Consider the following 56,453-nt stretch of genomic DNA (forward strand, 5'->3'; position numbering starts at 1 on the left):
AGACCTGAGCCTCTACGCCGTCCTGCGCGAACTGCAATACCTACTCGCGACCTGGCTCGGGTTCTGCCCCCTCTGCCACCAACTCGTCCCAACCTAACAAAGCACTACTAGTGTCCTGAGTCGTTAATTCGGCGGCAGATAGTAGGCTGTCGGTATGGCTGGTCGTCCGCGTGGTGTGGTGGAACTGACTGATGACGAGCGTGCGTGTCTGACCCGGTGGGCGCGGCGGGGTAAGTCGTCGCAGGCGTTGGTGCTGCGGTCGAAGATCGTGTTGTTGTGCGCCGATGACCTGGTGAACACGCACGTCGCGCAGCGGCTTGGGGTGTCGCGCGACATGGTGGGTAAGTGGCGTAGTCGGTTCCTGGCGCGTCGGTTGGAGGGCCTTGTTGACGAGCCTCGGCCCGGGGCGCCTCGTCGGATCAGCGACGACCGGGTCGAGGAGGTGATCGTCAAAACCCTCGAACGGCAGCCGGCCAATCAGGACAGTCACTGGTCGACCCGGTCTATGGCGCGCGAGACCGGGTTGTCACAGACGGCGGTGTCGCGGATCTGGCGGGCATTCGGGCTCAAGCCGCATCTGGTCGACACCTGGAAGTTGTCGGCTGACCCGATGTTCGTGGAGAAGGTCCGTGACGTGGTGGGCCTGTACCTGGATCCGCCGGTCAAGGCGATGGTGCTGTGCGTCGACGAGAAGTCGCAGATGCAGGCCTTGGAGCGGACCCGGCCGATGCTGCCGATGATGCCCACCGTCCCCGCGCGGCAGACCCACGACTACGTCCATCACGGCGTGGCCAGCCTGTTCGCCGCGTTCGACCCGGCCACCGGCAAGGTCATCGGCCAGTTGCACCGCCGGCACCGCCATCAGGAGTTCCTGAAGTTCCTGAAGGTCATCGACGCCAACACCCCCGCCGACGTGGACCTGCACCTGGTGCTGGACAACTACGCCACCCACAAGACCCCGGCCGTGCACCGCTGGCTGGCCGCGCACCCCCGCTTCCACCTGCACTTCACCCCGACATCAGCATCCTGGCTCAACCTCGTAGAGCGCTGGTTCGCCGAACTGACCAACCGCAAACTCCGCCGTTCCAGCCACCGCAGCCTCGCCGACCTCGAAACCGACGTACAGACCTGGATCGAGGCATGGAACACCGAACCGAAACCGTTCGTCTGGACCAGAACCGCAGACGAGATCCTCAACAGCCTCGCCACATACTGTGGTCGAACTAACGACTCAGGACACTAGTGGCGGTCGGCGGGGAAATCGAAGAGAGCACACCGAAGAGTGATGCCGGGGATCGTGTCGTCGCGCTGGACCGGGACAGCGTTGGGGCGCTCAAGCGCCACCTCAAGCGGCAACGCAAGGCACGTGAGAAGGCCGGAGCGGCATGGGTGGACAGCGGTCGACTGTTCACCCAGCCAACCGGGGGGTGGATCGAACCAGACCGGCTGACAGCCCGCTTCGATCGGCTAGCTCGAAGGGCTGGCCTACCGCCGATCCGGCTACATGACCTTCGCCATGGGGCCGCAACGATCGCGCTCGCGGCGGGAGTCGACCGAAAGGTGGTACAGGAGATGCTGGGCCACGCGTCCATCGGACTCACATCAGACACCTACACCTCGGTCCTACCTGAGGTGGCGCACGATGCGGCGGAAGCCGCCGCGCGTCTGGTGCCCAGGCAAAAGCGCTCCCGGGCTCACCCGGGCTCACACGACCCCAATAGGTCGACAGGAATCGATGGAAGAGCGTCCTGAGGCGGTGGGAACTTCCACCGCCCGATGGCACGGCAACACACTCCCGGGCTCACCTCGGGCTCACAGCAGCGCTAGATATCGACAGACGCCGACGAAAAGGCCCTGACCGGCACAGAAGTACCAGATCAGGGCCTTGCTCGTTGGTGCGCCGTGGTCAACGAAACGCGAACCGGTTCCTGCTGGTCACGGGTGATCCGCTGCCTGTGGCCCCCATTCGGCGGGGTGGTGGTGGTGCCGCGTGACCTGGGGATCGGGCCGATTCTGGGCGTACGTCGGCGTGGCGCTCGGCCTGAGCGCCTCGCTCGCCGCGAACTACGCCCACACCACCGTGCCGCCTTCCGAAGCACCGCCGAGTTGGTCTCCTCGGCCGGGAGCGGTCGTCCTGTCACTGTGCTGGCCGGTCATGCTCTTTGTCTCGGCGGTGATTCTGGTCCGGACCGAATGGCCGCGCGAACTCCGTTGGCTCGCCGTTCGCTACTTTGGGCTGCTGCCCGTTGCAGGCGTCGCTGCCTTCGTCTCCTATCGCCACATGTCCGGGTTGCTGGCCTACTACGGCGAGGACGGGCTGACCTCGAGAGTCGGCCCACTGGCAATCGACGGACTCATGATCATGGCCACCGGCGCGCTCCTCGCGACCCGCCGTAGAGTCCCTGTACCCAACGCGGCATCATCGCACGTCGAGGACATCGACAGCTGCGACGCGGCACGGGCCAAACTCACGCCTACGAGTCGGTCCACGCATGCAGACCGACGAGCTTGAAGTCGCTGCGCGCCAGGCGGTCAGCGAACTCACAGCAAATCAGGTCCGACCCAGCCGACGGAGCCTGGCAGGGCGCCTACGAGCGCAAGGACACCCTGTATCAAACGCCAAGGCAGGTGAGCTGCTGCGTACAGTCACGAGACGGACATGAGCGGGCTGTGGTCCTGCTCATCATGCAGGGCGATGCAATGTTGCATAGAGCAAGGAGTCTCGCCATCCACCATTGGTGAATACGTGGTCACGCATGCGGCCCTCGCACTCGAAACCCAGACGGTGCAATAGAGCTTGAGAGGCAAGGTTGTCTGGACCGCACGCTGCTTGGATCCGGTGCAGAGCGAGTGCCTCGAACCCAAAGCCGAGCATTAGCTGGGCGGCCTCGACCGCGTACCCCTGACGCCAACGGTCCTTTCGGATCGCGTACCCGAGTTCGCCGCTACGGTGGCCGCCGAGCCCGATGCGGATGAAGCCGATCAGCTCGTCGGCCTGCCGGTCGGCGATCGCGAGGTAGTAGTCCGGCCGCGGCTCGGTCTTTGCTCGTGCGATGTCGGCGGCGAGTCGTTCGGCCTGCTCTTCGCGGGTGCGTGTGTCGAAGCTGAGGAAGACGGTCACGTCGGGGTCGCCGACGACCGTCATGGAGGCTTCGAGGTCGCGTTCCTCGAACTCGCGCAGGACGATCCGCCCGCCCTCGATCCGCACCGGGTACACGCGCAGACTCTATCCGGCCGCCGCTCAGGCGGTCAGTGCTGCTGCGGGGCGCTGGCTGAACGACTCGATCTCATCTCGCAAGCCGCAGGCGATGGTGGAGTCCTTGTAGCGGCGGTCCCGTAGCGCGGTGTGGACACGTCCGACGCTCGCGACGATGCCGCCGATCCGCAGTTCGGGGCCATATTCGAGGACTGGGTCGAGCGCGTCCCGCGCGCCGTCGAGCTGACCTTCGTGGATACGCGCGAGGGCGAGTTCGGCTCGGGTGCCGGCCTCGTCGGCGAAGGCGCGGCTCTCGGCGTCGCTGGAATCGTACAGCTCCAGCGCCCGCGTTGCCTCGCTAACGGCGTCTGCGTGTAGGCCGTCGATGTAGACGTAGGTTCCTGCGGCGTAGTAGTGCTGCTTGGCCTGCGGGAAGGCGAACAGCCCACCGATTTCGTCGAGGTCGTCGGCCTGGAGGCGCTCGCGGTGGCCAGCCGCGCGGGCAAGCGCTGTTCGTGCCTCATCGAGCCCGCCGAGCTGTGCCCACGCGCGGGCCTCGGAGGAGGCCAGCCAGGTCGTCACCGTGCCGGAGATCGGTGCGGCGATCTCGGACCCGGATTGTGCGTAGCGCGCTGCTTCCTGTGGGCGTCCGGCCCAGTAGGCGATGAGGCTCTGCAGATTGCGAGCCCATGCGCGGAGGCCGATGTGGTCGGCGTTGTCGGCGCAGACGTACATGGTCCGCGCCAGGGTCATGGCGTCGTGGAATCGGCCGAGGTCCTGGCTGGCCTTGGCGACCATACCGGTGACGACGCTGGCCAAAACGTAGAGGTCACGTGTCTGAGCCGGCTTCTGCTTGCCCTCGAGGAATCCGAAGGTCACGTCCTGCAACTCGATTAGATCTCCCATGATTGCTGTGAGCGGTTCACGCAGGTAGGAGTTGGCGAGTCCGACGACGTCGTGGCGGAGTTGCTCGATGGCTTCCGTTCCGACGTTGTGGGTCTCGGCGTTGCTGGTGAAGCGCGCGGCGCGGCGAGCGGACATGGTTATCTGCCTTTCGATGGTCATGCTGAGCGACGTGTCGGCCCGATCGGGGGCGTCGGCGGGCTCGATGTGTTGCGGAAGGGTGGTCTCGCGCTTGGGTGGTGCGAGCAGCTCGTGCATGGGATGGCCCCAGTAGATTCGCGCGACGCGCCGCTGAGCGGGCCTGGGCTGGGTCTGCACATCGCCGACCATCCAGCGGCGCAGCGTCCGCAGGGACAGAGCGGCGTCTTCTCCATGCTCCTGGGCACAGCGCACGAAGCCGTCGACGATTTCTTCCTGGGTCTGCTCGGACTCGGCGACGATCATCGCGAGCAGCGTTGGCTGGTCATCATGCATGTGCCGCACCCCCTCACGTCGGACTGTCCTGACGGTAGATCGACGGACGTCGTCTGACCAGGGGACCGACCGTCCCATGGGTTCGATGGCCGGACAACGGCCGCCCCGTGACCGGGCGATGTCCACGACAGGGCCTTGGCACGCGATGTCTGCGCCAGCCAGCCATCGGCAAGCTTCGAGCTGTTGATTCGTCTCCTGCTGCTGGTGGTCATCGGGACGGTGGCGGTGGGAGCAGGAGCGCACGGCACACGCGGCCCCCGTCGCTGCCGTGCGCTCCACCCGACATCGGATGGAGGTATACCGTGACCGGAAGACGGTACATGATCATGCTCACGGCGGTTCGGCCGTTGATGCCCGGCGATCCGCATCGGGACGAGCGGACATGGCCCGAGGAGAAGCGGGAAGTCGTGGGGCCTGCGGAATACGAGGCGGCTCAGCGGATTTTCGCCGGCTTCTGCGCCCTGCCGCAGGTCAAGGCCGGGAGGCAGCGAGCGAAGATGCTGCCGCTCGCGGGGAGTGACACTCACCTGGCCGGTTGGTCGGCACCACTGGTGACAAGGGCAACCACGGAACTTGTCGGCGCGGGGCGGTGACGGTATGCGGCGTGTGCTCGTGACCGGCGCCAACGGCTTCATCGGCTCGCACCTCGTCGAAGCGTTGGAGGCGAGCGGAGCGGACGTGACGGCCGTGGACTGCCGCCGGCCTCGCTTCGACGACCCGCTGGTGCCCGGGGTTGGTCGGCAGGTCCACCTCGATCTTCTGCACGACGATCTGGATGACGTCGTTGCTGGCTGCGAGGTCGTGTTCCATCTGGCCGCCCGTCCCGGTGTGCGTGGTTCGTGGGGAAACACCTTCGGCGACTATCTGGCAACGAACGTGCATGCCACGCAGCGGCTGCTCGAAGTTTGCCGGCGGTGGGATGTCCGTCGGCTGGTCTTCGCCTCGTCGTCCAGCGTCTATGGCGACGCGATCGGGCCAAGCTGCGAGGACGACGAGTGCCGGCCGATGTCGCCGTACGGGGTGACCAAGCTGGCTGCGGAGCAACTCTGCCTGTCGTACGCACGCCGCGAGGATTCGCCGCTGTCTGTGGTCGCGCTGCGCTACTTCACGGTGTACGGCCCGCGGCAGCGGCCCGACATGGCGTTCAGCCGGATGCTCTTCGCCGCCTTTACGGGCCTGCCGCTGACACTCTTCGGCGACGGCACCCAGCGGAGGGAGTTCACCTACGTCTCCGATGTGGTCGCCGCGACGATGGCTGCCGCCGACGCCGACGCCCGTGACGAGGTGATCAACGTCGGAGGCGGGGCCAGCGTTTCGATGATCGAGGCGATCGATCTCGCCTCCCAGGTCGTGGGCCGCCCCATCCCACTGAACGCGGTCGCGGGCATGCCCGGCGACGTTCCCGCAACGAGAGCTGACCTCGCCCTCGCCCGTGAACTGCTCGGCTACACGCCTTCCGTGGACCTGCACGAGGGGTTGTCCCGGCAGGCCGCGTGGATGCGCGACCTGCCCAACGAGCGGCTCGTCGCCTTCACACGTTAGGAGCTGACCATGATCTTCCTTGAGGGTCGCTGCGCGACCGAGCTGTTCACCGCCGCCAGCGAGAGGGTGATGACGTTCGGCATCTCGACGGCGCCGCGCGGCATGGCCACCAACGAGGTTCTCGGAGCGCATCTCAAGCTCACCAACCCAAGGGATCGCCTCGTACACGCCCCGCCAGCACGGGTGCTCAACCCGGCGTTCGCGGTCGCCGAAGCGATGTGGATCATTTCTGGCTCCGACGACCCGTGGATCTTTGACTTCAACCGGTCCCTAGCCCAGTACGCGGACAACGGAGTGCTGCAGGGTGCCTACGGTCCGAGGCTGCGACGATGGCGCGGCTCCGTGGACCAGCTCGATGTCGTCCGGCGCCAGCTCCTGGAGGACCCGGACTCGCGGCGGGCGGTGGTGCAGCTGTTCGACCCGGCCCGCGATCACGCCGGTAGCCGGGACGTGCCGTGCACCCTCGGCTACCGCTTCTTCATCCGCGACCGCCGCCTGCACATGCACACCACCATGCGCAGCAACGACCTCTGGCTCGGGTTTCCCTACGATATCTTCACCGCCACCCTGCTCCAGGAACTGCTGGCCGGTTGGCTCGGCGTCGGCCTGGGTGACTACCGGCATTCGGTTGACTCGCTGCACCTGTACGAGCAGCACTGGGCGGCGGCGGGAGACCTTCCGATCCTTCCGGAGTCACGTTCGATGGAGCCGCTCGCGGTGCCATGGCCTGACCTGTCGAGCCTGATCGCCCATGTCGTCGCAGGGCATGTCGCAGTGGTCGCGGGTACACCGTGGGCAGCCCTGACCTCGGTGCTCGCCAGCTACCGCCACTGGCGCAACGGGGACCGGCACCGCGCCCGCGACCTGGCCGAAGGCACCTCCGGCGTCCTCGGCGCAGCGCTGCTGACCTGGTACGACCATCTCGCGGCGGTGAAATCGTGAACGCGAACGTGATCCTCGGCCTGTGCGCCTACACCCACGACTCCGCCGCAGCGCTGCTGGTAAACGGCCATCTCGTCGGGTTCGTCGAGGAAGAGCGGCTCGACGGGGTCAAACACAGCAACGCCTACCCCGCCAAGGGTGTCGACTGGCTGCTTGACCAGGCGCGGCTCTCGCCGAGTGACGTTGACGTGGTGGCCTACAACTTCGACGGCCGACGTTACAGCGAGGCGTTGCGGCAGCTACCCGGTCACCTCGCCAGCTTCAAGACGGCCGGACGCGCGCTGCCGCGTGCGCACAGCTTCGTCAAGGTGAATCGCCGCTACCTGGCGCGTATGCACGACCTTGCCGCCCGCTTTCCGCGCGCGGCGATCAAGCCCGTGCTACACCACCGTGCACATGCCTGGGCTGCTCTGCTGTCCTCTGGCTACGACGACGCCGCAGTGTTGATCGTGGACAGCCTCGGCGAGTTGCAGACCACGACCATCTGGCACGGGCGCCTCAACGAGCCCGAACCGCTGGCCATGCACTTCGAGTTGCGCGACCCAGCCTCGCTGGGCTACGCCTACGGCGCAGTCACCGAGCACCTCGGCTGGCGCCGGGGCGACGAGGAGGGCACCGTGATGGCGCTGGCCGCGCTCGGCGATCCCAACCGGTTCCGCAACCTCATGCACCGCGCCATCCGGCTCACACGGGACGGCTTCGGTCTCGATCCCAAGCTGTTCAGCCTCCGAGTTCTCTCCAGCCGCTACCCACGGGTCAGCCCGGCCTTCGCCCGCGCGACCTGCCGACCGAGGCGTGCCGACGAGCCGGTCGAGCAGGTTCACGCCGACCTGGCTGCGGCGCTCCAGGAGCGCGCCGAGGAGGCGATGACGCTGCTCGCTGCCTCCGCTCGAAGGCTGACCGGTTCTCGGCTGCTCTGCGTGGGTGGCGGCGTCGCGATGAACTGCGTGTCGATCGGCAAGATCGTGAAGTCCGGGCTGTTCGACGAGGTGCACGTGCCGGCCGCCCCGGGCGACTCCGGCACGGCCATCGGCGCGGCAGCCGAGGCTTGGCACACCGCGACGCGGAAGGCCGCTACCGGCGCCGAGCAGCGCTACTATCTCGGACCGTCGTTCGGCGAGTTCGTCCTGCCGACGGTGCCGCGCCCAGGTCTGCGGGCAGAACGAGTGGACGATCCTGCACAACACCTCGCGCGGCAGTTGGCCGAGGGTGCGATCGTCGGCCTGTTCATGGGCGAGCTGGAGGCTGGGCCACGCGCACTGGGGCATAGGTCGATCCTCGCTTCGCCGCTCGCCGATCAGGTCGTCGAACGGCTCAATGCCACAGTGAAGTTTCGGGAGCCGTTCCGGCCGTTCGCGCCGGTGATCCTCGCCGAACGAGCACCGGAGTACGTGCGGCTAGCGCAGCCGTCCCCGTTCATGTCCATCGCCGCGCCCGTGACCAGCCTGACTCGGAAGCATCTTCCGGCGATCGTGCACGCCAACGGGACCGCGCGGGTGCAGACGGTCCGCCGCGCGCAGAACCCTTTTCTGGCCGAGGTGCTGGAGTCGTTCGGGCGGCTCACCGGCCATCCGGTGTTGATCAACACATCGCTCAATGTGAAGGGCAACCCGATCTGCGGCACGCCGGAGATGGCGCTGGACTGCCTCGCCGAATCAGGCCTGGACGCGCTGCTCCTCGAGGGGTGGTGGGTGACGAAATGAAGATCGGCTACAGCTTCTGGGGCTTCCTGGGCGACGGCATCACCGACACGCCGGACGGCGGGCGTAGCCACCGAAGGACTCTGGTCAACGGGCTCGCCTCTCGCGGACATGATCTGGTATTCCTTCAGCCCGACCGGGACCTTATCGAGGCCGGCGTTGACTTGTCCGCCTACTACAGATGGGATGCCGGCCTTCCGGACCTGGATGTCCTCTTCCTCGAGTGGCGGTGGCCGATCCCTGGCCGCAACACCACCTGGTGCGGAGCCGCCGGGCACACCTGCGATTTGCACCGACAGGCCGAGCTGCTCTCGCACTACACGGAGCAGCTCGGCGTACCTACGATCCTGTGGGACAAGGACCGTCAGCTACCGCACGACGATCCGCTGAGCAACCACCCAGCCGTCACGCTCTGCGAGGCAGCCCTGCATCCGAGCCCCGGAGCAGTATCACTGTTCTTCCCTGTCGACGACCAAGTGCTCGACACGGCGGATCCGAGCGCGCTCAGCCAGCTTGACCGGCCGACGACCCTCGCGTACGTCGGCAACCAGTACGACCGCGACGACGCTTTCAACGAGTACTTCGCTCCCGCCGCTGCCGAGGTGCCGCACGTGGTCGCCGGGAAGTGGCCCGACACCCGCGCCTGGCCACAGCTCAACTTCGTCGGCCGAGTTCCTTTCCGGCGGGTGGGGGCAATCCACCGCAGCTCGGTGGCGACCGTCCTGCTCCTGCCGGAGCGCTACGCCCGAGTTGGGCAGGTCACACAGCGGATCTTCGAGGCGGTGCTCGCCGGCTGCCTACCCATCATGCCCGCCGATGTGCGCTCGGCCGACCAGTTCGTGCCCAGCGAGCTGATCACTGCGGATGGCCACGAGGTCGCACGGCTCGCCCAGCATTTACGAGGCGTCACCGGAACCGCCGAACACGCCGAGCTGATCGATGCCTGCCTTAAGAAGCTGGCCCCCTTCCGTCTCTCTCGGCAGCTCGAAGTGATCGCCAATGCACTACTCAGACGGGTGGTGAGCGCAACATGACCCGTCGTGGCGCCCTGATACCAGACCGCGAGATGACTAGCGTGGAGACCCATGGAGCGGATTGCCATCATCGGCTGCGGCGGCAGCGGCAAGTCGACCGTCGCCCGACAGCTGGGACAGGCACTCGGCCTGCCCGTCACGCACCTGGACGCCGTCTACTACGACGAGACCTGGAAGCCGCTGCCACAAGACGAGTTCGCGGCTCGACAGGAAAAGCTCGTCGCGGGCGAACGATGGCTGATCGAGGGAAACTACGCCTCGACCCTGCCGATCCGGCTCGCCGCCGCCGACACCGTGATCTTCCTGGACCTGCCCGCCCGGACGTGCCTGTGGGGTATCGCCCAACGTCGTTGGCGCTATCGCGGCGGCCAGCACCTCAAGGACGGTGTATTCGATCGCATCACCTGGAGCTTCGTCCGATACATCATCGGCTACCGACGCATGATGCGACCCAAGGTCCGCACCCTGATCGCCGAGCACGGCCCGCACGTCAAGCTGATCACTCTCACCAGCCGGCGGCAGGCAAACCGGCTTCTCGCCGAGGTCGCAGCTATCTGATCATCGAGGGACGGGAGCCGGCACATGTCGACCCCGTTCCTTGACCAGGACCTCGTCCGTGAGTCCCTGTACTCGGATGCCACCCGGCTGAGCCGCCGCACCCAGGCGCTGCGAGCAGCCAAGGTCGCAGGATCTGACGTCGCCACAATCATCACGCGGCTGCTCAAGCTGCATCTCCCCGACGGCGGCACCGTGCTCGATGTCGGCTGCGGCCGAGGTACCACTACCGCGCGGATCGCTGTCGACCTGCGGCCCCGACGCCTGATCGCGCTCGATGCCTCAGCAGCTCTCCTCGCTGTCACCGCCAGCCGCGTGCCGCAGGCGGAAACCGTCGTCGCCGACTTCCATCACCTGCCGTTTTACACAGGCCAGCTCGATGCGGCCGTCGCTGCCTTTTGCCTCTACCACTCGCCGCACCCTGACGACGTCATCGCAGAGGTCGCCCGCTGCCTTCGCCCGTGCGGCCCCGCCGTCCTGGTCACCAAGTCCCTCGACAGCTATACAGAGCTCGACGAGATCGTCGCGGGCTCCGGCCTCGACTGGCAGACGAGCGCCCGGCCCAGCCTCTACACCAGCTTCAACAGCGACAACATCGAAGAACTGGTAGCGCAACGCTTCGGTGCCGTAACCATGCACCATGAGCAGCACATCTTCCGGTTTGCCGACTTCGAGCACCTTGGCGCGTACCTGGCCACGACTCCGAAGTACGAACTCGGCGAGATCGCTGGGGACGCCGCAGCGATCACGCAAGCGCTCCGGCAATGGCGGCCGGACCGACCTACGATCATGCGATCTACGGTCAGCTACGCCGTGGCGGTGAAGCAATGACCGTCTTCGTCAAGCGTTACCCCGACGAGTCGAACTGCGCAGCAGCACGGGCCAACCACACCTGGCTCGAATCGCTCAACTCAGGCGTCCGGATTCCCCGCCTGCTCGCCGCTCACTCACGCCATCTGGTCTTCGAGCACATCGACGGCACACCGCCGGCCGTCGTCGACCTGTCAAGCATCGCCGCCGTACTCGGCAAACTCCACTCGGCCGCCACCCCGGCACTCGCCGAAGCGCGGCTCGACCAGGAGTTCAACACCGCAGGCGGTTACGTCATCGCGGACTTCGTGTCGGTACGCCCGACGATCGCCGCCATACCCGAAGCGGCAACAGCCGCAGCGACGGCGGGCGTGTCGATCTACAAGGACGCCAACCTGCGCAACTTCGTCATCGCCGACGTCGAGGTGGCGATCGTCGACTTCGATGACCTCACCCTCGCGCCCTACGGCTACGACCTGGCCAAACTGCTCACCTCGATGGCGATGACGTTCGGACAGCTTGACCGGAGCGTCGCCACCGACGCGCTGGATCACTACAACGGCGCGCTCGACGGCACCAAGTGCGCCCTCGATGACCTTGCTGTGTGGGCGGAGGTCAACTGGATGTTGACCGCTGGCTACCTCGGCCGCAACGGCTACCGCCACCCCTGGCCGACCGTACGGCCCTGGCCCGCGCCCTTCGCCTCCGATCGGAGCCAACCATGACCATCACCACGGAACTCGTCATCGCCAGGCACGGCGAAGCCGTCTGCAACACGCTCGGCATTGTGGGTGGCGAACGAGGCTGCACCGGCCTCACCGGGACTGGCCGCCACCAGGTCCAGCGACTGGCCGAACGGCTCGCCCAGGAGCACGCCGACCGCCCGTTCGACGTCCTCTACGCCACGCCGAGGCTGCGTGTTCGTGAAAGCGCCGAGATCATCTCGGCCGCGCTCGACCTGCCCTACCAGACCGAGAACGACCTACGAGGCCCCGACCACGGCGACGCCGATGGACGGCCATGGTCCGAGGTCAAGGCGGCGTTCGGCGGTCCTGCACAACACGCCCCTCACCGCCCCTACGCGGCCGGCTCGGAGTGTTGGAATCAGTACCTTGCCCGCGCCACCCGAACCCTCGCCAAGGTCATCAGCCTCCACGACAGCAAGCGCATCCTGGTCATCGCTCACGGGGAGACCATCGATGCCGCCCACAACCTCCTGCTCAACCTGCCGCCCGGCACATGCACGAGCGTCGGCTTCTGGACCGACCACACCGGCGTCAGCCGCTGGCAGAGGCAGGTCAACCGATTCGGTCGCAAGGTGTGGGTCCTGGTTTCTCACAACGGCACCCGGCACCTCCCATGAACCCAGGCATCGTCGCGCGCCAACTGCTCGGCGAAAAGATCATCGAGGTCGCCTGCCACAGCGGCCACGCCGACACCCAGCTTCTCCGCGTCCAAAGCGCCTCCCACGGCGAGGTGATCATCAAGCTTCACCGAGATCGACAGCGCCATGAGCAGGAGGTCAGGGCCTACCGGGAATGGGTGCCGAGCCTCGGAGACCGAGCCCCACGTCTCGTCGCGGTATCGGATAACCCGCCCGGAATCGTCATCACAGCCGTGCCCGGAGGCCGACTCTCCGACTGGCGCCTGACGCCGGAGCAGGAGCGCGATGCTTACCGACAAGCCGGACAACTATTGACACAGCTGCACAACGTCGCCGCCCTCAGAGAGGACCCAACATGGGTCGGTTGGCTCGCAGACCGCGGGCGCTATTGGCTCGACCGAGCAGAGCACCTACTCAGCGCCGGCGAGCGAGCCGCTGCGGAGAAGCAGCTCGCCGCGCTAGAGCGGCTCCCTGCAACCACGCTCGTGCCGTGCCACCTGGACTTCATGCCGTACAACCTCGTCCGAGGCGACGACGGGATCGTTCGCGCGATCGACTTCGAGCATGCCCGATACGATCTCGCCACTCGCGATCTCGTACGCCTCGCGACACGAATCTGGCCCGGGCGGCCGGACCTCGCCGAGGCCTTCCTCTCGGAGCACGGCTCGCTAACCCTGCTCGACCTTGCCGTCATTGAGCACTGCACGGTCATTGACAGGCTGAGCGCGCTCGCCAAAGCTGGTGGCCGTTAGAACGACGCTCGCTTCCATGACCAGGAACGTCGCGCGATCTGGGGCGGCCCAGTCAACGCAGGCTTGATAGCGTGCCACGTCGCGCGCCACTTGTGCGGAGGCGTCGTCAGCTTCTCGCAGACCTCTCGTGCCAGCTCCTCGGGACCGCGGCCACGCCATGGCGTGTCCACGAAGACCTGGTAGTCACCGTCGATCTGAAGCGCGACGCGGAACATCTCATGATCGCGATAGTCGTTGGCGACCCACGTGGGCCGAAGGCCGTAGGCGCTCAGCTGATCGCGGTCGACGTCGCGGAGGACAAGTCGCCCGGCGGTTCGTTCTGGGGTCTCCCACGAATGATCCGCGGCCAGCCGCGTGACTTCGGCGTCGTACTCGACAGCCACGAAGGTGACGCCTCGGCTCATCGGCACCTCGAGTAGCCAGTCCCAGTGCACCAGTTCACCGTCGCGGGTGATGTTGACATCTGTGGACCCGCAGCCGTACACGCCACACGTGCAGCGAGCGATAGGGACTCTGCCGGGCTGTGAGCTGGCGACCAGGCGGTTGGTGGGAACGAGGGCGTCGTACGGATCCATCCCCATCCCGGCCCCGGAAGTGGTGATCTCCACGTCGTTGACATAGACCTGTACCTGGAACCCGCCGCCCGCCTCGGCGTCCACCGGCACTACCTCCAGGCGAAGCTTGTCCAGCCCGGGCCGGCGGACCACTCCTCCGCCAGCCGCCACGGCGAAGCCACGGGGAATGGTGCCTGGGTGCGGTATGTCGAGTTCCTCAAGTGACCGGACTGCCAACTCGTGGAGATCATGCGATGAGTCCTTCACCGAGGCTCCGGCAAGTTCACGCAACGACGGCGAGTCCAGCCCGTCAATCAGCGCCTGGCAGGCCGCGTGGATCATGTCGCCGAGACCGTAGCCGGTATCGACGTTCCATCGAGCAACAGCATCATAGAAGCGTTGCTCAGCGGACCCGCCACTCATCCCACTCACGCCGAACATCCTCCATGGCTGCAGCCCGGACGGCACCAGCATTTCGGGTTGCGGGCCACTGCGGGAACTCGACGGATGCACCGCCTGTCAGCGAGCGTTCGGAAACTGACAAGATCTGACCGAACCTAACAGCCCAGGTCAAGGCCGTGACGCGGCCTCGGAATTGCATTGACCGGCGTCGGTCACACTCCTACCCTGGATTCCTCGGTCTCGTTCAGGCCGAGCCGTCCTGACCGCTGGAGTGCGATGTCGGGCCGGTGACCTGACCGCGTCTGCCGCGGTCGGAGGGGAGGTCCTCCAACACTCCCGCGCATGTCCGCGGATCTGATGGCTCTCGTGTTGACGAGGAAGCCGTGTTGGAGGACTACGACGCCGCCGGAGGCGGCGTTACCTGCACCCGTCTCCAACCTGCTCTCGCTTCCCTGAGCCGTCGCGCCCGTTGGCATCGCGCGACGGCTCTTCTCGTTGGCTTCGGGTCCACGCCGGTGTGCTCCTCGGGGTCGACGAGCCCGTCCAGCTTCAAAGTGACGCCCTCAAGCACTCCGCTGCGCCCTGACAGCCCAGGTCAGCGGCCTGACCGACCGGCTCGACGCGGTGCAGAAGACCCTTCGGGTTCTCCCCTCCGGGTGCGGGGCACCAACACCTATCGCAGGAGGCGCTTATGCGAACAACGACAGACCTTGTGCTGCGGGTGCAGCACCAGCTCACCGAGCGGGACTGGCGTCTGCTCGGCTGGCTCTACGACCACGCCGTGCTGACGAGCTTCCAGATCGCGCACGCCCTGTTCCCGAGCCTGAACTACGCCCAACGCCGCCTCACCCAGCTCACCGAGCTGGGGCTGCTCGAACGATTCCGACCGTTCCGCCTGGAAGGAGGCAGCCACCCCTACCACTACGCGCTCGCCCACACCGGAGCGCTCATCGTCGCCGCCACCCGCGGCGACGATCCACCACGCCGGGCGGCAAGCACCACACGGCTGCACCGCATCGCCACCAGCCGCAACCTTGACCACCGGCTCGGCATCAACCAGTTCTTCACCGACCTCGCCGCACACGAACGGCTCCACCCCGACGCGCGGCTGCACCACTGGTGGCCCGACACCAGGCTGAGCCGATTTTTCAGCCCGCCGGGGACTTTGGCGTACGGCATGGTCAACGCCGACGCCCTCGGCGTGTGGTCCGAGCACGGGCAGACCACGGTCTGGTACCTGGAACACGACCAGGGCACCGAGGCCCTCGGTGTCCTGGCCGAAAAGCTAGCCGGATACGGCAACCTCGTACGGCGTGGCGGACCAGCCTGGCCGGTGCTGTTCTGGCTGCACTCTGCCACCCGTGAGGCCAACCTCCACCGCCGCCTCGCCCAGACGAAGCTGATCGTCCCGGTAGCGACCGCCGCCCGCGACCGGCTCGACGGCCATAGCCCCGCCGAGGCGATCTGGCACCTGTACGGCGCGGCGTCTCCCCTGCTGCGCCTGTCAGAACTGCCGATGCCCAGCCCTGTCGACCCAGCCGACTTCGACCAGGCCAGGTCATGGAGAACGCCGTGACCTGCGATGTCAGGTCCGGTCAGATCCGGGCGATGCCGGAACACCTGACAACGCCTACCTCGTGCAAGGACGTCGAGCTACGGTCGCCGCAACTATTCACGATTCCTGCTCACCGGTCGCCTCGACACGCCAGCGTCCGTCGCGCCCCCAGCCCACCCGCGGGTCGGCAAGGGCAACCGCGACACTGCTCCGGCATCGAGGCGCCGCATCCCGTGGACTCACGCCCGAGCCGCCTTCGCCCTGCTCAACGCCCGGCTTGACATTGGTCCTGAATGGAGCGACGGTCGAACCGATCCGCCCTGATCAACGGCACGGATCAGCCGATACCGACCGGGACCCGGAACCTGACAGGCACCGGGAACGGGACCGGGACCTGATCCGAACCGAGATCGGGACCTGAAGCGGGACCGGGACCGGGACTCGCAGCGGCACCGAACCATGCTCAGCAATCTCGAACTCACGCCCTCGACCCGAGAGGAGTCCCCATGGACGCACACCGCGCTCAGCGTCCCGAGCGCCGACACCGAGGAGGCCTATGCCACCACACGACTCAGCCGGACAGGCTGATCACCACAAAGCCGAGCCGGGCCGGACCGGGCAGCGTCCGGTCCGGGACCGGCACGGCCGCCGCGACCCTGCGGACCGGACCACGCGGACCGGTCCCCGGTACACGGTCGGCCCGCCCAAGACGGTCCCGATGACCCCCGACGAGTACGCCCGCGCGGTCCATGCCTGGGCGGTCCTGATCGCCGCCTGGTGGACCGACAACCCACCCGATGAAGACAACGAGTAGCTCCGAAGCGCTGCGGCCGGACCAGTCCGGCCGCAGCGCCCACCACGTGAGGACGTGATGCATATGGCCGCCCGCAACAGAGCCCGCAAACCGAAAGAACAGGCCGCGACCGGGACCGTCCGCGTCGCGGTTTACACCCGCCGCTCAACGGATGAAGAGCACCAGCCGTTCTCGATCGAGGCGCAGGACACCAAGCTCGCCGCGTACGTCGCCTCGCAGCCCGGCTGGCACATCGTCGAGCGGTTCACCGACGACGCCTCCGGCGCGAGCATGGAGCGCCCCGGCCTGCGCAAGGCCCTCGCCGCCGCCAAGGCGGCACGCTACGACCTGCTGCTCGTCTACCGCCTCGACCGCTTCACCCGCCGCATCCGCGACCTCGCCGTCCTCATGGACGAGCTGGAGAAGGCCGACGTCCACTTCCGGTCCGCAACCGAGCCGTTCGACACCTCCACGCCGGCCGGGCGGATGCTGGTCCAGATGCTCGGCGTCTTCGCCGAGTTCGAACGCGAGATCATCATCGACCGGGTCCGCAACGGCATGGAACGCAAGGCCGCCAAGGGCAAGTGGACCGGCGGACCGGTCCCCTACGGCTACCAACTGGACCGCGACCTCGACATCCCGGTCCCGGACCAGGCCGAAGCCGCCGTGGTCCGCCAGATCTTCACCGCCTACGCCCGGACCAGAGTGGGGACCAGGTCCATCGCAACCGCGCTCAACCAGCGCGGCATCCGCACCAAGACCGGCAAGCCCTGGTCCGGCTACACGATCGGCCGGATGCTGTCCAACCGCGTCTACCTCGGCGAGAAGGTCTTCGGCGACATCAACGTCCCCGGCGCACACGACCCGATCATCAACCCCGACCTGTTCGACGAGGTACAGGAGATCATGAGCACCCGTGGCGAGCCCGGCTCCAAGCGAGCCGCGTCGAACTCCGACTACGACCTGACCGGGCTGATCACCTGCCCGGCCTGCGGGCTGAAGTACATCGGGACCTCCGCACAAGGCCGCAGCCGCACCTACCGCTACTACACCTGCTTCTCCCGCATCCGCTACGGCAGCCACGGCTGCGACGCTCCCCGCCTACCCGCCGAGGAGATCGACCAGGCCGTCTTCGCCGCGCTCCTCGGCCTCTACAGCGACACCGACCTCATCGCCGACGCCATCCACGCCGAGCGGCAGCACCGCGCCGGCCAGTACGAGTCACACAGAGCAGAACTCGCCGCCATCGGTCGGGAGATCGAACAGGCCGAGGACGCGATGGACCGCTACCTGACCGCGTTCGAAACCGGTGCTCTCGACGCCGACACCTGCGGCCAGCGCGTCCGCGATCTCAAGATCCGTCTCGAACGGCTCGCCCGCCGCCGCGACGACCTGGAGCACGCCCTCACCACAGCACCCGGCAAGCCCAGCCAGAAGGCCATCGACCAGCTACGGCGAGACCTCGCCCACGTCTTCCGGCACGGCACTCCCGGTCAGCGCAAGGCGCTGATCGAGGCCAACATCGCCGAGATCCACTTCGACGGAGACAAGCTGGTCCCGGTCTTCAAGATCCCGGAGGAAGCAACAGAGCCGGTCGAAAACTCGACCGGCTCGTCCGCTGCTGCGGTTCGCGCAATGGAACCTGTGGTGCGCCGCCAGGGACTCGAACCCCGAACCCGCGGATTAAGAGCCGGCGTTGATCCATGCTTCGCCGTCCCTGCGCGTCCCATCAGTCCCTGCACCGGCAGGTTTCGGCCAGTGCTACCGGACGCACGTACCACACGATCCACCCGCCGTCGGCCCTGTCCACGGCGACCGAGCACCCGCTGAGCACCCACGCCCACCCTGATCCTGGTTGCGTCAGCCATGACGATCGATCTCCCATCGCTTATGCACGTCCGACGCAGACACTCGACAACGCGAAGAAAAACTTTCCACCGCAGGCACTTCTTGTCGATCTGACAAGAAGGTAGCGTGAGCGCCATGCGAGATCGATGGCAATCATCAGGGGTGCTACTCACGGTGGACCTGGTGATCCTGACCCTGCGTGAGGATCGTCTCCGGGTTCTGCTGGTGGAGCGCGGTAACGAGCCGTACCAGGGGGCGTTCGCCCTACCCGGCGGCTTCCTCCGGGACCGCTCGGAGGGCATCCTTGCCGCGGCGGCGAGGGAGTTGTCCGAGGAGGCCGGTCTCGACGCCGGGACGCTGCACCTTGAGCAACTCGCGGTGTACGGCGACCCGGGCCGTGACCCCCGTGGTCGGGTTGTCTCCGTAGCTCACCTGGCGGTCGCTCCCCGGCTGCCGGAACCGGTGGCGGGTACAGATGCCGCAGACGCCCGCTGGATACCCGTTGACCATGTGCTCGACGAATCAACCCCCCTCGCCTTCGACCATCTGAAGATAGTGATCGATGGGGTGGAACGCGCCCGCGCAAAGTTGGAGAGCACCGCCCTCGCCACCGCTTTCTGCGGGCAGACCTTCACCCTTTCCGAGCTGCAACGGGTCTACGAAGTCGTGTGGGACACCCGCCTCGACGCCCGCAATTTCTACCGCAAGGTACAGGGAGTACGCGGTTTCGTGATGCCGGCAGGGCCCATCAGAAAGACAGAAGGCGGGCGACCCGCCCGGCTCTTCCGTGCCGGCCCGACCACTGTCCTGTATCCGCCCTTGGTCCGCCCGGACCGGACTGCACAAGGAGAAGACCGGTGACAGACGACATCGTGGTGATCCTGACCGCACTCGACCTGGAATACCAGGCGGTCCGCGAAAATCTGACCGACCCGCAGCTGCACCGGCACCGGGCGGGAACCCGGTTCGAAACCGGCTGGCTGGCCGGCCGTCGTTGCCAGGTGGCCCTCGGCCTCGTTGGCAAGGGCAACCATCCGGCGGCCGTGCTGGCCGAACGGGCGATCGCCGAGTTCGATCCGGTCGCCGTGCTGTTCGTCGGTGTGGCGGGTGCGCTGCGACCAAAACTCGCGCTCGGCGACGTCGTCGTCGCCACGCACGTCTACGCCTACCACGGTGGGACGAACGAGGACGACGGCCTCAAGGCACGGCCCCGGGTGTGGGAGATCCCCCACGGCCCGGACCAGATCGCACGGCACCTGGGGCGGACCGGCACCTGGACCACGCAACCAGCCTCGGGGGGTACGGCTCCCCGGGTGCACTTCGGGCCGATCGCCGCAGGTGAGGTGGTACAGGACTCCACGGTGTCCGACCATGCCCGGTGGGTGCGGCAGCACTACAACGATGCGCTGGCAATCGAGATGGAAGCCGCCGGCGTCGCCCAGGCCGGCCACCTCAACCGCTCACCGGTCGTCGTGGTGCGCGGCATCAGCGACCGCGCTGACGGCACGAAGACCAATACCGACGGTGCCAACTGGCAGCCGAAGGCGGTGGCCAACGCCGCCGCTTTCGCCACCGCCCTCGCCGGCGAGCTGGTGCGGGAGGCACAGACCAGTTCAACCCGACCCCAGGCCGAGCCGAGGAGAACCCCAACGATGAACCCGACGGTGAACAATTCTGCCAGCAGCGCGGCCCAGGTAGGCGTACAGGCCGGTCACATTCACGGCAACGTCTGGGTCGGTGGCCCGCCGCCGTCGACGTCCTCGGATCTGTCCAGCCACCTCGCCGAGCTGCGAGAGCAGCTGTGGCGGGCGCACCGGTCGGGGCACCTTGACCAGCCGACCTACGAGGCGGCCGAGACCGAACTCACCGCCGCCGACAAAGCACTCGACGACCCGCGCGACGGCAGCAAACTGGTGGTGGCACTCAAGCGGCTCCGCGGGCTGGTCGGGGACGTGGCCGAACTGGCCGCGAAGGTCGCCGCCATTATCGCAGTAAGCCGGGGCGTGCTATGACGGTACGGCAGGTCACCATGCCCATCCACGACAACGCCGCGAACGTGGGCGTCCAGGCCGAATCGGTGCACGGTGATATCACCGTCTACTTCCTCCCACCGGGTGCCGGGCCGGAGGAAAAGCTCCGGGTCGGCGTGAACTACCTCAACGGCGGGATGCCCAGCAAGGCCGGAGAGCTCATCTACGACGTCCTGATGAGGGACACACCAGCAGCGAGGCGTGGTTCCACTGGCTGCTGGCCGTGATTAGCGGGCGGACCCTGCGTCAGCTGTCCGAGGAGGACATCGCCAAACTGAGCGCGGCCCGCAGTCGGCTCCCGCTGCACAGGCAGGACATCTGGGCGGATGGTCTACGGGTCATCAGCCGGCTCTTGGACGCCCTGGGCTCCCAGCAAGCGGAGCTGCGCCAGCTCGTCCGCAAGGAGCTCGCCGGTCTGGACCCGCTGCTCCGGGAAAAAATCGTGCGGCATCTTCAGCTGTTCCTCAGCGGCCCGGTTGAGGACGAGATGTGGACGGTCAGCGTCGCCGAAGCCAGGAAGGCGCAACGCGCAAACGGTCGCTCTGATCGGGTATGGCGCTTCTTCTACCCGGCACCCGCGAACCCCCGCGCCCGGAAGCCCGTTCCCGCGGCCACGACCGGCTGGGACGTCGCCTTAGCGGTCGTCGCGACAGCGGTGGCCGCCACGGCGGCTGGCTGGCTCTGTTGGGTCATTCTCACCTCCGGCCGGGTCGTACCGACGGTAGCTCTGCTGCTGTCGATCGGAGCCGGCTACCTCTGTGCGGTCCACGGTGCCGCGTGGCGCTTCAACGTGGAACGGCGGCGGGCCAAGGACGCCATGCACCGGCTCCCCCAGCAGCGGAAGGCGGCGCCATCCGGCGGCTTCGCCAACCGGGTCGACCGCCTCTTCAAGCAGTACGCCGGACGGTACGTCCCCGATAGGGTCGACCGATCCGAATGGCTGAACGTGACCGCCGGTATTCGCCGCCACCTCAGGGACGAGATCGTCGAGGCCTACCGGGAGACCCGGGTCAGCGACAAGGAGATCGCCTGGCTGATCCGCCACCGCGTCGGCGACCTCAAAACCCGGTGGACCAACGGCACCCTGTGGGCCTACCGCAAACAGTTGCGCACCCCGATCCGCACCCGCGCCCTCGTCGTCCTCAGCGGCCTCGTCGCGGCGGCCTGCTGGCTACTGGTGATCGCCACCGCGGTGCCGCAGAAACCTCTCACCGCTATCGCCGCCACAGTCGTCTTACTCGTCGCCGCCTGGCCCGCGTTGCGGGGCTGGTCGCGGATCGTGCTCGAGGCTCGACGTTCCGCCGCCGACCAGGCGGAGTACGACCAGCGGATGGCCGATAGTTGGGCGGCCCACGAGCGGTGGACCCGCAAACTCGACAGCAAGCCCGAGGACGCGGAGATGGCGGCCTGGCTGGACTGCGACTGCCGCCTCCTGATCGACAAGGCAATGGCGCACTACAAGCTCTGCCCGACCGACGTGATCGCCTACGCGGTCATCGAGGCACCCGCCAAGCCCTACATGAAACGGGGCCGGGTTCGTAACGGCCCCTGGCGGTACGGCCGGTACGAGCTGCTGGTGTTCCTACTCACCCCTGACGGTGTGCGGCAGATGAGTGCCCAGCTCGACTTCGAGCAGGCGACCTTCCACAACCTGCGCCGGGCCAATTACCGGTTCGAGGCCGTGGCCGCCGTACGAGTGGCCGAATCCGACAAACACGCCCGGACCTTCGAGTTGGCGCTGGTCAACGGCGAACTCACCGCAGTCAACGTGACCGAGGCCAGCACGGACAAGCTGCAGGAGGGTGAAAGCCCGTTGACCCTGTCGGCAGCGGCCCTGGACGCCAGCGGCCTCACGACCACCCTGCACGTCCTCGAGGGTGTCGCCGCGGAGGGCAAGGAATGGATCCAGCGGGAACGGCAACGCGGCCGGAAGCGGGAAGAAGGGTTCATCTCCGCTATCCGGGACCTGCTCGACTGAACGGAAACAACGCCCACCGACCGCACCGACGGTGTCGAAGCCCGGAGCGCCGGTCTACGTCCCATCGACGATCTGCCGACGACGGGTTGCGGCCTCCGGGTCTACGCCGGCTTCGTCGCGCCGCCGCTCCGAGGGACGACCGCAGCGGTGGCTTCGGCGGCAGCGTGGGATAGCTCGGGCAGTACGTCCCCGTAGAACTTGGCGGTGAAGTGTGGGCTGGAGTGGCGGAGTCGGTTGGAGATGACCTTCATCTGGACGCCGGCGGCGAGGCCCATGGTGGCGGCGCCGTGGCGGAGGTCGTGGAGTCGGATGGGTGGTAGGCCGGCTTGGGTGGCGAGGTGGTGGAAGTGGTCGGTGACATCGGCGGGGTGGAGCCGCCCGCCGATGGGGGTGGTGAACACCAGTCCCGTCTTGGCCCAAGCCGCCCCGGCCGCGAGGTGTTCGCGGTGTTGCCGGGCGCGGTGGGCGCGCAGTACCGCGATGGTTTCGGTGTCGAGGGCGACGGTGGCTTCGCTGTCGGTGGTTTTCGGGGTGTCGATGGCGGTGGCCCAGCCGTGTTGGACGAGTTGCCAGCGGACGGTGAGGGTGGCGGCGTCGAGGTTGAGGTCGTCCCAGTGCAGGCCGCAGGCTTCCCCTCGGCGGAGGCCGGTGAAGGTGATGAGGTGGTAGAGAGCGTAGAGCCGGTCGTTGGCGCCGTGGGTGTGGTCGAGGAATCGGCCGGTGTGTTCGGGTGTCCAGATCATGACGGGGCTGGGTGGCTTGCCGGTGTCACGCCAGGTGCGGATGCGTTGGTCGGTCCAGATGGTGGGCTTGGGTGGTCGGGCGGTGGGTAGTTCGATCATGAGGGCGGGGTTGGTGTCGATGTAGCGGTGGCGGCGCATCGCGTCGTTGAGGGCCTTGCGGAGGGTGGCGTGGATGACGTGCAGGGTCCGTGTGCCGACGATTCGCTGGTTTTTGACTTGGGCGCGTTTGGCGGGGTCGCGGCTGGCGCGCAGGGTGGCGATGGTGGTGTTGCGTGCGGCGATGGCGTTGTACATGGCGTCGATGTGGCCGGGGCGGAGCCGGTCGATACGTAGGTGGCCGAGGTGCGGGATCAGGTACAGCCGGATGTGTCCTTCGTAGGAGCGCAGGGTTCCTGCCTTGATGTTCTTGCGTCCGGCGAGCCAGTCGGTCAGATACGCCTCCATCGTCGGTAGTTCGGTGGGGGTGATGTCCAGATGCAGCGCCCGCCGGACCTGATCCGGGTTGGGAACGGGTGCGCCGGCTTTCACCGCGGCCTCGATGAGGTCACCGGTCTTGATGGTGGAGTGCGGATCGGTGGGGTCAGGGACAGCGAGCGCGGCCCGGATGCGGTCCAGTACGGCGTCGGCGTCGGCTTGGGTGGTGTAGGGGCCGTGGCGTAGCGGGCGGCGGGTGCCGTCGACGCGGGCGGGGATCTCGATCTGCCAGTGCCAGTGGCCGTGGGTGCGGGACCAGCCACCGCCGGGCCGGCGCAGCTGGGGACAGGAGCGTCCCAGCCTGCGGCCCGTGACGCTGTCGCGGCAGCCGCAGCGTTTGAAGGTGGATCCCTTCACTCGTCGTCTCCTGGATGCTCGGTTTGGTGCCGCCAGCGGCGCCGGGTGGAATCCGCTGGTGGCGGGGTCGTTGCATCCACGCTCACCTTCGCGTCGGCATCAAGTCGTGGGTGGTCGTCGGTTGAAGCGGGGTTCCCGACCAGCAGGAGTTGGAGGAGGCCGGCGACCGGGACGATGATGCGGCTGCCTGCCCGGATCAGCGGTACGGGGAACTGGTCGGTGGCGGCGAGCCGGTACGCCTGGGATCGGCTGATCCCGAGCACCGAGGCGGTGGTGGCGAGGGTGGTGGTGACGCCGAGGGCACGGATGCGCTCGATCGTCCACACCTCCCCGACGCCGGGCGCGGTGGTGGTGCTGTCGGTCGTGGTGTAGGTGATCTTGTCAGCGTGATTGGTGAGGCTGTTCATGATCAGGTTTCTCCTGGTTACGAGAGGGATAGCTGTGCGGTAGGAACGGATCGCTCCCGTCTGGGTCGACCGGCGCAGGGGTGGCTGCTCCGCCGCCGCTGCGCCGGTCCGGTGACAGAGGCGGTGGCGTCGGGTTCGTTGGCATGACCGGTTCCACGATCAGCTCGGGTGGTGCCGACGACTCGGCCTTGAGGGTCTTGAGGAGTTCGGATACTCGGGTGTTGGACACTGTGTGACCGGCAGCGCGCAGCGCTTCGGCGAGTCCGGCCCGGGTCAGTGCCTGCCCGTTCGCGGCGAGCCGGTCCCGAACCTTGCGCGCCGCCGGCAGCAGCTCGCCAACATCGGCGGACGGCTGCGCGGACCGTCCCCGGTCCGCTCGCTGCCGGTTCCGTCCGCCGTGTCGGCGACGGGCATCCGGTGAGCGGACGGTCCGGGTCCTGGACCGCTCCCCCGCCGTGGTAGCGGTCCGGGTGGCCTCATCTGGTCCGCTGTCCGCAACGGTCCGCCCGGCCTCATCCGGTTGGTAGTCCGCTACCGCCACGGCAGGGGCGGGTGTGGCGGCGCTGGTCCGGCCGAGGGCGATCTTGACCATGACGAGGAATCCGAGCGCGGGTACGGCGGCGGCGATCCAGCCGATGATCGAGGGTTCGGCCTCGACGACCTGCGCTGCCAGGGACAGGGTGACGGCGCAGGCCAGCACGGTGGCGGGGAACACGGTGGAGGTGTGGGCGCGTTTGCGGCGGCGCAGTTCCAGGCCAGAGGCGATGGACATCAGTTCCAGGACGATCGCGTCGGCCCAGGCCAGCCAACCGGGTTGGCCGTGCGCGGCGGCCACGTTATGCACGTGGGTGAAGCTGGCCGCCCCCGCTGCGCCGCCGATGGCCAGCATGATGACGACCTGGACGATGCCCTCGACGCGGCTATCGCGCGGACTGCCGTCCGGGGCAGGGACCGGCGTTGTCGTGGCCCATCACCTCCTCAACGATTGGTGCTCTCACGGGTCTGTCAGCGCCGACCGCGCTGCTCACGACAGATCCGTGACAGACGCCGGCCGTTGATGTCCGCTCCGCCGCGGAGGTACTGTCCACGGCCGTCGTGCCGTCGCCGATCACGCAGCCGCACCCGCCCGGCCGGAGGCGTCAACGGCATACCCGGCCAGATCTGCCAGCCGCAGCCGCGGCCCTTCCCGGCCGGCCACGGCCCACACCGCCGCTGCCGGGCCGAGGCCCGTCGTCGCGGCGTGGTCGCGGGCCCCGGTGGCGACCGGCACCGCCAGCGGCACGTCGGTCAGCACGCGGCGTAGGTTGCGCTCTCGGGCAGCCGAGTGCAGCCAGAACAGCACCGGCCACGCCCGCCCGATCGTGCCGAAAAGCTCCCGATAGCCGTCCACCTTGCCGGCCAGGATCGACAACTGCTCGGCGCCGGTGTCGTACTCGACGAAGAACGGCACCTCGACATCATTCTCGACCCACCGGCCGTAGCCGTCCGGGCGAACCCTCGGCTGATACGCCCGCACCAGCCCCGGATCCTGGCGGCTGGTGAACGTCCCGGCACGCTGGCACACCATCTCCGGCAACCACTCGATCAAGCCGGTGTCCGGATGAGTACGGGCGTGGCCGGCCAGGTCAGTGAAGAAGCCGTTCACCCCGAGGCGGTGAGAGAGGCTGCGGGTGGAGGTCCAGCGTCGCCGTTCCACCCGGGCGTGGTCGCGCCGGGGTGGGCGTTCGTCGCGGCTGGCGGCGACGACCTCAGCGCCGAGTTGGTCGATGACGTAGTGGTACGGGTAGGAGCCGCCGTCGGCCCGTTGCGGTCGGAACCGAGCGACGAGGCGCAGCCGATACAGAGTCCGCAGCCGCCGCTGGCAGAAATCAAGGGATGGGAACAGTGCCTGGGCGATCTGGAACGACGTCAGCACGCCGTGGTCGTAGAGCCAGCCCAGCAGGACCCGGTCACGATCGGTCAGCTGCGACTGGACCCGCAGAACCGGATCATCCATCCACCATCACCTCCTCTCCGATACGTATGGCCTCCCAGGGGAGACCCGAGACAAGGACGGGTCTGTCGCAGCACAACCAGCCAGTGTTGACAGACGGGCTGACCTGCGGTGTGAGCGGGAAATGGGGGTCCGTTCGGGTGTCCGGCTGAAGACTGACCCCAACGGGGACGTCAACCCGGACCCCGCAACGGAGGTCAACACGGAATCTGTCAGCGTCACCGGCAGAAAGCCGGAACGCGGTGAGACAGGATGTACAGAGAACACAGAAGCTCCTTGGTCGAAAGAATGGGACGTCGACTGCCGTGACGCCATAGGTGTGCGCCGCCGCAGCCACCGCCGGGCGCGGGAGACGGCGGCAAGGCGCACTGTGGAGTTGTCAATGAACACGCCAACCGGCACACCGGCCGGCCCGAGGACGGATCGGGGCAGCAACAAGCCGACACGACCACCAGTGAGGTGGTCGCGGCAGCAGGAACAGCGGTCGCAGTTACGGAGGGCAAGCGGGCGGCAGCGTGCCGAGCCGGCAGCGGGCTCGTCTCAGCCTGGAACAGCTACTCCGGGAACCGTCGACATCACGACGGCCCGGTGGGGCGTCGACTCAACCCGCCGGAGAAAGATCCTTCATGGCGGCTCCCCTGTCACTCGACACCATCGACAGCCCGCCCACTCCCAAGCCTCCAACGGCCGGCGACGCTCCCGAAGGAGCGCCACCACCCCGGCCGATCGAACACGGCGGGCAGACCGTCACGCGGTCACGTTCGTATCAGTACGCCTCCGCCGGCAGCACCCTGTCAACCAACATCACCGACAGTCGATCACGGCTCTTCCGAACCCAGTAGGACGCGCTGGTACCCGTCAACCCGTACCGGTATCCAGTGGTACAGATTCCCTGCCGAAAATGACAGAAAAATCCTGGCCCACCCGTTCCGCCATCTCACCTTGCGAGACAGCGCTCCCGCTAACCGAGCGGACCAGGGTGCAGGTCGCCGAGGACCCCATCGGTGAGTCGGACCGGCACGGCTTCCCGCACCGAGTCGTACCCGGTGCGGCCGACGGGTCAGCACCGGCCCGCCGGGCGGCTCGGCTCGCGGTACACGTTGATCCTGATGGGAGCACCAGGCACAATCGCCGGGTGATCACGAGCGTATTCTTCGACGTGGGCGAGACCATCGTTGACGAGTCCCGGGAGTACGGCACCTGGGCGGACTGGCTCGGGGTGCCGCGCCACACCTTCTCGGCCGTCTTCGGGGCGATCATCGCTCGCGGCCTGGACTACCGGGAGACGTTCCAGGTCTTCCGACCGGGCTTCGACCTGACCGAGGAACGGGAGCGCCGGACGGCGGCGGGCCAACCGGAGTCCTTCACCGAGGAAGACCTATACCCGGATGCGCGGCCGTGCCTGGCCGCGCTACGCGAGTCGGGGCTACAGGTCGGCCTCGCCGGCAACCAGACAGCGCGGGCGGAGACAATCCTGCGTGCCCTGGACCTACCGGTCGACGTGATCGGCACCTCGGACGGCTGGGGTGTGGAGAAGCCTTCCACCGCGTTCTTCGACCGCGTAATCACCGAGGCAGGATGCCCCGCCGACCAGGTGCTCTACGTCGGAGACCGGTTGGACAACGACATCCGGCCGGCGCAGGAGGCCGGTATCGCCACCGCCCTGGTCCGTCGCGGCCCGTGGGGTCACATCCTCGGCGACAAGACGGTCAGCGACCGATGCGTGTTCCAGCTCGACTCGCTGGCCGAGCTGCCTGACCTCGTACGCAAGCACAACCAGTCGGCACGCTAACCACCCGGCAGCGCGGCCCGACTGGTAGTGAGGGCGGCAATGCGTTCGTCCAGCCGGTACAGGGTCCGCAACCGCCGCTGACCGACGTCCAACGACGGAAACAAGGCGTTCGCGAGCTGGAACGACGTCCCGACACCGTGGTCATACAACCAGCCCAGCAACACCCGATCACGGCCGGTCAGCTGGGACTGGACCCGAAGGACCAGATCATTCACCGGCTACCACCTCCTTCCCAAGTAGGGAAAGCCCGCCCCAGGGGAGAGAACCAAGACCAGGCAGGGCGACGCGGCGGCGCAGCAGATCCAGGCACCCGCGGGGTCGACATCCCTATATTCCTATGTGGGAAGGTCGGCGTTGGCGAAGGCGCCGCCCATCCGGCGGTCGGCCAGCGGCCCGAGACCGGGGCATAGGCGGTCGGCGCTGTCGGCCGGCTGGTAGCCGAGGGCGTCCCAGCCAGTGCGCGGCCACCACGAATCGCGGTTGTCAGAAGTGCCGTACACCGTGAGGAACGGGGAGGTCAGGGGCCGGGTGGCGGCGGCGTACAGCAGGGCGGTGGCATCTCGGGGGCTCAGCCAGGTCGCACGGTGACGGGGCTCGGTGGGGTGATCTCGGTAGCTACCGATACGGACGGCGACGACCTGCATGGTGGTCTTGTGGGCATAAAGGTGGCCCAGCGCCTCAGCGGTGACCTTGGATACCGCGTAGAAGCTGTCGGGGGCCAGCGGCGCCGTCGGGGCGCCGACGGGGTTCAGGCCGGTCACGTGGTGGCTGCTGGCCAGCACCACCCGCCGCACCCGCTGGCGGCGGGCCGCCTCCAGGACGTGGTGGGTGCCGGTGACGTTGTGCTCCACCAACTCCGGGAACGGTCCCTCCTGGGTGATCCCCGCAAGATGCACGACGGCCGCGACGCCGGTGCTGGCCTTCTCGACCGCATCCAGGTCACGCAGGTCGGCCTGAACGAACTCGGCACCCGCAGGCAGCTCGACGGCACAAGCCCGCCGGTCAAGCAGCCGCAGCGACATCCCCTGGGCGGCCAGATCGGCCGCCAGCCGGGTGCCGATGCTCCCGGCGGCGCCCGTGAGCAGCAGCCTCACGGCCGGCGTTGAAGCATCGACACCACGCCCGCGTCACTGCTCTCGTAGGCGACGCCGCGCAGGACGGCGACCGGGGCCCCACGACCCCGCTGCCCGAGGATGATCCCGGCCGCCGCGGCGATCAGGTCGGTGAAGGTCTCCTCCTGCCGCTTACCGCCGTACTCCGTGACACGCAAAGGCCCCACGCCCGCCGCGCCGATCGAGATGACGGTCGCCCCACGCCGGTCGGCGCGACCGTCGGAGTCCGCGACCACCACCGCCACCTCCGCACCCGTGTGAGCGATCAACGCGTCGCGCAGGGCGCGGGCGGAGGCGTCCGGATCCACCGGCAACAGCCACGCACCCCGCGGGCCGGCCCGGTCGATCCCAGCGGAGGTGAGCTGGAAGCCGAGCCGGTGCCGCGCGATGATCGGGCCCTTCTCGGTGGCCAGGAAGTAGCTGTCACTGGAATCCACGATCAGCTGCACGACCTCGGCAGGCTTGCCCGTGCGAGCGGACAACTCCAGCGCCTCCGGGCCAACGACGACACCGGCCAGGTCGACGTACCGCTTCTCCGCGACACTCACGGCCTTGGAAGCCACCACCACCACATCCCCATCCTGCAACTCGATGCCAGTACAGGCCAAAACGCCGGTGATAGCGCCCGCCAGATCCGCACCCGGCTGGAGCTCGGGAAAAGGTTCCAGCGCGAAAGCGGAGAAACCGGAGGTCGGGATGGCGGTCATCGTCGGGCTCCTGCGGGAGTGAGGACAGCGGTGCACAGGCGGGCGTGTCCGGCGGCGAGTGTCTCGGCCCGCTGCCGTGTGCTGGCGCGTGGTCCCCTGGTCAACCAGTCGGTCACGCGCCGTAGGTAGTGCGGCCACAGCTGACGGGCCGCGTCGCGCACTGGTGTACCGGAGTTGACGGTGCGCCAGGCGTCCGCGACGGGCTCTGGCCATGGGTGTTCATCGTATCCGCCGGGATACGGGCCAAAGCTGTCCAGCGTGGTGAGCATGTCCGAAAGGCGGGCGGATTCCAGGGTGCGGTCGGCAACCCGGTAGTGCGCCGTCGCACCGTCTGACGTGGCCGGTGGCGGTTTACCTGTCCTGGTCAGGTGCAGCAGGACTGGGACAGCCTGGTGATAGATGGCCGCCAGGTGAGGAAAGGACCCGGCGTGCTGTTTGGGCTGGTCGAATCGCACGGAGGCGATGGGCCCGGCGGTGGCGGCGGTCAGCAGCAGGAATGCGTCGATGCCGTAGCCGTCCACGCACGCCGAAAGCTCTGCAGGCAGTGCCCGGGCAGCGCGGAGGGCGGCGTCCAGGGCGGGTCGGGAGAGGGCGAGGTCCCCGGCGAGCGGCTGGGGCACGTCGTGGCCGGTGGTAGCGGCGATAAGGGGTCGGGCAAGGTGGTTGGTGAGGTTGGCTTCGTCCCAGTGCCGCGGGTAGTCCGCGACTGCTATGGCGGCCCCAGCCCGTACGCGGTCCAGTAGCGCGGCGTAGACGGCCGGGTCGGGGCCCCGGGTATCGGTGTCCGCGATCAGTACGGCATCGATGCCGGTGAGGTCCGGAAGGTGGGCTGCGGCCAGGATCTGGGCACCCTTGCCTCGGACCAGGCCGGTCAGCGGCACCTTGGCCGCCCGGGTGGCGGTGGTGGTGAATTGGTCGGCGGTCGCCAGGGTGTCGGAGGCGTCGGCGTGGACGATGATGGACCGGTGCTCGGCGAGCGCGGTGTCAACGGCGGTGGTGACCGCGGCGATGGTGGCTGGCTCGTTGCGGCTGGGCAGGATCGCGGCGGAGTTCATCCGGCCTCCTTGGTCAGCAGGTCAGCGGCGGTGTCCGGATCGGGGGCGTATAGGTAGTCGAACTGGCCAACGGCGAGCCGGGCGATGAGGTGGCTGCGCCAGCGGGCCAGGGCGGGGCTGTCCAGGGGCCACACCGGTCCGTATGGCACGCCGGCCACGCCGGTGATGGGGGTGGGAAGGCCGGAGATGTAGCGGCCCAAGGTCTCGTGCAGTCGCAGCCGCTCGTTTACCGACAGCGGCACGGCAGGCGTCAGCGACGCGGTGTCGAGCGCAGGGTGGACGGCCATGCGCACAACCCGGGCAAGCGGGGCCAGGCCGGTCGCGAACGGTTCCAGGGCGAGCTGAGGCTTGGGCGCGAGCGGCCGAGCGGGGTCGCGGATAGCGGCGGTAGGTTTGCCGGGCCACACCGACACCCGACCATCGTCGCTCTCGCCAAGGACGACCACGTCATCTCCGGCATGGGTCCATCCCTGCGCCGCGAGGGCGAGTGCGGTTGATGTCTTGCCTGCCCCCTTCGCGCCGAGTAGTAGTACGGCCTGCCCGTCGGGCGCGATCAGCGCTGTGGCATGCACGGTGGCCTTGCGCTGGTGCTGGCGTGCACGTTCGAACGCGGTGTAGGTGACGTAGGCGAGAGAGTTCGAGGCGGCCACGTGTGCCGGTAGCCGGAGGCGCACGGTGACCGCCGCGACGGTGACGGCCGCGGCCCCCGTGGTGACTTCGACGTCCACGGCTTCCGTGGCGGGATCTGCTGTCAGGGTCCAGCCGCCGGGCAGGGCCCGGCTGGCGGCCTGCGCCGCGGTGGTGTCCAGGTACTCGGGCAAGGCGAGGCGGGCGGAGATGTGGCCAGTGACGAGCCGGTGCACGGTCATCTGACTGCTCGCTCCAGGGCGGCCAGCAGCTCGTCGAACGGGGCGACGGCGGGCAGATACCGTCCGGTCAGCAGGTCTGCCATCCAGTCTGTGCGGGACAGCGTGGCCCGCACCAGCTCCTCGGCCGGCCCGAGCGGCGCCGGGTTAACCGTGGTGATCTCGATCGAGGCGGGCTCGTCGTAGCGGGCGCCGTTGCGCCACAGCAGGGCGATACGGCATGGTCCGAACTCGGTGGCTACCGCGTGGGCGGCGGTATCGGCGAGCCAGCCGCCGACCTTGCCGACGTGGTAGGCCGGGTTCTTCCCGAACGTCGCCTCGTTCCCGGCCAGGTGGGCACCGCTGATCACGCCGGTGCGGGCGTTGCCCCGGCCCACGAGGCCATCCTCGCCATAGTCGACAGCCGACCCCGAGAGTGTGAAGTACTGCCCGGAGATGGGCCCGATGCGGGAATCGCGGGTGTTGCACAGCACCGACACCCGACCCGGCAGCCGCTGGGCAAGGAGGTCGGTCAGTTCGCTGGCGGCAGAGGTGACCGCCTCGGCGAACTGGGCGGAGCTGCTCAGGTACCCGGCCAGGGCGGGCACGCAGACGGTCACCGTCCAGGTCGCGCCGTTGCGGATGGCGAGGGCCTTGATGTCGCTGCCTGCCCACGCGTGGCGGCGGAACCACGCCTCGGCCAGCAGGGCCACGGCCTCAGTGACCGTGCGTGGGGCCGAGCCGACGAGGTAGGCGGTGTCGTTCGAGAACGGCCTCGGCCTCTCGGGCAGATCGTCCAAGGAACGGGGGGCGAACCAGTGGGAAAACTTGGAGGAGTTGGTCGTCTCGTGTCCCACCTCCAGCTGCACGCGGTCGAAGCCCGGCAGCGCGGTACGCAGGTGGTCAACGGCCGCGTGCTCAAGGATCTCCCGCACTGGCAGTTCCTGGCCGGCGAAGCTGGTGGAGATCCGGCCGCCGAAGACGACTCGCAGCGGCCGGTCGTACACACCGTCGGTGTCGCTGAAGGCGGCCCGGCCGCCGAAGACGGCGACCTTGTCCAGGTTGTGGTGCAGCACCGCCCCCACGGTGTCCAGGCAGTGCCTGCTGTAACGGATGGAGGCGAGCTCAGCGATGCCGTCGGCGAGGGTGTCGGGGTGGCCGACCCCTTTGCGTTCGACGACCTCGACGGGCAGCTCATGCGGCAGCGGCGTACGCAGTCCGGACGACGCGGGCATCGCGGTAGACACGATCGATCACCTCCAGAGGGCGCCGTAGCGCCGTCACCGAGAACAGGCAGGGGTGGGCCGGATGGCCCTCGGCAGCGTTCAACGCGGCGGCGTACATCGCGCGCCGCAGTTCCTCATGCGTCGGGGCGGCGGCGATCTCGCCGAGTCCGGCTTCAAGGTTCCGCCCGCGTACGTGAAGCCGACGTCCGTCGGTGAGGTGGAGGATGAGCTCGTGAGCCGGTGGACCGGGGTGGTCGACCCGGGCGTTGATCTGCACTGTGGCCCCGCCGGACAGGGCGAGTACGGCGATGACGTGGTCCTCGGTCTCTGCCAGGCCGCGGCTGTGGGTCACCGTTGCGTTGACCATTTCGACGTCGCCGGGCAGCAGCCGCAGGGCGAGTGCCAGGCCGTGGATGGCTTGCTGGTGCAGGATTCCGCCGGCATCCGCGTATGTGCGGCGCCAGCCGCGGAAGTATCCGGGATCTCGGTGCACGCTCAGCAACACGTCGGCGCGTGTAACAGCAGGAGGCATCGCGAGTAGGGCGTTCAGGCCGGGGGCGAAGTGCGGCTGGAACGCGACGAAGATCCGCCCGTCGCCCGGCTGGGGCGCCAGGGCCGCTGGTTCGGTCGTGCAGGGCTTCTCCACGAGCACGGCGGCTCCGGTCTGGGCTGCTTCCCGGGCTGCGGCAAGCGCGGTCCCCGGCGGGGTGGCCACCACAACCAGATCCGGCGTCACGGCGCTCAGCGCCGCCCGCCACGAAGCAAACACCGGCACGCCCCTGGGGACATCGACGCACGGGGCGGGGTCAGCGACCCCGGCGACTAGCACACCGGGAACGCCGGAGAGCGCGGCCAGGTGTTTGGCTCCGACCTCCCCCGCTCCTACCAGCAGCACCCGCTTCATGCCACACCGCCGGGAACAGCGGAGCGCAGGAACGCGGCGCCAGAGGTGAGGGCGTCGGCTGGGGTGTCGCGCACGTGGGTCTCCAGCGCGTACGGCAGCCCGGGCTGGGCTGCGTGCAGCAGCGGTAGCACCTGGCCGTAGGGCACCACACCCTCACCGGCCGGGCAGAACACCCGGCCACCACCGTCAGCGGCGGGCCGGTAGTCCTTGACGTGCACGTACCCCACGTACGGGGCGAGGGAGCTGACCACCTCACCGGTGGCTTGGCCGACCTCGTGGAGATTCGCCACGTCCAGCCACAGTCCCAGGCCCTGCCCGTAGTACCGGTCCAGGACCTCGAGCAGTGACTCGGCATGGGCGACCGTGCACACTGGCTCGTTCTCCAGCAGCAGCCGCACCCCAGCCGAGTTCGCCAGGTCCAGGGCTTTTGCCAACAGCAGGTCACTGAGTAGCTGCTCGGTGAGTTCCGGCTCGACCCGCAGGTGGGAGAAGACCCGCACCACCGGGGCTCCGAGGATGACGGCAGCCGCAACGGCCCGCTCAATCCAGCCGAGCCGCTCCTCGGGCGGAACCTGGGTGGGAAAGCCGAAGGTGTCCACCCTCTCGGGCGTCGCCTCGGGGCGGCACCACTTCCACAGCGGCGAAGCCAGCGCGGCCACCTTCAGGCCTCGCTCCTCGGCCAGCGTACGGAGGTACCGAACCCGGTCGTCGGGCAGCGTAACCGCATTGGCGCCCTCGGCTGAGCGGATCTCCAGCTGACCAATGCCCAACTTCACCGCCAGGTCCATGCCCGGCACTGGATCGGAGCTGAGTTCGTCAGGGTTGAGCACCAGCCTGCTCGCCGACATTTTCTCCACGGCCGTCTTCTCCTTCAGTAGTAGGTAGGGCGGGAGACCTCCGCCGCTAATAGCCCGCGACCCGGTAGCCGCGACCGCAAGGCCAGGGTGATAACCGCTCGCCTTGCTTCGTTAGCGCAAGGGTGAAAACGCGGGTTAGGCGGCACCTCCAGCATCGAGCAATGCGCCAAGAGCAGATAAGGATGTCAAGCAGTCGGTGTTGCCTGCTGGAGAACGCGCTCTGCCCAGTCCGCCTGCGGACACGGGTGAGGCGCCAGCCGCGCCCACATGTCGAGGCATCCGGCACAAATTCCATCGCACTCAACATGGACGCTATGCAGTGCAATTGCCTTCTCAGTCAATTCGACTACCGTGTTCGACTCGCCATTCAGGGGCATTCTTGCGGTGACCGGTAGCGGCGGCACGGTCACTGGTTTAACTGGCATGCCACTTCGCCTCCCACTCTGGTGGTCAGTACGACTTACTCACAGATAGCACCGACGGCGCCCGCCGCGCGTTTTGCCATGGGAGCTGCCGTTACACGATGGTGAGGTCTGCTTGCCAGCAGCCCGCGATCACCAACTCGTCTGGCATTGATTAGCTCGGGTCGGGTAGCGCCAGGAGTTCGGCGAGGCAGCCGAAGTGAAAGCCAGAAGACTTTCGCCGCCTGCTCGAACTGGGCGCATGGGCCGGGGCTGCGGCAGGTAATGCACGCTCCGGATGCACTGCTGGTTGCGTGTTGCTGCAACGCTATTTGCGCTTGTTCGACCTTTTCGCCACCGTGGTAGGTCGCCATGCCTGCCTTCCGTTTCGACCGATGTGGACCAGGTGCGCCGCGCTGGCGATCTTGATGTGTCACTCCCGCGGCGCACCCGAACTGGGTTGCTACCGATACGGCCCAGAGCATGTGCCGGCCGAGGCCGGCGGCGTCATCGCGGTCGAGCCAGTAGTAGTCAACTGCGAACACGGAGCCGGCCCTCCTCAGGGACACGCATGGTGGTGAAGTCCCGCCCGCCGCCACGCCCTGTAGCAGCGACGGCGAGCGGGAGACCAACTGCAGCCACGCCGTCCGGCGCGTTCACCTACCCGGTACCGTGCACCGGCGTAGGGCGAGAACACGCCCAGGACCGCGTTGCTGTCACGAGCCGGATCCAGCCGGTTCGGCCGTACCGGATCACATAAATCGACAGATCGCTTCTGGTAGGTCCACCTTCACGGACAGTCCACATACGCGGGAATCCCCGTCTACCACCTGATCCGGTACCCGTTCTACTGCCCAGATGGTCGCTGATCAGGGCCTCAGCAGCCGATCGTGAACTCACGCCCAGCTCCAACGGAGAAGCCCGGGGTTACGCTCCCCGCATCGCCGGTGCGTAATCGTCCTCCGGCGTTGGTTGTTCTCCGGAGGTGTGGTGTGATCAGCCCGCTGGTGCGTCGTCGTAGGCTCGCCGCCGAGCTGATCCGCCTGCGCGACGAGCACGGATACCCAGCCGCTCGCGTCGCCGCGGAGATCGGCGTCGCACGCCAACGCATCTCGCGGTTGGAGAACGGTCACGTCGCCCCTGACCTCGACGAGGTCATGCGGATTCTCCAGCTGTTCGGCGTAGATCAGCAGCGCTGGCAGCAGATCATGACGATCGCCCGCGAGGCACAGGAACGCGGGTGGTGGGCGAAGTACGCCGACGAGATGGGCACCCGACAGGCTCTGTACGCAAACCTTGAGGCGGGCGCGAGTGAGATTCGCGAATATCAGATGGTCTACCTGCCCGGCTTGTTGCAGGTGCGGCCGTACACCGAAGCACGCCTGCTAATGGACGCTCCCAACGGTGCCACCTACAGCCACACCCGAGCACTCGAAGCACGCGCCGGCCGCCAACGCATGCTGGAGCGGCCGGGCGGCCCTCGGTATGAGGTGATCATCGACGAACTGGCCATCCGCCGTTTTGCCGCGCCCGCGCCGGTGATCGCCGATCAACTGGACCACCTAACGCTCGTCGGACACCACCGCCCAACCATCAGCATCCGAGTACTGCCAATCGCCGCCAAGATCCGCCAGCATTCCGTCCCCCGCTCGGCGTTTTTCACCTACCGGTACCCGGACCCGCACGACCCCGTGGTCGTTGCCGTTGACACGGCCACCGACGACCTCGTACTGACAGAGGTAGCAGACGTCAACCGCTACCTCGACCTATACGGCAGGCTGGCGGACGCCGCCATGCCACCGGGCGAAAGCCTCGACTTCCTCACCGCAACGGCCGAAGAAATCAGGAGGAATATTCACAATGAATGACAGGCAGTTTTGCCCGTGGCGGAAGTCCACCCGAAGCGGTGGCGCCGACAACTGTGTCGAAGTCGCGACCGCTACCGACCTGCACGTCGGCGTCCGGGACTCCAAAAGCCCCGACGATGGTGTCCTTGTGTTCGGCCCGGATGGCTGGTCCGAGTTCATCGAGGGGGTTCGCAACGGCGAATTCGACGCCTGACCGGCACGGGTTGCAGCCGCCAGCCGCGCTCGCGGGGTGGCGGCCTCACCGTGGCACCCAGCCCTGTGGCGCAGACCGCAAGGCCAGGAAGTGGCCCACGCCGCCGACGACCATCGGTATCGCTTGAACCGCGCAGGGACGCACTGGGATCATGTAGGAACGTCGTGCTGCGACAATGTGGCGCAAGGGCACGTCATTGCTGGTCGATGCTGGGGGCAGATCGTGGGGAGAGACAGCATCCCGAACAGTCACCTCAGGGCTGCCCGCAAGGCGCTACGGTCCCCCTCTGGTTCCGGCCGCCCGATGTCTCGCCAGGAGTTGGCCGACGCCTGCAACGCCGAACTGGCCTCGATGTACGGCAGGCAAGGTCGCAGGCCGCGCTGGGCAGGACTCACCGAGAAGGCCATTGGCGCGCTGGAACGCGGCGAGATCCGGTGGCCCAATGAGGATTACCGACAGGCGCTCTGCGCGGTTCTGCAAACCGACAAGCGTTCGCTCGGGCTCTACATCGCCCGGCCCGACAACGCCAAGTATGGCGAACTCCCAGCGCCCGCAGAGCCGGATTCTCGTCACCAGCACAAGGGGACGAGACCCTCGCCCACCCCACGGCCCGACATATACGAGCCCGAGTCGCCACAGACCATCCAGTCGCTCGATGCCTCCGGCTCGCCCAGCCAATGGCGTGCGGGGCTGCGGCGCGCGGTCCTCGCCCGCGACAACGGGCAGGTCCTGCTGCCGTTACGTGAGCTGGAAGCCGCCCTACAGGTCGCCAACCTCGCCTACCAGGGCGCTCAGTACAGCGAACTGCGGCAACTACCCATCCTCATCAGCGGGGCCGAGTCCTTGTTCGCCGAGCAGCCGAAGGCTGTGGAGATGCCCAGGGTTGCCCGAGCCGCTAACGGCGTTTACCTGCTGGCGTCAAAACTGGCTGCCAAACTCGGTGACGGCGAACTCGCCTGGACCACCGCGGACCGCGCCCGATGCTTCGGCCTGATAGCCGCTGATCCAGCACGGACCGCCATCGCGGCCTACCAGACCGCATGCGCGCTCGCCAAGCAGCCAGGCCGTGCCGCCGAAGCGGAAGAGGTCGCGGTAGCCGCAGCCGAGGCCATCGCCGGCCAGCAGTTGTACCGCACCCCCGCCTACCTCTCGGCGTACGGAGCGCTCCTGCTCCACGCGGCCGTGGCGGCAGCCCGCCAGGCAGACACTCGCAGCGCATGGCGCCACCTGCGAGCCGCTGAATCAGCCGCCGATGAACTCGGCCGCAACGGTAACGAACTGTGGACAGCCTTCGGACCCACCAACGTCCGGCTACACCAAATCTCCGTCGCGGTCGCCCTACACGAGAACAAACAGGCACTCCGGCTCGCCGACCAGCTCGACACCGCACAGCTCCCACTGACGCTAGCCAGCCGGCGCGCTCAAGCGCATCTCGACCTTGCCGTGGCGCACAGCGCGACGGACAGCTCCGCCCCCCAAGCGATGCTCCACCTCCTGGAGTACGAACGCCTCGTCCCTGAGGCGATCAAGCTCAACGCCGCCGCCGCTGGGCTCATCACGAAGCTGCTCCGGCGGGAACACCCCAGCCGCACCCCCGGGCTACGAGCCCTCGCCGACCGAGCAGGAGTCCAAGACGCATGACCAAGGCCACCCCCGTCCTCCTGCTCGTCGTGTGCGCCGCCCCACCGGCCGCCAAAGTAGCCGAGCTGGCCGAACGACTCCGCCACGACGACTGGGACGTGCACCCCGTCGTCACCGAGGCCGCCACCGCATGGGTTGACCTCCCAGCCCTGCAACAGACAACCGGCCACCCCGTCCGGAGCGAACCACGCCGACCACAGGAGCCGAAGTCACTACCGCGGCCCGACGCCATCATCGTCGCCCCGGCCACCTTCAACACGATCAACCAATGGGCCGCCGGCATCAACAACACCGCAGCCCTGGGCACCCTCAACGAAGCCCTCGGAGCCGGAACACCGATCATCGTCTCGCCCTACGCCAAGGCAGCGCTCGCCGCACACCCAGCCTTCCACCGCAACCTCGAACTACTCGCCAACGCCGGCGTTCACTTCACCGCCACCGAAGCCCTACGACCCGACACCCCAGACGGACCATTCCACTGGGACAGCGTGCGCGACCTTCTCAACCGCACTACCCTGCATGATCGCCGCGGACCGAGAGCAACGCCTCCTCGTTGGCGACAATGAACTCCCTGAGCGCATCCGGCTTCAACGCCACCGCGTGCAGCTCGTCAATCGCCACCCGGTCCAGCTGATACTCACCCCGCGCGGAATCAGCGAACTCCGGCCCACTACGCGCCTCCGCCCGCAGCCGAAGCAAACGACCCGCGAAGAAGTGCTGCACCGAAACACCCGCACCAACCGGAGTGGAGAACAGGAACACCGGAACCAGCCGACCGGCCTCGCCACCAAGCTCCTCACGCAGCTCACGGCGCAGCGCAGCCTCCAGACAAACATCCGTCGGCTCCACCCCACCACCCGGCGTCGTCCAGTACGGCACCTGCCCGGGCCTGATCCGCTTGATCAGCACAAGGCGGCCGTCACCATCGACAAGGATGGCCCGCACCGACCTACGCACGATCCGCCGCACAACCGACCCTAACCACGCCCGGACCCCGCCACCGGACAGCGGCGCACCCGATTAATCCATGGTTCCGACCGGCTGGCATCGCACCCCGTCCCACCGAAGCCAACCCGGTCCAACGGCTGCCGAGCACCCACCGAGCGACCACCCGCCACCGCCGTACGCGAAAAAGGCCCCGACCGGCACAGAAATACCAGGTCAGGGCCTTGCTCGTTGGTGCGCCGCCAGGGACTCGAACCCCGAACCCGCGGATTAAGAGTCCGCTGCTCTGCCAGTTGAGCTAGCGGCGCTCGTTGGCAACGGGGAGAACCCTAGCACGCCAGTTCAGCCGGCTTCTAATCCGATCCCCACTCCCCTCTTTCGGTTGAGATATTCGGACAAATGGCATCAAAAACACCAGGATGACTCTGGGTTAGTCGGTGCCGCGGGGCATGGTTACGGCACGATGTGCGCCAGGTGCGTGCGAACTGCGTTGGAGACAGGGCCAAGAGCTGGTTGATGACCGGCTCGGTCCACCTCTCCGACGGCGAGGAGTAAGGAAGAGCACATGCGAGCCGTTCAGGACCCGCCGCTCCAGCGCGGGCGACGCCGTCACGGACAACGCCAACCCGCGTTCGTGGCCGCGCTGCTCACCGCCGCCCTAACGTTCACCGCTGCCTGCTCTGCCGGCGACAAACAGCCCGACGAGAAGCCTGACTTCGTGCCACCGGCCCCGCTGGCCTCCGTCAGTATCGTCGAGCCGGCCGCCGATGCCCGGGGCGTACCCGCCTCCACGAGCATCGCCTTCACCACGGAGCAGTCCCAGGAGACCACCGTTGCGCTGGTCGACTCGGCGGGCGGGGCCGTCGAGGGCACGCTCGACGCCGACGGCGCGAGTTGGCTACCCACCGGTGTGCTCGAGTACGGCGAGACGTACACGGCGACTGTCACCGCCACCGGAGACGACGACCGTCCGGTGACCGCGACCAGCACCTTCACCACGATGGCCAAGCCGGATCAGCAGGTTCGAATCAGCAGCTTCCTCGGTGACGGGCAGGTGGTCGGGGTCGGGATGCCGCTCATCGTGAAGTTCGGACGGGACATCCCGGAGGAGTACCGGGACGACGTGCAGCGGCGGATGACGGTGACGGCGACTCCCGCGCAGGAGGGGGTGTGGCACTGGGTCAGCCCCACCGAGGTGCGGTACCGCCCGCGGGAGTTCTGGCAGGCGAACAGCACCGTCTCGTACCGGGTGCAGGCTGGTGGTCTGCCGCTCGGCGACGGCTGGTACGGCCGCGCCGACCTCACCGTCGATATCAAGATCGGCCCAGCGCTGATCATGAAGGTGGAGAACGAGACGAAGCAGATGGTGGTCACGAAGGACGGCGAGAAGGTGCGCAGCATCCCGGTGAGCCTCGGCAAGAAGTCCACACCCTCGTCGAGCGGCACCATGGTGGTGATGGAGAAGCTACGCGAGACGGTCTTCGACACGTACGAGGAGTTGGGGCCGGACGAGGGTTACCGCACGGACATCGAGTACGCGCAGCGGCTTACCTGGGGTGGGGAGTTCATCCACGCCGCGCCCTGGTCGGAGGGGCAGCAGGGCTCGGTGAACGTCTCCCACGGCTGCGTCAACGTGTCGATGGCCGACGGTGCCTGGCTCTTCGAGAACACTCGGATCGGGGATCCGATCCGAGTGTTGGGCACCGAGCGAAAGCTGCAGAACGGCAACGGCTGGACCGACTGGAACCTGAGCTGGGAGGAGTACGTCAAGGGCAGCGCCCTGCCGGCGGAGTCGGGGACGTCCCCCTCCGCCGACTACTAGTCAGCCTGGGCGGCCGGGAACGTTGACGCAGCTGTTGGGTCGGTTCTTGACCACGGTGGCGCCGGTGGCGGTGTTCAGCTCAACCGTGCCGTCGTTGAGAATGCCCCCGCCCTCGGTGCCGGCAATGTTCTTGACGATCTTGGTCGCGTCGAGGGTAAGCGTGCCGGTGCCGGTGTTGTAGACCCCGCCGCCACCCAGACCAGCGTGGTTGTCGGTGATCTTCGTGCGCCGCGCTACCAACTGGCCCGCGTTGAAGACTCCGCCAGCAATGCTGGCCGTGGAGATGTTCTTCTCGATGACGCTGTCCGCAACGACGGAGCTACTGCCGACAACAACACCCCTTGGACGAAGAGCCCTCCGACGACGTTGGCCGTGTTGTCGACGAGCTTGACCTGCTGCAGCGTCAGCTCACCGTTGCCGATAACAGCGGCGCCGCCCACGATGCTGGCGGTGTTCCCGGCGATCCGGGTGCCGACGACCGTGCTGACGCCGTCCTGAACGAACAGACCGCCGACCGCAGCAGTCCCAGTATTGACGACAAGGATGCGGAACTGGTCGGCGGCGGCGCGCTCAATGATGGTGTTCTCACCGCCGTTGAGGGTGATCGGGGTGATGATCGCGGGTAGCCCGCTGCCGCCGAGATCGGCGGTGAGCAGGTAGGTGCAGTCTTTCACCAGGTCGAGCACGGCACCACCGCGGGCGTTCGCCTGAGTGATCTCGGCGATCAACCGGTCCGTGTCACAGGGGACCGGCGTGCGCACCCGCTTGCCCTGCCCCGGTCGTTCTTGCCACCCTGGCCCGCACCGCGTTCGTCAGCGCGCAGCTCCCAGCCCGAAGGCCGGTTGTTAGTGGCTCTGCTGGGCCGGTCGCCGTCAGCCACGGCGACCGGCGTGGTCGCAGCGGTGAGGCCAGGCCGGTCATCCCGGCCACGGTCCGAAACGACGTCGACTCGCCGACTTCTGCCACGCGTACGGGGCCGCAGATCGGCGCCGAGGATATCGACGTCCTGCGCGACCGCACCGCTGACACCCTCGCCGCCTAGCTGCGCGAACACCCTGGCGTTCAGATCATGTGCGGCGATCGAGGCGGTAGCTACGCCGACGGTGCCCGCAAGGGCACACCTGAGGCGATCCAGGTCTCCGACCGGTAGCACCTGCTGAAGAACCTCAGCGACACCGCCGAGAAAGTCGTTCGCGGGCACCGCCGGTGCCTGAGTGCCCACATCGACGCCCCCGCCCGGCCAGTCGACGAGCCGGTCAGGACACGGCGTCGGGCGGCGAAACCGCCAACGCCACGGCCGTGCCCGCCCTACGGGCCGAAGGACTGTCGATCAACGCGACCGCCCGCCGACTCGACATGGAACATGTATCATTTCGCGACGTGCGATGAGGAATCTATCGGTCATATCCACCTTGTCGACACGGCGGCGACATAGCGTCCGACCTCTCGTATTGTCATGTGACACGGCGACGGGCGGACGCGCCAGTACATCAATCTGTATAAATCTGGAAATGGTCACTGAATTGTCGGTGGCCCCTCGCCCAGGTGCCCCTATCCTCATGTGCACGGTCCGGCTGGCCCTCCGAGCCCCTCCACCCCTGCCCTTCGGCACGAAACATGCCTGAATCCCGGGTGCCGGACGGTCCACCGCCAGCCGGTGCCGCCGCTCACACCACGAGGCACACAGGAAGGATCCTCATGTTCAGTTGGCTCGCAACCGGAGGCATGATCCTCTCTCTGCTGGCTCCCACGAACCCGGTGGTGGATTTCCCCGAGCCCGAGACCCCGCCCCCGGGCCAAATCGTCATCGATCTGGTCACCGTCAATGGTTCCGGCTGTCCGGCAGGCACTGCCGCCATCGCCATGTCGGCCGACAACACTGCATTCACTGTCACCTACAGCGAATTCATTGCCCAGGTCGGGGTCGGGGCGGAACCGACCGACTGGCGCCGCAATTGCCAACTCAACCTGCAGGTTCACGTCCCGCAGGGCTTCACCTACGCGGTGGCCCAGGCTGACTACCGCGGCTTCGCCGCCCTGGCAGACGGGGCAACCGGCGTAGAGCGGGCAAACTACTACTTCCAGGGGATGTCACCCACGGCCTACTCGACCCACACCTTCGACGGCCCGATGGTGGACAACTGGCAGGCCACCGATGTCACGGACGTTGCCGCTCTGGTCTGGCACCCGTGCGGCGAGCAACGTAACTTCAACATCAACACGGAGCTCTGGGCCCTCGCCGGCACCTCAGACACCAGCACCACAACGAGCTTCATGACGATGGACTCGACCGACGGAGCCATCTCCACCACCTATAACCTGGCCTGGAAGACCTGCCCGTAGCACGGACGAGCCCACCGGCGAGGCGTCATTGACGCCCTGCCGGTGGGCTCGCGCCTTCGGCCGTCACCGACCTACCGTAAAAACGACAACGAGTGCTCGTCAGATCCCTATCTGTCAGGGTGAGTTGAGGCCAGCGGTTCATTACACGTCCGCCGAACAGGGCGAGCTCAGGATCGGAAGCGTTGAATACTGCTGTTGACGTCGCGACGGCCCAGGATGGGGTCATGAGCCGCAAGAAGGGTCCGCGTTCGGACGGGCCGCGTGCCCGCCGGTCGTTCACCCCGGGCAGAAGCTGGAGCTGCTGGCCGGCTACGAGCAGGCCGTGACGGCCGGCGAGGGCGGGCGCTCCTGCGGCGGGAGGGCTTGTACTCGTCGTTGAAAGTCCTCACGGATGGGGGCTAGGTTATCCGTGAAGTGACGGTAGTAGCTCCTCACGGATGAACGCAAGTCGTACCATGAGAGCTATGACAGAGAGCTGGACTGTTGAGCCTGTACTGCCGTCCGCGCCAGGGGCGGAGCAGTACCTCGCTCTCGACTTCGTCAACAGCGCCATCGCGCTACCCGGTGGGCAGTTCATCGATCTCCTCGGCACCCCCGAGGCAACGAATCACTGGCTCACAGAACGCGGCCTCGCTCCGGCCGGTGCCGGAGTGCAGGAGATGTGCGCGACCCAGCTACGCTCGCTGCGCGAACACGTCAGGGCATTGTTCGCCGCCCACGTCGCCGGGCTTCCCCCCTTGCCCGCAGCTCTGTCCGCCGTTAATGACGCACTGAGCAGGGCTCCCACGGCCGCTCTGCTGCTTTGGAACGACAAAGAGGGCCCCTACCGAGCGGCACCGTGCCCCACCGACGAGGTTCTCGAGCACGCCCTAGCGGCCCTCGCGGCCAGTACGGCCGACCTCCTCACCGGCCCCCACTCCGGCTGCCTGACCGCCTGCGACTCCACTCCCTGCAATCGCTACCTGCTGCGCCGCGGCCGCCGCCACTGGTGCTCTACCCGCTGCGGCGACCGCGCCCGCGCGGCCCGCGCCTACGCCCGACGCACCCAGTCGAAGGCCGACTGACGAACACCTCCCCTTGGTTACCCCAAGCCGGTGGCTATCCTCGGGGCTACGTGTGCAGCCGGGCGTCGTCGACCACTCCCTCGACCATGTCAGCTCCTCATAGAACGCCGCTCGTTGTATCGAAGCTGGACCGGCACGCCCGGTCCGTGCCGGACGCCCGGCAGATCGGTGACGCCCTCGCCGCGCGCCGCATCCGGCTACAGCTGGGCACGATGGTCTACGACCACCGACCCGACGGGCAAGATGTTTGTCAACATCCTGGCCACCTTCGCCGAGTTCGAGGTCGACTTGCTGCGGGTGTGGACCCGGGAAGGCATGGCCATTGCCCGGCCCAAGGGCAAACTCAAGGGCTGGGCACCAAAGCTGCCGGCCACCCGGCAGGCGCAGTTACTCAAGCTGCACACCGCCGGGGAACACACCGTCGCTGAGCTGGCCGAGCTGTTCGAGGTATCACGCCAGACGGTGTACCGGGTGTTGGAGCGTACCCGGGTTCGCCGCGACGACGGCCGTAACGAGACTCTCTCGGCCTAAGCGGGCGTGAACCGGGCGCTCTGGCATCACCGCGGCACCACCCCGATCCACCCACACTCCACACCAGACGAGGGAAAGCATCACAGAAAGCAGTGACATCGATGCATAGCAGTCGAGTGCGGCGTGGTGGATGAGGGATGCCGTTCACGTTCCCGACCCCGACATCAAGAGCAAATACTTGGCGGGCTGGGACAGCTACCCAAGCGAGGGGCCTACTTGGACGCACGTCCCAAATCGGTGGTCGCGACAATGATCAGTCGTTACGATCCCGCCGGGTACTCCCGCCCGACCTCGCGACCCCAGGAGAAGCCACGATGCCCGAAAGTTCCGTACTGGCCGACATTCCGGCCGCTGTCGCACGCGCCGCCGAGACGGACGGCTTCTCCGGCGTGGTCCTGATCCGCCGCGGCGAGGACACCCTGCACGCCTGCGTGACCGGGTTGGCGCAGCGGGCCTGGCAGGTGCCCCACACCCTCGATACCCGTTTCCGGGTGGCGTCGGTGTCGAAGATGTTCACCGCGGTCGGGGTCCTGCAACTCGTCGAGCGGGGCCTGCTCGACCTCGACGCACCCATCGTCGAGCTGCTCGACCTAGCCGACACCACGATCTCGGCGCAGGTGACAGTGCGGCAGCTGTTGACCATGACCGGAGGTATCGCCGACTGGTTCGACGAGACCGGCGACTGGGAGGCCACCTGGGCCGAACTGCTCCGCACGCACCCGGTGTATCTGCTGCGTCGTAACGCCGACTACCTGCCGCTGTTCGCCGACAAACCGGCCCGCTTCCCTCCAGGTGAGCGGCACGAGTACAACGGCGCCAGCTACATCCTGCTCGGCATGCTCATCGAGCAGCTCACCATGGCGCCGTTCGCCGAGCACCTGCGCAAGCACGTCTTCGGCCCCGCCGCCATGACCGACACCGACTTCCTGCCTCTGGAAGCCGACGCGCCGCGGGTCGCCGACGGCTATATCCCCGCCCACGACGGCACCGGCGCGATCACCGGCTGGACCCGCAACATCTACGCCACCACCCCAGAGCCGGCCGCCGACGGCGGCGCCACCGCCACCGCCGCCGACCTGATCGCCTTCACCCAGGCCCTGCGCGCCGGCGCCCTGCTACCGGATCAGGCCGTGGCCGAGATGCTCGCCCCCCGAGTCGCCGAGCGCGAGGAGAAGGTCCGCGGCTACCTCTGGCGCTACGGCTACGGCGTCATGTCGATCCTCGACGACGACGGCACCGTCATCCGGTGGGGCCACACCGGCGAGGAAGACGGCGTCAGCACCCGCCTCTACCACTACCCGAGCCTCAACATCGACGTCGCCATCTGCGCGAACACCTCCTGGTCCGCCGGGAAGCTCGCCTGGAACATCCACGACCTGCTCCTGCCGTAACTACCTCGGCCGGTGGCAACGCCAATTATCCAAGCGCCCAACAAAACCATTCCAAGATCACGTATCTGCGGTTACGGGACAGCCACCCAAGCGCGGGTCCGTGAGTCCGAAACTGACGGTCCCTAGCGGGAACCCAAGGGTCGGTTGGTGCCTGGCGGCAAGCCGCCAGGCACCAACCGCTCCCGCTCGGCCCGCCGCCGATCAATCCGCCGCACCCCCGCCGCGACGGCCAGCAAAGTGCGGTGGGGCGCCGAATAAGGTGGGTGACAGGCAGGGAGGAGCGCCCGATGGCTGAACGTATGCCCGTTGCCCCGCTACTCACGTACTGCGACGACCCAGCGGCGAGCGGGTCGACCTGACCGCGATACAGCTCGGAGACTGGGCGGCGCGCAGCGCTGGGCTGCTGCGGGACGGCTGCGGACTGGCCCCGGGCAGTCGAGTCGCGGTATTGCTGCCGCCGCACTGGCGTACCGCTGCGGTGTTGCTGGGCGCTTGGGCGATCGGACTCGCGGTGTCGTTTCGGCCCCGGGCCACCGCCGGGCTGCCGGTGCTCGAACCGGGCGGCGACCGGCCGTACGACGCGGTGTTCGTGACCCCGCAACGCCTCGACGACTGGTTGGAGGACGTGCCCGAGGGGCGGCACCGCTACCTGGTCGGCACCGGACCCGGCCCCCTGGCGGAGGTGCCGCTGGGCTGGCTCGACTGGTCCATCGAGGTGATCCGGCACCCCGACACGCCGCCCGACTACACTGCCGTCCGCCCGCCCGATCCGGCCACCCCGGACGGCACCAGCTACAGTGCATGGCGTCGGCTGGCCGACGCGTTCGTCGAACGGTGCGATCTGCGGGCCGGCGACCGGCTTCTCGTCGATGCCACCGAGCACGAGCAACCGTTGAAGTGGTTGCTCGCTCCGCTCGCCGCCGGCGCGTCCGTGGTGATCTGCGCGAACCTCGATCCGGCTCAACTAGACGCCCACATCGCCGCCGAGCAGATCACCCGGGTCTATTGAGATCACTAGCCGTTGTGGCACTCGGCTTGGTCTCGAGGATCTATCGGCTCCGTTGGTGTAGCGGATGACGGTCTTGTCGTCGAGGCCGAACGCGGCGGCCAAGTGCAGCGGGTCGGGGCCGCGGGTAAGGGCTTCTTCGAGCTGGCGATCCACTCGTAGGCGGTCGAAGGTAGCGGCTTGCCCGCGTAGGGCGTCGGTGATCCAGACCTTGCTGACGGAGCGGTCGTCGAACGCCGTGTGCTGGTTGACGATCAAGTATGGGTTGGCGGTGCATGGCTACCGGTCACGTCGGTGTTCCTGCCGTGTGACATCGCCCGGTAGCGCTGCATGACACGACACCCAGATACGGCTGGTGGCCGGCGCCCTGGTTCGGGTGCCGGCCACCAGTTTCTTTCCCCCTTGTGTGGGTTGGGTCTTGTGTGTGGTGCGGGTGGGTTAGCTGGTCCAGTGCTCGGCGACGAGGTCGGCGGCCTGGGTCTCCCACTGGGCGTAGTGGAACGGGAACGCCGACACCTGCACCGTCTGCGCGGCCTCGGTCAACGGCATGTCCTGCCAACCCTCGACCTGCTTGAGAGCATCCAGGAAGGCGGTGGTGGAGTAGGCGGGGTCGGTGATCTGCTCCACCGTGCCCCAACCACTGGACGGGCGCTGCTGGAACAGGCCCTGCGAGTCGTGGTCGTTACGCGCGCCCAGGTGGCCCAGGTTCTCCAGCTTCGACTCCTGCAAACTGGTCGCGATCGCGACCACGGCGGCCCGCTCGTCCATCCCGGCGTTCTTCGTGGCCTCGATGATGGCCTTCACGTTCGCCACCTGCTCATCACCCAGGGCGATGCGCGACTGTGTGCCCTGGGTGCCGTGCGGGATCAGCGTGCCCATGTCCGGCTTCTCCGCCCGCACCACAGCCGAAGCCGAGGCCGAGGCGGGGGTGGGGTCGGTGAGGGTGGCCAGCGGGCCGGCGACAACACCGGTGGACAGGGCCAGACCAGCGAAACCCAGCACGCTACGACGCAGAATCGTGTTCATCAGGGATTGCTCCATTCGGGGGTCGACACCCCACACCCGAAGGGGGTTCGGGGTGGGTGCGAGCACCGTCCGGCGCTCAACGAAACTAAGGGGAAGAGGTCGGCGACCGCGGGCCTCACAGGGCCACACGCACGGCGCCGGGCCCAGATGTAACGACCGGCGGGCCGCCAACATTCCGGGGCTCACGCACGGCCGGCATCCGCCATCGGCGGAACACCTGCTCGGTCGTACGCATGGTGTAACGCCCCGACGGCCGCCGGGATTCCGCCACCACCGTGCCCCCGACCACACCCCACACGGGCATCAACCAGACAACAGTGGCGGTGATCCAACTATCCCATACATACGTATGAGGTGTGCATGGGCATTTGAAGATGATATGGACACACTTGTCGGATGTCAGGGCCGGGGCATGCGCGCTACTGCGATGACACCGCCCCCGGCCTGTGGCCTATCGAGGTTCACTTATTCATCGGGTGCTAACAAAGCGTTTTTAGGCTTCGGGGGGATGAATCCAAGCCCTGGAGCACCTGGAGGTTCCATGCCCCGCATCCGTCAGGCGATGTCTCGACTGATCGCCGCTGCTGTCCTCATGGTCGCCGGTCTGGCCGTCGCGCCTGCGGCGGCCGCCTACGGTGCCGATCAATCCACCGAGCCCGTCACGCAGGCCAGTGGTTTCTGGGCCTGCTCGGTGCCGTCTGGATACACGTACACGGCGGTACGGCGAGAGCTCAGCGTCTGTAATCCCGGCGGCTTCGCCAACTCCTACTATGTCGTTGCCCCCAGCGACCGGATCTGGGCCTGTACCGTGCCGTCTGGATACACGTACTCCTCCGTACGGCGAGAGCTCAGCGTCTGTAACCCCGGCGGTTTCGCCAACACCTACTACCTGCGGGTGCCCCAGGCCGGACTTTGGGCCTGCACCGTCCCACCTGGCTTCTCGTACTCCTCCGTACGGCGAGAGCTCAACGTCTGTAACCCCAGCGGCTTCGCCAACACCTACTACCTGGTCGGCTAAAACAACCGGTGACCGGCCGCACGGCGCGGCGCGGGTGCGCGTCGCCTCAGAGGTAACTGAGGGCACGTGCTGACGGAGGAACCGTCCTGACCGACCACGAGTCCACTGACCGCATCAGCACGGCCGTCGGGCGCGATCCTGACGCGCCGACCGCGACCAGCGGCGTCGACGAGCGCGTCCAGGACGCCGCGGACCGCAACGAGCCGGCCGATCCGTATGACTACGAGGACTACTCGCACGACGACTGACGGACCGCTGCGGTCAGCGCCCGCCCGATGCCCGCGAGGCTCGGGCGGGCGCCTCGCGTCAGGCCCTCCGTCAGCACGATCCAGGCGGTTGAGCTGGACCATTCCCGGAGGCGGCACGATCGCGTACTCGGTCGACAAGCCGAGGGAACGGGCTGGTTCGGCGAGCCAGGCGAGGGGGCCGCCGCGTGTTGTTGATCAGCGGCACGTTCCGTTTCCTCGGATTCGGCTGTCACAGTCGGACGGTACGGGGTCTCTCATAAGACAGTGGTGGTGCAGTGCTGCCGCTTGGCTGATGGGAGACACGGATGGGCCAGCAGGTGTTCGAGGTGGCGGTGTACACGGTGACCGATGCGCGGCAGATGCTCGAGCGTCATGGCCAGGTGCATCGGCGGTTGGCCGGCTACCCGGGGTACGTGACGTCGGTGGGATTACGGCAGGTCGACGATCCGCAGGTATTCGCCGACGTGGTGCTGTGGCAGGACCTGGCCTCGGCGCAGGCCGCCTCGACGGCGGTGCGTTCCGACGAGACGCTGGCCTGGTTCCTGTCGTCGCTGGGTGAGCCGCGGCTGTTCGGTCACTTCACCATGGCGGCTGATCCAGTGGAACCGGTGCGGCAGATCCAGGCCGCGCCGGTGGTGGAGATTGCCTCGTATCAACCGGCCGACGACGCAGCGCACGCGCGGGCCCACCAGCTGCTGCACAGCGTCACGTTGCCCGGCCGCCACGGGGTGCACGGGCATGTGGCGCTGACTGGTGAGGACGGCCTGGTGGGTGACCTCATTGGCTGGGAATCCCCGCAGGTGTTCGAGTCGACTGCGCAGGCGTTGATGACCGATCCGCAGCTGGCGGCGTTTTTCACCCCGGCGCAGCGCACCCTGGTGTTCGCCCTGTTCACCCGTACCACCGGGCCGGTGAACGAGTGAGTGTCGCCGGCGTCGACCTTGATGGCCTCGACACGCTGGTCGCCGCCGCCCAGGGCGGTGACCGGGACGCGTTGCAGCAGGTGTGCCGGCGGTTGCAGGACCCGATGTACCGGTTGGCGTTGCGGTTCACCGGCAACCCCACCGACGCCGAGGACGCCGCGCAGGAGGTGATGATCCGCCTGATCACAGGCCTGTCCACGTTCGAGGGCCGGTCACGATTCACCACCTGGGCGTACTCGGTGGCGGTGCGCCAGCTGATGCGCACCCGCCGGCGCACCGCGGAGGCGTCGGTGGCCGGCCCCGAGCCGTTCGCTGACTTCATCGACCGGCACCTAGCTGATCCCGAACCGGGTCCGGCCGCACAGGCCGAGCACGCCGAGCTGGTCGCGGATGTGCGCCTGTCGTGCACCTACGGGATGCTGCTGTGCCTGTCACGCGAGCAGCGCGTCGCCTACCTACTGGGTGACCTGCTCGGCTTCACCGACACCGACGCCGCCGGCATCTGCGCGATCACCGCCGCGGCGTTTCGGCAACGACTCGCCCGCGCCCGGGCGGTGATGCGCCAGCTGATGGCCGGCAGGTGCGGCCTCGTGCGCGAGCACAACCCCTGCCGTTGCCGGCGCTTGACCGCGGCCAGCACCGCCCACGGTCTGCTCGACCCCGCCGATCCGCGGTGGGCCCGCCACGCTGGCGTCACCCTGCCGATCACCACCGACACCCTGAACCGGGCCGCTGCGGAACTGGACCTGGCGGCCGCGGCCGCCGAGGTCTACCGCACCGATCCCGGCTTCGCCGCACCCGCCGCCGTGTGGGACAACCTCGCCCACTCCATGTCCGAACTACTCACCCAGCCATGACCCATCCCCGCACGCGCGGACACCGCAGACCCCGTAGTTGGCCCTGTGGATCCGCACCACCGGCTGCCCGGCTGCGGGCTCACCTGCGAACAGCCCGGTGGCACACACCTCAACGGTCGGCCCGAACTGCTGGAACGGGACCGGCGCAGGAGCTGGTCGACGTCGGCCAGGAGCCGCCCAAGCCGGTCGCGGACCGCACCGTACTGACGCGTCCTGGCCGCTCAGCCCCCGAAACTACGCACCTCGACGGCGCGACACCCGGCCCTTGATGGGCCGGGTGTCGGTGACCGGCATGGACCCGCCCTGGCCCCTACGACGCCCTACAACGACTCAGGCCCCCTCCACAGAGGGGGCCTGAGCTGCGGTGGAGTAGCTCCACCTTCCGGGTGACTGATGGGAATTGAACCCGTAACGGAGGCATGGCCAGAGGGTCGATATGCGGTCTGACCTGCATCTCAATCTCTCCTGATCCCCCTCGATCCCCCTTGATAGCGGGCCGATTCCCCTACCGTTCCCCTAAAGTCGATCATGTTATCTCGGCCAGCTCGTCCGCTAACTCCTCGTCGACCTCGGTGTCCAGATCCTCCGACCGCACGTCCGCCATCGCCTCCTCGATCGCCGCGATGATCCCCTCGTCGACCTCCTCACGGAGGTGCCCGTACAGCAGATCCGTCACGACGAATCGACGAATGGCCGAGGCGGCGGGAGATCGCCGACAATGGGCGGCCGGCGGAAATCAGAATCGCCGCGTGGGTGTGGCGGAGGTCGTGAATGCGCAAGCCGGGAAGCTCGGCATCCTCGCACGCCCGCACCCCATATCCGGCGGAAATTCCGAGTGCGCACCAAGCCACCTTTCGGTGCCGTGAAAACGACCTCGCCACTCGCCTTTCCAGCGATCAGGGGAGCCAACAGCAGGGCCACCTTCTTCGTGAAGCTGACCGTGCGCCGACCTTTGACGGTCTTCGGCGACTGGAACACCAGCTCCCCGGTACTGGCCATCTCCTGAAGCTGCTCGACGACAGTCAACCGCGGCCGTGCGGCGAGCAGGTCGACCCGGTCGGCGCGCAGCCCGATCGCTTCGCCCCACCGCAGCCCGGTCGCCACCAACAGCATGACTAGTGTCCCGCGCCAGGAATTCGTTGAAGATATGAGGCGAGCCGGTCGAGGATCTCGTCGGCGGTCTTGGTCCAGATGAACGGTTTGGGGTCGTCGTTCCATACTGCGGTCCAGGCGCGTAGGTCGTTCTCCAGAGCCCGTAGGGAGGTGTGCGCGGCGCGGCGTAGTCGTTTGTCGGTCAGCAGCCCGAACCACCGTTCGACCTGGTTGAGCCAGGACGAGTAGGTGGGGGTGACGTGCATGTGGAACCGGGGATGCGCGGCGAGCCAACGCTTCACGGTGGGGTGCTTGTGGGTGCTGTAGTTGTCGCAGATCAGGTGTACGTCGAGGTCGGCGGGGACTTCGGTGTCCAGCTTCGCCAGGAACTTCTTGAACTCCACAGCCCGATGTCGGCGATGCACTGAGGTGATCACCTGGCCGGTGGCCACGTCGAGCGCGGCGAACAGGGTGGTGATGCCGTGCCGGACGTAGTCGTGGGTGCGCCGCTCGGGCAGGCCGGGCATCATCGGCAGCACCGGCGCCGATCTGTCGAGGGCCTGAATCTGGGACTTCTCGTCCACGCACAGCACCAGCGCACGCTCCGGCGGGTCCAGGTACAACCCGACCACGTCACGGACCTTGTCGATGAACTGCGGGTCGTTCGACAGCTTGAACGTCTCTACCCGGTGGGGCTGAAGGCCGAAGGCCTTCCAGATCCGACCCACCGTCGAGCGCGACAGCCCAGACTCGGCCGCCATCGACGCCCGCGACCAGTGCCTGGCGTCGGTCGGCGTGCGCTCCAGGTAGCAACCACGACCTGCTCGACCTGCTCATCACCGATCGTGCGTGGTGCGCCCGGCCGGGGCTGGTCAACCAGACCCTCCAACCGGCGGGCCACGAACCGGTTACGCCACTTGCCCACCGTCTACGGCCAGATCCCCCACTCCGCGGCAACATCCTGATTGGACTTGCCTTCCGCGCAGCCCAACACGATCCGACACCGCTGAGCCAGGGCCTGCGACGACGTGGCCCGCCGTGACCAACGCACCAACGTCGCGCGTTCCTCATCGGTCAACGTCACCACGGCCACCGGCCGACCTCTACGCGCCACCCACCAATCCTACAGTTATTCAACGAATTTCTGGCGCGGGACACTAGACGAGTAGTTCCGAATTCCGGTCAGTGGTCGTAGGCGATCAGGGATCGGGTGACGGGTGCGCCGGTTGTGTTGTTGTGCCAGATCGCGGCGGCCATGGCCAGGAGCCGTTGAGCCGACCCGGACGGCGACGCCGACGAAGGTCCGTCCGCCGTGTTGTTCGAGGTCAAGCTGGCCCTTGAGGGTGTCGTTGACCGACTCGATGAGCTGGCGGACCTTCGTGAGTATCGCCTCGCCGTAGCGGGCCTTTTCCTTCTTGCGCGATGGTCGGAGTAGGGCGATGCCCTGTTCGGCCAACTGCCGCTCGAACGGCGTGGAGGCGAAGCCTTTGTCGCTGATCAGCAGGATCCCGGCGTGTTCGGCGACCACGCCCGCCTCGACCTGAAGCATCGCGGTGAGGACCTCGCGTTCGCTGATCTTCGGGTTGGCCAGGGCCCACAGGATCGGCATGCCGGTCGGGTGCACACCAGGTACAGCCGTAGTCCCCAGAAAGAACCGGGAGTGGGAGGCGCAGTAGCCGTATCCGGCCCAGCCGGCCAGGTCCGAGCGTTGCACGGTGGGGTGGGACATGCCGCACGGGATGGGGGTGGAGTCGACGATCCAGTGGTTGTCGAACCAAAAGTCACTGTCCCGGGCCAGGTCACGGATCACCTTCTTGATCAACGGCAGCGCGGCGCGTAGCCGCTTGTTGTAGCCCGGTCGCTGTGACAGGTACGGGAACATGCCGGCCAGGTGGATGCGGGCGTAGCGGATCCAGTGCGCCTCTGAGCGGGCGCCGAGCAGGACCTGCGCCACGGCCAGGCAGACCAACTCGGAGTCGGTCAACAGCGGCGGCCGGCCCCGCCACCGGGGCGTGCGGATGCTGTCGTCGATCTTCACGTACAGTGCGGTCAAGAGGGTATCCAGGTCCTGCGTCACAACATGATCATGGACACCATCTCTTCATGCCCACACATCGACCCCTGACATCGGAACTACTCGTCTAGCGGACGCCAGTGCGGTGGCAGTGCCGCGATCAGGCGGCCGATCTCCGGGTCGGGAAGGAACCGCATCTCTTTCGGCTCCCGGCGCGGCAAGCTCGTGGACGAGCACGGGTTGAGCCGGATGCGCTTCGCGCCGATCGCGGCGGTGCAGATGGTGTGCAGTAGGCCGTGGCAGTTGCTGATGGTCTTCGCCGACAGCGGCTTGCGCTGGGCAGCCTGACAGCATCAAGGCCAAGCCAGCACCGGGTGGCCGAGGCGCGGTGGCCGTGGCTGGGTGTGCTGCTCGGTACGCCGGCCGCACCCATATACGAGGTGCCCGGCGTTGAGTGACAGCAATCCTGCTACACACGCTCCCCCGCATGCTCGCGAAACGGTCCTCTTTTTGATTGCTAATTTTGAGGCTCTTTGCGTTCACGCTCAGCATCGCGAATGCCATGATGCACCGCCGCGCGGACCACCGCGTAAAGTACCACGAAAGCCAACGCGTAGAACACGAAAGCTGCTATACCCCCAGACAGGATGTCCATCACAACATTGTATCAAAGCGCAACTATTCACCACGATACTGCACCCCTGCGGGTGTCCTTCACAAGGAGAAAGACAACTGCGCAAGCGTAAAGGCAGGCAATAAGGATCGTTGAGTGGAATTTCGCCGCCTCCTGGAGTGCTACTGCCCACCAGTGGAAGCCACTCGCACTTGCTGGATTCTGACCAAATACCAAACTCAGCAGCACGTAAGATGCAGGCAACATCCACGCCCAGGTCGACGATACAAGTGCCGTACCTATAATCGCCAGAGCCGCGAAGAGTATGCAGTTGCGAGTCACCGCCCATGCGGTGTCGGATGAGTCGGAGGCGAGCGTAGCCAGAACTGTTAATATCGACACGACTCCAGTTGCAAGCAGAATCCATAATATCCGAGCAATCGTCGACATCATCACATTAAATATGTCAAGCCACTGACTCCTACTCGCAACAGCGACTGCGATGCCAACGCCCGATAGTGCAGGGGTTAAAA

General features: G+C 67.4%; 55 protein-coding genes, 1 tRNA gene and 2 pseudogenes. 34 read left to right on the forward strand and 24 right to left on the reverse strand.

The features are described 5' to 3' along the window. Positions 1-154: 154 nt before the first annotated feature. From SALPAC6_RS0113005 to SALPAC6_RS0113015, 3 genes are all read left to right on the forward strand, one after another. Positions 155-1,243, forward strand: coding sequence for an IS630 family transposase (locus SALPAC6_RS0113005; RefSeq protein WP_026189632.1), 1,089 nt, complete (start codon positions 155-157; stop codon positions 1,241-1,243). After that, positions 1,243-1,752, forward strand: coding sequence for a tyrosine-type recombinase/integrase (locus tag SALPAC6_RS25900; protein WP_018253847.1), 510 nt, complete (start codon positions 1,243-1,245; stop codon positions 1,750-1,752). The genes SALPAC6_RS0113005 and SALPAC6_RS25900 overlap by 1 nt, the downstream gene beginning before the upstream one ends. A gap of 238 nt (positions 1,753-1,990) precedes the next feature. Further along, positions 1,991-2,512 carry a DUF2637 domain-containing protein gene (locus SALPAC6_RS0113015; protein WP_018253848.1) on the forward strand — a complete coding sequence of 174 codons (522 nt, stop codon included), beginning with the start codon at positions 1,991-1,993 and terminating at the stop codon, positions 2,510-2,512. A 171-nt stretch (positions 2,513-2,683) separates the two neighbouring features. On the opposite strand, the gene SALPAC6_RS0113020 is transcribed toward SALPAC6_RS0113015, so the two are convergent. Next, positions 2,684-3,217: a GNAT family N-acetyltransferase gene (locus tag SALPAC6_RS0113020; RefSeq protein WP_018253849.1), complete on the reverse strand. Its 534-nt coding sequence runs from the start codon at positions 3,215-3,217 to the stop codon at positions 2,684-2,686. A 24-nt stretch (positions 3,218-3,241) separates the two neighbouring features. Then, entirely contained in the window at positions 3,242-4,573 is a 1,332-nt protein-coding gene (locus SALPAC6_RS0113025; RefSeq protein WP_018253850.1) for a hypothetical protein, read from the reverse strand. Positions 4,574-4,875: 302 nt separating this feature from the next. Between SALPAC6_RS0113025 and SALPAC6_RS0113030 the strand changes: the two genes are divergently transcribed. The 10 genes from SALPAC6_RS0113030 to SALPAC6_RS0113075 are packed head-to-tail and all read left to right on the forward strand — an operon-like array spanning position 4,876 to position 13,292. Beyond that, on the forward strand, positions 4,876-5,166 hold the full coding sequence (locus SALPAC6_RS0113030; RefSeq protein WP_019902041.1) for a hypothetical protein: 291 nt from the start codon (positions 4,876-4,878) through the stop codon (positions 5,164-5,166). Positions 5,167-5,170: 4 nt separating this feature from the next. After that, entirely contained in the window at positions 5,171-6,115 is a 945-nt protein-coding gene (locus SALPAC6_RS0113035; protein ID WP_018253852.1) for an NAD-dependent epimerase/dehydratase family protein, read from the forward strand. Between the two features lie 9 nt (positions 6,116-6,124). After that, positions 6,125-7,057 (forward strand): thymidylate synthase, encoded by a 933-nt coding sequence (locus SALPAC6_RS0113040; RefSeq protein ID WP_018253853.1) that lies wholly within the window; start codon positions 6,125-6,127, stop codon positions 7,055-7,057. After that, the gene (locus SALPAC6_RS0113045; RefSeq protein WP_018253854.1) at positions 7,054-8,760 is read left to right on the forward strand and encodes a carbamoyltransferase family protein; all 1,707 of its coding nucleotides are present in this window, start codon (positions 7,054-7,056) and stop codon (positions 8,758-8,760) included. The genes SALPAC6_RS0113040 and SALPAC6_RS0113045 overlap by 4 nt, the downstream gene beginning before the upstream one ends. Next, entirely contained in the window at positions 8,757-9,791 is a 1,035-nt protein-coding gene (locus SALPAC6_RS0113050) for a CgeB family protein (protein ID WP_018253855.1), read from the forward strand. The genes SALPAC6_RS0113045 and SALPAC6_RS0113050 overlap by 4 nt, the downstream gene beginning before the upstream one ends. A 51-nt stretch (positions 9,792-9,842) precedes the next feature. Next, positions 9,843-10,349, forward strand: coding sequence for a P-loop NTPase family protein (locus tag SALPAC6_RS0113055; protein WP_018253856.1), 507 nt, complete (start codon positions 9,843-9,845; stop codon positions 10,347-10,349). 24 nt (positions 10,350-10,373) lie between these two features. After that, positions 10,374-11,177, forward strand: a complete 804-nt coding sequence (locus SALPAC6_RS0113060) for a class I SAM-dependent methyltransferase (RefSeq protein WP_018253857.1) — start codon at positions 10,374-10,376, stop codon at positions 11,175-11,177. Further along, the gene (locus SALPAC6_RS0113065; RefSeq protein ID WP_018253858.1) at positions 11,174-11,881 is read left to right on the forward strand and encodes a phosphotransferase; all 708 of its coding nucleotides are present in this window, start codon (positions 11,174-11,176) and stop codon (positions 11,879-11,881) included. Before SALPAC6_RS0113060 ends, SALPAC6_RS0113065 begins: the two co-directional genes overlap by 4 nt. Further along, on the forward strand, positions 11,878-12,519 hold the full coding sequence (locus SALPAC6_RS0113070) for a histidine phosphatase family protein (protein WP_018253859.1): 642 nt from the start codon (positions 11,878-11,880) through the stop codon (positions 12,517-12,519). Before SALPAC6_RS0113065 ends, SALPAC6_RS0113070 begins: the two co-directional genes overlap by 4 nt. After that, on the forward strand, positions 12,516-13,292 hold the full coding sequence (locus SALPAC6_RS0113075; protein WP_018253860.1) for an aminoglycoside phosphotransferase family protein: 777 nt from the start codon (positions 12,516-12,518) through the stop codon (positions 13,290-13,292). The genes SALPAC6_RS0113070 and SALPAC6_RS0113075 overlap by 4 nt, the downstream gene beginning before the upstream one ends. On the opposite strand, the gene SALPAC6_RS0113080 is transcribed toward SALPAC6_RS0113075, so the two are convergent. Beyond that, positions 13,289-14,287 carry a hypothetical protein gene (locus SALPAC6_RS0113080; protein WP_223874437.1) on the reverse strand — a complete coding sequence of 333 codons (999 nt, stop codon included), beginning with the start codon at positions 14,285-14,287 and terminating at the stop codon, positions 13,289-13,291. The two genes, SALPAC6_RS0113075 and SALPAC6_RS0113080, sit on opposite strands and share 4 nt — an antisense overlap. 652 nt (positions 14,288-14,939) lie before the next feature. On the opposite strand from SALPAC6_RS0113080, the gene SALPAC6_RS0113085 reads away from it, so the two are divergent. The 7 genes from SALPAC6_RS0113085 to SALPAC6_RS25905 all read left to right on the forward strand — a co-directional run bounded on the left by SALPAC6_RS0113085 (position 14,940) and on the right by SALPAC6_RS25905 (position 22,452). Beyond that, positions 14,940-15,824: a replication-relaxation family protein gene (locus SALPAC6_RS0113085; protein WP_033666708.1), complete on the forward strand. Its 885-nt coding sequence runs from the start codon at positions 14,940-14,942 to the stop codon at positions 15,822-15,824. Positions 15,825-16,359: 535 nt separating this feature from the next. Beyond that, positions 16,360-16,617: a hypothetical protein gene (locus SALPAC6_RS0113095; RefSeq protein ID WP_018253864.1), complete on the forward strand. Its 258-nt coding sequence runs from the start codon at positions 16,360-16,362 to the stop codon at positions 16,615-16,617. A 63-nt stretch (positions 16,618-16,680) separates the two neighbouring features. Then, the gene (locus SALPAC6_RS0113100) at positions 16,681-18,426 is read left to right on the forward strand and encodes a recombinase family protein (RefSeq protein WP_018253865.1); all 1,746 of its coding nucleotides are present in this window, start codon (positions 16,681-16,683) and stop codon (positions 18,424-18,426) included. Between the two features lie 153 nt (positions 18,427-18,579). Beyond that, the gene (locus tag SALPAC6_RS0113105; protein WP_198292669.1) at positions 18,580-19,305 is read left to right on the forward strand and encodes an NUDIX hydrolase; all 726 of its coding nucleotides are present in this window, start codon (positions 18,580-18,582) and stop codon (positions 19,303-19,305) included. Beyond that, positions 19,302-20,456 carry a 5'-methylthioadenosine/S-adenosylhomocysteine nucleosidase family protein gene (locus tag SALPAC6_RS0113110; protein WP_018253867.1) on the forward strand — a complete coding sequence of 385 codons (1,155 nt, stop codon included), beginning with the start codon at positions 19,302-19,304 and terminating at the stop codon, positions 20,454-20,456. The genes SALPAC6_RS0113105 and SALPAC6_RS0113110 overlap by 4 nt, the downstream gene beginning before the upstream one ends. Then, a complete protein-coding gene (locus SALPAC6_RS30190; protein WP_223874306.1) occupies positions 20,453-20,701 on the forward strand; it encodes a hypothetical protein in 249 nt (82 codons plus the stop codon). The genes SALPAC6_RS0113110 and SALPAC6_RS30190 overlap by 4 nt, the downstream gene beginning before the upstream one ends. After that, the gene (locus SALPAC6_RS25905; RefSeq protein WP_223874305.1) at positions 20,698-22,452 is read left to right on the forward strand and encodes a hypothetical protein; all 1,755 of its coding nucleotides are present in this window, start codon (positions 20,698-20,700) and stop codon (positions 22,450-22,452) included. Before SALPAC6_RS30190 ends, SALPAC6_RS25905 begins: the two co-directional genes overlap by 4 nt. A 101-nt stretch (positions 22,453-22,553) precedes the next feature. Here the strand turns inward: SALPAC6_RS25905 and SALPAC6_RS0113120 are convergent, their stop codons facing one another. From SALPAC6_RS0113120 to SALPAC6_RS0113135, 4 genes are all read right to left on the reverse strand, one after another. Then, positions 22,554-24,026, reverse strand: a complete 1,473-nt coding sequence (locus SALPAC6_RS0113120; RefSeq protein WP_018253868.1) for a tyrosine-type recombinase/integrase — start codon at positions 24,024-24,026, stop codon at positions 22,554-22,556. Then, positions 24,023-24,433, reverse strand: a complete 411-nt coding sequence (locus SALPAC6_RS0113125) for a helix-turn-helix transcriptional regulator (RefSeq protein ID WP_018253869.1) — start codon at positions 24,431-24,433, stop codon at positions 24,023-24,025. The genes SALPAC6_RS0113120 and SALPAC6_RS0113125 overlap by 4 nt, the downstream gene beginning before the upstream one ends. Next, positions 24,408-25,325 (reverse strand): DUF2637 domain-containing protein, encoded by a 918-nt coding sequence (locus tag SALPAC6_RS0113130; RefSeq protein ID WP_317888979.1) that lies wholly within the window; start codon positions 25,323-25,325, stop codon positions 24,408-24,410. Before SALPAC6_RS0113130 ends, SALPAC6_RS0113125 begins: the two co-directional genes overlap by 26 nt. A 216-nt stretch (positions 25,326-25,541) precedes the next feature. After that, the gene (locus tag SALPAC6_RS0113135) at positions 25,542-26,429 is read right to left on the reverse strand and encodes a replication-relaxation family protein (RefSeq protein WP_018253871.1); all 888 of its coding nucleotides are present in this window, start codon (positions 26,427-26,429) and stop codon (positions 25,542-25,544) included. A 1,132-nt stretch (positions 26,430-27,561) separates the two neighbouring features. Here SALPAC6_RS0113135 and SALPAC6_RS0113145 point away from each other — a divergent pair. Next, on the forward strand, positions 27,562-28,218 hold the full coding sequence (locus SALPAC6_RS0113145) for an HAD family hydrolase (RefSeq protein WP_026189633.1): 657 nt from the start codon (positions 27,562-27,564) through the stop codon (positions 28,216-28,218). Here SALPAC6_RS0113145 and SALPAC6_RS0113150 read toward each other — a convergent pair. The 8 genes from SALPAC6_RS0113150 to SALPAC6_RS0113185 form a co-directional block, all read right to left on the reverse strand. Beyond that, a complete protein-coding gene (locus tag SALPAC6_RS0113150; RefSeq protein ID WP_018253874.1) occupies positions 28,215-28,433 on the reverse strand; it encodes a hypothetical protein in 219 nt (72 codons plus the stop codon). The genes SALPAC6_RS0113145 and SALPAC6_RS0113150 overlap by 4 nt on opposite strands. A gap of 120 nt (positions 28,434-28,553) precedes the next feature. Beyond that, positions 28,554-29,312: an NAD-dependent epimerase/dehydratase family protein gene (locus tag SALPAC6_RS0113155; RefSeq protein WP_018253875.1), complete on the reverse strand. Its 759-nt coding sequence runs from the start codon at positions 29,310-29,312 to the stop codon at positions 28,554-28,556. Further along, positions 29,309-30,037: a coenzyme F420-0:L-glutamate ligase gene (locus SALPAC6_RS0113160; protein ID WP_018253876.1), complete on the reverse strand. Its 729-nt coding sequence runs from the start codon at positions 30,035-30,037 to the stop codon at positions 29,309-29,311. Before SALPAC6_RS0113160 ends, SALPAC6_RS0113155 begins: the two co-directional genes overlap by 4 nt. Further along, positions 30,034-31,092: a glycosyltransferase family protein gene (locus SALPAC6_RS0113165; RefSeq protein WP_018253877.1), complete on the reverse strand. Its 1,059-nt coding sequence runs from the start codon at positions 31,090-31,092 to the stop codon at positions 30,034-30,036. Before SALPAC6_RS0113165 ends, SALPAC6_RS0113160 begins: the two co-directional genes overlap by 4 nt. Beyond that, positions 31,089-31,961 carry a phosphoenolpyruvate carboxykinase (ATP) gene (locus SALPAC6_RS0113170; protein WP_018253878.1) on the reverse strand — a complete coding sequence of 291 codons (873 nt, stop codon included), beginning with the start codon at positions 31,959-31,961 and terminating at the stop codon, positions 31,089-31,091. Before SALPAC6_RS0113170 ends, SALPAC6_RS0113165 begins: the two co-directional genes overlap by 4 nt. Beyond that, entirely contained in the window at positions 31,958-33,172 is a 1,215-nt protein-coding gene (locus SALPAC6_RS0113175) for a methionine adenosyltransferase (RefSeq protein ID WP_018253879.1), read from the reverse strand. The genes SALPAC6_RS0113170 and SALPAC6_RS0113175 overlap by 4 nt, the downstream gene beginning before the upstream one ends. Then, the gene (locus SALPAC6_RS0113180) at positions 33,132-34,067 is read right to left on the reverse strand and encodes a Gfo/Idh/MocA family protein (RefSeq protein WP_018253880.1); all 936 of its coding nucleotides are present in this window, start codon (positions 34,065-34,067) and stop codon (positions 33,132-33,134) included. Before SALPAC6_RS0113180 ends, SALPAC6_RS0113175 begins: the two co-directional genes overlap by 41 nt. After that, positions 34,064-34,915, reverse strand: coding sequence for a sugar phosphate isomerase/epimerase family protein (locus SALPAC6_RS0113185; RefSeq protein WP_018253881.1), 852 nt, complete (start codon positions 34,913-34,915; stop codon positions 34,064-34,066). Before SALPAC6_RS0113185 ends, SALPAC6_RS0113180 begins: the two co-directional genes overlap by 4 nt. 1,402 nt (positions 34,916-36,317) lie before the next feature. Between SALPAC6_RS0113185 and SALPAC6_RS0113190 the strand changes: the two genes are divergently transcribed. From SALPAC6_RS0113190 to SALPAC6_RS0113205, 4 genes are all read left to right on the forward strand, one after another. Then, on the forward strand, positions 36,318-37,193 hold the full coding sequence (locus SALPAC6_RS0113190; RefSeq protein WP_018253882.1) for a Scr1 family TA system antitoxin-like transcriptional regulator: 876 nt from the start codon (positions 36,318-36,320) through the stop codon (positions 37,191-37,193). Next, the gene (locus tag SALPAC6_RS0113195) at positions 37,186-37,386 is read left to right on the forward strand and encodes a DUF397 domain-containing protein (protein ID WP_018253883.1); all 201 of its coding nucleotides are present in this window, start codon (positions 37,186-37,188) and stop codon (positions 37,384-37,386) included. The genes SALPAC6_RS0113190 and SALPAC6_RS0113195 overlap by 8 nt, the downstream gene beginning before the upstream one ends. 303 nt (positions 37,387-37,689) lie before the next feature. Then, entirely contained in the window at positions 37,690-39,027 is a 1,338-nt protein-coding gene (locus SALPAC6_RS0113200) for a hypothetical protein (RefSeq protein ID WP_018253884.1), read from the forward strand. After that, positions 39,024-39,593, forward strand: coding sequence for a flavoprotein (locus SALPAC6_RS0113205; protein WP_018253885.1), 570 nt, complete (start codon positions 39,024-39,026; stop codon positions 39,591-39,593). Before SALPAC6_RS0113200 ends, SALPAC6_RS0113205 begins: the two co-directional genes overlap by 4 nt. Here the strand turns inward: SALPAC6_RS0113205 and SALPAC6_RS27720 are convergent. After that, positions 39,538-39,996: an NUDIX hydrolase gene (locus SALPAC6_RS27720; protein ID WP_018586428.1), complete on the reverse strand. Its 459-nt coding sequence runs from the start codon at positions 39,994-39,996 to the stop codon at positions 39,538-39,540. The genes SALPAC6_RS0113205 and SALPAC6_RS27720 overlap by 56 nt on opposite strands. A gap of 208 nt (positions 39,997-40,204) precedes the next feature. Continuing rightward, positions 40,205-40,280: transfer RNA gene (locus SALPAC6_RS0113220), tRNA-Lys, on the reverse strand. 257 nt (positions 40,281-40,537) lie between these two features. On the opposite strand from SALPAC6_RS0113220, the gene SALPAC6_RS0113230 reads away from it, so the two are divergent. Then, the gene (locus SALPAC6_RS0113230) at positions 40,538-41,794 is read left to right on the forward strand and encodes a L,D-transpeptidase (RefSeq protein WP_018253888.1); all 1,257 of its coding nucleotides are present in this window, start codon (positions 40,538-40,540) and stop codon (positions 41,792-41,794) included. Here SALPAC6_RS0113230 and SALPAC6_RS30195 read toward each other — a convergent pair. Continuing rightward, a pseudogene (locus SALPAC6_RS30195) lies at positions 41,795-42,715 on the reverse strand (right-handed parallel beta-helix repeat-containing protein). 777 nt (positions 42,716-43,492) lie between these two features. Between SALPAC6_RS30195 and SALPAC6_RS0113250 the strand changes: the two are divergent. The 5 genes from SALPAC6_RS0113250 to SALPAC6_RS25915 all read left to right on the forward strand — a co-directional run bounded on the left by SALPAC6_RS0113250 (position 43,493) and on the right by SALPAC6_RS25915 (position 48,132). Then, a complete protein-coding gene (locus tag SALPAC6_RS0113250; RefSeq protein WP_018253891.1) occupies positions 43,493-44,137 on the forward strand; it encodes a DUF4360 domain-containing protein in 645 nt (214 codons plus the stop codon). A 455-nt stretch (positions 44,138-44,592) separates the two neighbouring features. Beyond that, positions 44,593-45,201, forward strand: coding sequence for a CGNR zinc finger domain-containing protein (locus SALPAC6_RS0113255; RefSeq protein WP_026189638.1), 609 nt, complete (start codon positions 44,593-44,595; stop codon positions 45,199-45,201). A 243-nt stretch (positions 45,202-45,444) separates the two neighbouring features. After that, entirely contained in the window at positions 45,445-45,732 is a 288-nt protein-coding gene (locus SALPAC6_RS29015) for a helix-turn-helix domain-containing protein (RefSeq protein ID WP_018253893.1), read from the forward strand. 314 nt (positions 45,733-46,046) lie between these two features. Beyond that, a complete protein-coding gene (locus SALPAC6_RS0113265) occupies positions 46,047-47,123 on the forward strand; it encodes a serine hydrolase domain-containing protein (protein WP_018253894.1) in 1,077 nt (358 codons plus the stop codon). A gap of 364 nt (positions 47,124-47,487) precedes the next feature. Continuing rightward, entirely contained in the window at positions 47,488-48,132 is a 645-nt protein-coding gene (locus SALPAC6_RS25915) for a TIGR03089 family protein (RefSeq protein WP_263404747.1), read from the forward strand. 435 nt (positions 48,133-48,567) lie between these two features. Here SALPAC6_RS25915 and SALPAC6_RS0113280 read toward each other — a convergent pair whose 3' ends face one another. Continuing rightward, positions 48,568-49,155 carry a hypothetical protein gene (locus SALPAC6_RS0113280; RefSeq protein ID WP_018253897.1) on the reverse strand — a complete coding sequence of 196 codons (588 nt, stop codon included), beginning with the start codon at positions 49,153-49,155 and terminating at the stop codon, positions 48,568-48,570. Between the two features lie 541 nt (positions 49,156-49,696). On the opposite strand from SALPAC6_RS0113280, the gene SALPAC6_RS0113285 reads away from it, so the two are divergent. The 3 genes from SALPAC6_RS0113285 (at position 49,697) to SALPAC6_RS25920 (ending at position 52,201) form a co-directional block, all read left to right on the forward strand. Next, complete coding sequence (locus tag SALPAC6_RS0113285; protein ID WP_018255828.1) at positions 49,697-50,173, forward strand: hypothetical protein; 477 nt, start codon at positions 49,697-49,699, stop codon at positions 50,171-50,173. A 553-nt stretch (positions 50,174-50,726) separates the two neighbouring features. Next, the gene (locus SALPAC6_RS0113290; protein ID WP_018253899.1) at positions 50,727-51,344 is read left to right on the forward strand and encodes a hypothetical protein; all 618 of its coding nucleotides are present in this window, start codon (positions 50,727-50,729) and stop codon (positions 51,342-51,344) included. Next, the gene (locus tag SALPAC6_RS25920; RefSeq protein ID WP_018253900.1) at positions 51,341-52,201 is read left to right on the forward strand and encodes an RNA polymerase sigma factor; all 861 of its coding nucleotides are present in this window, start codon (positions 51,341-51,343) and stop codon (positions 52,199-52,201) included. The genes SALPAC6_RS0113290 and SALPAC6_RS25920 overlap by 4 nt, the downstream gene beginning before the upstream one ends. 526 nt (positions 52,202-52,727) lie before the next feature. On the opposite strand, the gene SALPAC6_RS29405 is transcribed toward SALPAC6_RS25920, so the two are convergent. The 5 genes and pseudogenes from SALPAC6_RS29405 to SALPAC6_RS29410 all read right to left on the reverse strand — a co-directional run bounded on the left by SALPAC6_RS29405 (position 52,728) and on the right by SALPAC6_RS29410 (position 55,962). Continuing rightward, on the reverse strand, positions 52,728-52,877 hold the full coding sequence (locus tag SALPAC6_RS29405; protein ID WP_018253901.1) for a hypothetical protein: 150 nt from the start codon (positions 52,875-52,877) through the stop codon (positions 52,728-52,730). After that, positions 52,846-53,082 (reverse strand): tyrosine-type recombinase/integrase, encoded by a 237-nt coding sequence (locus SALPAC6_RS31235; protein WP_397540896.1) that lies wholly within the window; start codon positions 53,080-53,082, stop codon positions 52,846-52,848. Before SALPAC6_RS31235 ends, SALPAC6_RS29405 begins: the two co-directional genes overlap by 32 nt. 234 nt (positions 53,083-53,316) lie before the next feature. Further along, a pseudogene (locus SALPAC6_RS25925) lies at positions 53,317-54,407 on the reverse strand (IS630 family transposase). Positions 54,408-54,422: 15 nt separating this feature from the next. Then, positions 54,423-55,370, reverse strand: coding sequence for an IS982 family transposase (locus SALPAC6_RS25930; RefSeq protein ID WP_397540897.1), 948 nt, complete (start codon positions 55,368-55,370; stop codon positions 54,423-54,425). 454 nt (positions 55,371-55,824) lie between these two features. Beyond that, entirely contained in the window at positions 55,825-55,962 is a 138-nt protein-coding gene (locus SALPAC6_RS29410; protein ID WP_162561538.1) for a hypothetical protein, read from the reverse strand. Positions 55,963-56,453 lie beyond the last annotated feature (491 nt).

Source organism: Salinispora mooreana, from assembly GCF_000379065.1.
Classification (GTDB): Bacteria; Actinomycetota; Actinomycetes; order Mycobacteriales; family Micromonosporaceae; genus Micromonospora; species Micromonospora mooreana.

Bases quoted from the DNA above. Each gene is read 5' to 3' on its own strand.
- SALPAC6_RS0113035 (WP_018253852.1), top strand. From the start codon at position 5,171: ATGCGGCGTGTGCTCGTGACCGGCGCCAACGGCTTCATCGGCTCGCAC.
- SALPAC6_RS0113230 (WP_018253888.1), top strand. From the start codon at position 40,538: ATGCGAGCCGTTCAGGACCCGCCGCTCCAGCGCGGGCGACGCCGTCAC.
- SALPAC6_RS0113025 (WP_018253850.1), bottom strand. From the start codon at position 4,573: ATGCATGATGACCAGCCAACGCTGCTCGCGATGATCGTCGCCGAGTCC.
- SALPAC6_RS0113105 (WP_198292669.1), top strand. From the start codon at position 18,580: ATGCGAGATCGATGGCAATCATCAGGGGTGCTACTCACGGTGGACCTG.
- SALPAC6_RS0113165 (WP_018253877.1), bottom strand. From the start codon at position 31,092: ATGAACTCCGCCGCGATCCTGCCCAGCCGCAACGAGCCAGCCACCATC.
- SALPAC6_RS29015 (WP_018253893.1), top strand. From the start codon at position 45,445: ATGTTTGTCAACATCCTGGCCACCTTCGCCGAGTTCGAGGTCGACTTG.
- SALPAC6_RS0113070 (WP_018253859.1), top strand. From the start codon at position 11,878: ATGACCATCACCACGGAACTCGTCATCGCCAGGCACGGCGAAGCCGTC.
- SALPAC6_RS0113085 (WP_033666708.1), top strand. From the start codon at position 14,940: ATGCGAACAACGACAGACCTTGTGCTGCGGGTGCAGCACCAGCTCACC.
- SALPAC6_RS0113265 (WP_018253894.1), top strand. From the start codon at position 46,047: ATGCCCGAAAGTTCCGTACTGGCCGACATTCCGGCCGCTGTCGCACGC.
- SALPAC6_RS0113065 (WP_018253858.1), top strand. From the start codon at position 11,174: ATGACCGTCTTCGTCAAGCGTTACCCCGACGAGTCGAACTGCGCAGCA.
- SALPAC6_RS30190 (WP_223874306.1), top strand. From the start codon at position 20,453: ATGACGGTACGGCAGGTCACCATGCCCATCCACGACAACGCCGCGAAC.
- SALPAC6_RS0113180 (WP_018253880.1), bottom strand. From the start codon at position 34,067: ATGAAGCGGGTGCTGCTGGTAGGAGCGGGGGAGGTCGGAGCCAAACAC.
- SALPAC6_RS0113125 (WP_018253869.1), bottom strand. From the start codon at position 24,433: ATGAACAGCCTCACCAATCACGCTGACAAGATCACCTACACCACGACC.
- SALPAC6_RS0113200 (WP_018253884.1), top strand. From the start codon at position 37,690: ATGTCTCGCCAGGAGTTGGCCGACGCCTGCAACGCCGAACTGGCCTCG.
- SALPAC6_RS0113100 (WP_018253865.1), top strand. From the start codon at position 16,681: ATGGCCGCCCGCAACAGAGCCCGCAAACCGAAAGAACAGGCCGCGACC.
- SALPAC6_RS0113075 (WP_018253860.1), top strand. From the start codon at position 12,516: ATGAACCCAGGCATCGTCGCGCGCCAACTGCTCGGCGAAAAGATCATC.
- SALPAC6_RS0113160 (WP_018253876.1), bottom strand. From the start codon at position 30,037: ATGACCGCCATCCCGACCTCCGGTTTCTCCGCTTTCGCGCTGGAACCT.
- SALPAC6_RS0113005 (WP_026189632.1), top strand. From the start codon at position 155: ATGGCTGGTCGTCCGCGTGGTGTGGTGGAACTGACTGATGACGAGCGT.
- SALPAC6_RS0113280 (WP_018253897.1), bottom strand. From the start codon at position 49,155: ATGAACACGATTCTGCGTCGTAGCGTGCTGGGTTTCGCTGGTCTGGCC.
- SALPAC6_RS0113135 (WP_018253871.1), bottom strand. From the start codon at position 26,429: ATGGATGATCCGGTTCTGCGGGTCCAGTCGCAGCTGACCGATCGTGAC.
- SALPAC6_RS0113195 (WP_018253883.1), top strand. From the start codon at position 37,186: ATGAATGACAGGCAGTTTTGCCCGTGGCGGAAGTCCACCCGAAGCGGT.
- SALPAC6_RS0113250 (WP_018253891.1), top strand. From the start codon at position 43,493: ATGTTCAGTTGGCTCGCAACCGGAGGCATGATCCTCTCTCTGCTGGCT.
- SALPAC6_RS0113050 (WP_018253855.1), top strand. From the start codon at position 8,757: ATGAAGATCGGCTACAGCTTCTGGGGCTTCCTGGGCGACGGCATCACC.
- SALPAC6_RS0113060 (WP_018253857.1), top strand. From the start codon at position 10,374: ATGTCGACCCCGTTCCTTGACCAGGACCTCGTCCGTGAGTCCCTGTAC.
- SALPAC6_RS29410 (WP_162561538.1), bottom strand. From the start codon at position 55,962: ATGGACATCCTGTCTGGGGGTATAGCAGCTTTCGTGTTCTACGCGTTG.
- SALPAC6_RS0113055 (WP_018253856.1), top strand. From the start codon at position 9,843: ATGGAGCGGATTGCCATCATCGGCTGCGGCGGCAGCGGCAAGTCGACC.
- SALPAC6_RS0113290 (WP_018253899.1), top strand. From the start codon at position 50,727: ATGGGCCAGCAGGTGTTCGAGGTGGCGGTGTACACGGTGACCGATGCG.
- SALPAC6_RS0113205 (WP_018253885.1), top strand. From the start codon at position 39,024: ATGACCAAGGCCACCCCCGTCCTCCTGCTCGTCGTGTGCGCCGCCCCA.
- SALPAC6_RS0113080 (WP_223874437.1), bottom strand. From the start codon at position 14,287: ATGTTCGGCGTGAGTGGGATGAGTGGCGGGTCCGCTGAGCAACGCTTC.
- SALPAC6_RS0113095 (WP_018253864.1), top strand. From the start codon at position 16,360: ATGCCACCACACGACTCAGCCGGACAGGCTGATCACCACAAAGCCGAG.
- SALPAC6_RS0113170 (WP_018253878.1), bottom strand. From the start codon at position 31,961: ATGACCGTGCACCGGCTCGTCACTGGCCACATCTCCGCCCGCCTCGCC.
- SALPAC6_RS0113040 (WP_018253853.1), top strand. From the start codon at position 6,125: ATGATCTTCCTTGAGGGTCGCTGCGCGACCGAGCTGTTCACCGCCGCC.
- SALPAC6_RS0113175 (WP_018253879.1), bottom strand. From the start codon at position 33,172: ATGCCCGCGTCGTCCGGACTGCGTACGCCGCTGCCGCATGAGCTGCCC.
- SALPAC6_RS0113285 (WP_018255828.1), top strand. From the start codon at position 49,697: ATGCCCCGCATCCGTCAGGCGATGTCTCGACTGATCGCCGCTGCTGTC.
- SALPAC6_RS0113255 (WP_026189638.1), top strand. From the start codon at position 44,593: ATGAGAGCTATGACAGAGAGCTGGACTGTTGAGCCTGTACTGCCGTCC.
- SALPAC6_RS0113185 (WP_018253881.1), bottom strand. From the start codon at position 34,915: ATGTCGGCGAGCAGGCTGGTGCTCAACCCTGACGAACTCAGCTCCGAT.